The organism is Flavobacterium psychrotrophum, from assembly GCF_003403075.1.
In the GTDB taxonomy this organism is placed as follows: domain Bacteria; phylum Bacteroidota; class Bacteroidia; order Flavobacteriales; family Flavobacteriaceae; genus Flavobacterium; species Flavobacterium psychrotrophum.
Genome location: NZ_CP031557.1, coordinates 3,344,014 through 3,401,684 on the forward strand (window position 1 = coordinate 3,344,014; position 57,671 = coordinate 3,401,684).

Genomic DNA, 57,671 nt, shown 5'->3' on the forward strand with positions numbered 1-57,671 from the left:
AGCACCGGCGCGCGATGCCTCTAACAAAAATGCGTTACCGTAGTCAAAAAAGTAAGTCCCTTTTTCGGTATGCTTGTTAATGGCATTGGTTTGCCTGCGTAACGATTCGTGCACTTCGGCCTTAAAGGCTTCCGGGTTGTTTGCCATCAGCTCGTTCGATTCTTCTAATGATAAACCAACAGGATAATAGCCACCTGCCCACGGGTTGTGCAGCGAGGTTTGGTCGCTACCCAGGTCGATATATATATTTTCGCGGTCAAATTTTTCCCATACGTCTACTATGTTGCCCTGGTAGGCTATAGAAACGATTTCTTTATTGGCTTTCGCCAATGCTACGCGTGCTACCAGCGCATCAAGATCTGTTATTACTTCATCTACCCAGCCCTGGCTGTGGCGTGTCGTTACGGCTTTAGGGTTAACCTCTGCACATACAGTAATGCAGCCTGCAATATTTCCGGCTTTAGGCTGAGCACCGCTCATACCCCCAAGCCCGGAAGTTACAAACAGTTTACCTGCTAATCCTTCGCCGTCTTTTGCAATTTTACGTCCGCCGTTAAGTACTGTAATGGTAGTACCATGCACAATACCCTGCGGGCCAATGTACATATAGCTGCCTGCCGTCATTTGCCCATATTGCGATACGCCCAGTGCGTTGAATTTCTCCCAGTCATTCGGCTTGCTGTAATTAGGTATTACCATACCGTTTGTAACCACCACCCTTGGCGCTTCTTTATGCGACGGAAACAATCCCATAGGATGCCCGCTATACATAGCCAATGTTTGCTCATCGGTCATTTCGGCAAGGTATTTCATGGTAAGGCGGTACTGTGCCCAGTTCTGGAACACCGCGCCGTTACCACCATAGGTAATAAGCTCATGCGGGTGCTGTGCCACTGCATAGTCGAGGTTGTTTTGTATCATCAGCATAATGGCTTTTGCCTGTACTGACTTGCCCGGGTATTCATCAATCGGTCGGGCATACATTTTGTAATCAGGACGCAGGCGGTACATATAAATGCGCCCGTAAGTATCCAGCTCTTCTGCAAATTCCTTAACCAGAACAGCATGGTGCTCTGCCTCAAAATAACGCAGTGCATTGCGCAATGCCAGCTTGCGTTCTTCCGGCGAAAGAATGTCTTTACGCTTTGGCGCGTGGTTAATAGCTGTATCGTATGGTTTTAGCTCCGGTAATATGGCCGGTATGCCTTCTAATATTTGCTGTTCGAATGTCATGTTTTATTAGTGTTCGGTGTTAAGTGATCAGTATTCAGTGCAACTATCTGCCAACTGAGTACTGATTACTAAACACTATTTTTTAAATTCTCCTGTTCGTTTGTCAAACCCATACGGGCAATGACGGCAGCCACTCTTGCAGCAATAGCCGCGTTTTAAATGCCAGGCTTCGGTAAATACCTTATAGCCTTCGGGCGAGAGGTAATAATCTTCGCCTTCTATTAATATATTTCCAAAATTTCCGCTGCTCATATACGCAAATTTATGAACTTTAAACAGAACTCATTTAAACTTTTTTCAATTGGCTGCAAAATGCTCTTTTTGTGCTATATTTCACCTGTTTTATTACTCCGTAGCGCTGCTATGCAGTGCAAAAAAGTCAAAATATAGCACAAAAATTTCTATTTTTCGCTTCAATCAAAAAAGCTTAAATGAGTTCAAATGATAGTTGTTACCTCTAAATATTTAGTCCCAAAGGGTTATACCGCCATAGCATTATTTCCATTTGTCTTTGTAAGGGATGCGGCATTGGCATCGCATCCGGTACTGCTTAACCATGAGCGCATCCACCTGCGGCAACAGGCAGAATTGCTGGTGCTGCCTTTCTATATGTGGTATATTATTGAATATGGCATTCGCTATCTTAAATATAAAGACCAGAAAACTGCCTATCGCAATATTAGCTTTGAACGTGAAGCATATGCCAATGAAAAGAATATGGGATATCTAAGAAGCAGGTATTTCTGGAAATTCTTTAACTATTTGAAGATTTAATTTTCCATAACTTTACAACGTCTTAAAAAAAGACTTTATACCCATCCATTGGCAACACCTCTGCATTACAAGCTCTACAAACACGTGGCAGACCTGCCCCTTGCCTGGGATATACTTGCCCGTGAAAATGTATTTCTTTCGCGCGTCTATCTTTCGCTACTGGAACAATCAGCACCTGCTAATTTACAAGCGCATTTTATAGGCCTGTTTAAAGACGATGAACTTTGTGGCATTGCACTGGCGCAGTATATCGACCTGAGCAAAGTAGATACCTTTGTCCAGAAAAGGGCTTTTAGCATAAAAGATTATATATTCCAGAAATTTTCATCTAAAGTTTTGGTTATTGGTAACAATATGCTGACCGGCCAAAATGCTTATATTTTTAGCAAAAACATAAACGGAGCCGATGCCTTAAGGCAGTTAGAAAAAGCGCTGCTAAAGCTGAAAAAGAAATACCGCAAAAAGTGTATTTACATCAATATACTTTCGATAAAAGATTTTAACGAAAGTGAATTGCCCGACTTTAAAGCTGCAGGGTTTGAAGGGTATTACCAGTTTTGCACACAACCCAATATGGTTTTTGACATCAGGCCTCACTGGCTAAGCATGGATGACTATCTTACCGATCTAAGTACCAAGTACCGCACCCAGTATAACCGTGCCCGTAAAAAGGCCGAAGGCATAGAAAAGCGCAAACTTACCGAAGCTGAGATAAGAGAACACAACGCATGCATACAGCGCCTGTACCTTACTGTAGCCGGCAACGCATCTTTCAATACCTTTCATTTACCCGAAGACCATTTCCTTAAATTTAAGCAGCTACTGGGTAACGACTTTTTATTTTACGGATATTTTTTAGACAGCACTCTTATTGGCTTTAATACCCTTATAAAGAACGGCGCCGACATGGATACCTATTTTCTGGGCTATGATGCCGCACTGCAAAAAGAAAAAATGCTGTACCTTAATATGTTGTATGATATGGCGGGCTATGGCATAAAAAAGCAATTTAGCCATATTATTTTTGGCCGCAGCGCCATGGAAATAAAAAGCTCTATAGGTGCACGTGCCGAAAATGTTTACGGGCTGATAAAGCATACCAACCCGTTTATCAACTTTTTTATGGCAAAGCTGTTTACCTATTTTGACCCGGTTGTAAACTGGAAGGAGCGCAGCCCTTTTAAAGTTTAGGGTATTGCTACACGCAGTTGTTTGTGCAGTATCTTTATATCCAGTTTGCTTTCCTCTCCGCAAAATTCCCCATCGATCTGGAAACTTACCGGTACATTAGTAGTTACTGTAGCTTGTTTAGCCGAAATTATCTCTACGTGTTCCTTGTCATCCAGCGGCATATTACCGGCCAGTATTTTACCTATAAGTATAATATCAAGATTTTTAAGTATCACGATTTCAAACTTGCCATCATTCATTTTGCCCACAGGGTTAATGGTTACACCCGTGCCATAGCGCTGCGTGTTGGCAATTACTACCATACGGGCTTCTGTCTCTGTACTTTTCCCGTTGGCTTCTACAGTCACAATAAAAGGTTCGCCCAGCCCCTTTAATGTATTAATTGCCTGTAGGGCATAACCCAGCTTACCCCTTATATTAGAGCCCTCATAGTTTTTAACCAGCTCTGCGTTGGCTCCCAGGTCGCTCAGGTGCAGGCTTTTTTTGCCATTAATGCAAACCATATCCATTTCCATGGCATGTCCTTTAAAGGCTACTTTAAGATTTTCCTGTAAATCGTCGGGTAATTCAAGGTCAACAGATAATCCGTTAGCACTTCCTGCGGGTAGTATGCCTATTATAACATCATGATGCTCTACAGCTTCGGCCACAATTTTAATTGTACCATCGCCCCCTGCTACAAGTATCCGTGCAGGTTCATGCTCTTCATACAGACCTTTTATCGCTACTTGGTCGTCGTCGCCTGTAGTTTCATATTCTATAAGTTCAATACGTTCTGCCGAAGCAAAATCCCTTACGGCTGTTACCAGTTCAGTTTTATCAATACCACCTGCAATAGGGTTAATTATAAGCAAAAATTTATTTGGGCTACCCATTTCTCCTTTTTTTTGAATAAATTTAAAGATAATCAGTCACAACGATTCTTATTAAATATATAAATTTTAATGAAGCCAATTTTAAAACTGTACCGCGGATATGCCAACGACCAGGAATTTGTGGTCTTTGGCCACGTGTTTAAACCTAACACGGCAAATAGCTATGAGTTTGAAAAAAAACGCTTTAAAAATGCACGTTCCGTATTGCGGATGTTTACGGTTAAAACCATTCCTAACTATGAAGTATGGCTGGAACACGATGGTAAAAAAATACGCTCTAAAACATTAGCCGATGGCTACTTTAAATTCTGCATCCCGCTTACTGAAGAGATTGCCCACGGCTGGGCAGATTATTATGTAAGCATTTACCACGAAGGGGAAGAGATACGCGAAAAGGGCACCTATATAAGACCGTATGAGGGTAACCTGGGTTTTATATCTGATATTGACGACACCTTCCTGGTTTCGCATACGCGGAAGTTCTTTAAGAAAATCTATATACTGTTATTTAGGAACATTAACAGCCGTAAGATATTTAACGATGTGGTACCCCACTACCAGGCACTAAGTACGGCAGGCCGAAATAAGAAAAATGAGATGAATGCTTTTTTTTATGTATCGAGTAGCGAATGGAATCTTTATAACTTTATTGTAAAGTTTACCGAAAAGCACGAACTGCCCCGCGCCGTACTATTGCTAAAAGATATTAAGACCAGCCTGATGGACTTTTTTGTAACCGGGCGTGGTAACCACAACCACAAATTCGATAAGATAAAACACATACTGGAATTTTACCCGCACCTTCAATATACCTTACTGGGAGATGACTCTCAGCATGACCCCTATTTGTATGAAGATGTTTGCAAAATTTTCCCTTTAACGGTAAAAGCAGTCTACATTCGGCAAACCGGGCACAGTAAAAAAGAAAAACCTTTGGCAGCTATAAAAAACATGGAAGATATGGGCATAGCCGTATGTTATTTTAAAGACAGCAGCGAAGCTATTGAACACAGTAAACGCATAGGACTGATACTGTAAACTTTAAGTTTAATTTAAGTACGGTATATTTTATAATGATGTAACTTTATGTAAGAAATAACCATACAAAAATTAAGATCATGAAAAAAGTATTAATATTTTCAGGGCTTGCCTTAGTACTTATGGCATCCTGCAAAGACAAAGAAGTAGTGCCACCGCCTCCGCCACCTGTTGAGAATCCGGCACCACCACCGGCACCACGCCCACAAACAGAAAGCAGTTCTACAACTACTACTACCACAACAACAACCGCTACACCTGAAGACCCGGATGGTACATCAGTAAGCATAGGCAATGGCGGGGTAAGCATTAAAAGCAAAAACGGCACCGACAAAAATAATGTTACTGTAACCAAGAAAGAGGTTACTATTGAAAAAAAACAATAACCAAAAAGCCCTGCAATTACTTGCGGGGCTTTGTTTTATTTAGCATTCTCTATTTCTTCCTGAACGCTTTCCCATTCGACCATTAGTCCGTCTAGGTCCTTTTTCTTCTTTTCATACGCCGCAAAAAAAGAAGCATCGCCCATCAGTTTTTCCGGATGGTCTGCCAGTGCGCGGTCATCCTTCTGGATATCGCCCTCAAGCTGCTGTATCTGGCTTTCAATTTTACTTAGCTTATTTTGTAATGCCTTGCCTTTCTTTTGATCGTCAAAGCTTACAGGGGCTTTTACCTCTTTAACAGCCTGTGGCTTTACATCACGCTTTTCAACCTCGCGCATGTTCTGCATATTACGTTGCTCCAGGTAGTAATTTATATCGCCCAGGTACTCGCGTATTTTATGGTCTTTAAACTCATATACAATATTACTCATACCCTGCAGGAAATCCCTGTCGTGGCTAACAAGCAACAGCGTCCCCTCATATTTTTGAAGTGCTGCCTTAAGTACGTTCTTCGATTTAATGTCAAGGTGGTTGGTAGGCTCATCCATTACCAGCACATTGATGGGCTGGAGTAACAGTTTACATAATGCAAGACGGTTACGCTCCCCACCACTCAATACCTTTACCTTCTTCTCTACATCATCGCCACGGAAAAGGAATGAACCCAGCATATCGCGCACCTTACTACGGTTAGTATCGGTAGCTGCATCTTCCATGGTGCGTAACAACGTTATTTCACCATCTAAGTGTTCTGCCTGGTTTTGGGCAAAATAGCCCAGCTGTACATTATGGCCTAACTTTATAGTACCGGTGTAAGGAATTTCCTCCACTATAGCTTTAATAAACGTAGACTTTCCCTGGCCGTTTTGCCCCACAAAAGCAATTTTGCTGCCACGTTCTACAAGCAGGTTAAGGTCTTCAAGTATCAGTTTATCGCCATACTTTTTTGTTACGTGTTCGGCTTCCACCACTACACGACCTGGTGTTTGCGACACAGGAAAAGAGATATTCATTACAGAGTTGTCATCTTCATCAACTTCTATACGCTCTACCTTTTCCAGCTTCTTAATCATTGACTGCGCCATAGATGCCTTACTGGCTTTGGCACGAAACTTCTCAATAAGCTTCTCAGTATGCTCAATACTTTTTTGCTGGTTCTTTTGGGTAGCCAGTTGTTTTTCGCGAATTTCTTCACGCAAAATAAGGTATTCAGAATAAGGCTTGGCAAAATCGTATGCTTTACCCAGCGATATCTCTATGGTACGGTTAGTTACGTTATCAAGGAACATTTTATCGTGCGATACAATTACCACAACGCCCGGATACGTTCTAAGGAATGATTCCAGCCAGATAATACTTTCGATATCCAAGTGGTTGGTTGGCTCATCGAGCAGCAACACATCATTAGATTGTAGCAGCAGCTTGGCAAGTTCGATACGCATACGCCATCCTCCCGAAAAAGTATCGGTCAGCTTATCAAAATCATCACGTTTAAAACCAAGTCCCAGCAATATCCTTTCGGTATCACCCTGATAGTTATAACCGCCCAGAATTTCGTAGCGGTGTGTATAATCACTCAGGTCTTCTATAAGCTTAGAATAACCATCGCTCTCATAATCAGTTCGGGTAACCAGCTGGTGGTTGATCTCATCTATCTTTTCTTCTGCCTTTTTTATTTCGACAAAAGCCTGATAAGCTTCATCAAGCACAGTACGCCCGGGTATAAAGTCGATGTCCTGACGAAGGAAGCCCATACGAACTTCTTTCTCGGTAGCGATAACACCCGAATCCGGTGCAATATCTCCTGAAAGTATTTTTAACATGGTAGATTTTCCGGCACCATTCTTACCCACAAGGCCTACCCTGTCTCCGGCTCCAAGTCGAAAGGTTACTTCTTCAAAAAGATATGTACCTCCAAACGAAACCGATAAATTATGTATGTTAAGCATTATAAATGTCTTATATTAAAATCGTAAATTTGCTGTATTACAAATTTTGTGCAAATGTTAAAAAAAGGATCCAGATTATATAGCATTTTAACAGGAACCTGTCCGCGATGCCATCAGGAAAGTATGTATAAAGACCAAAACCCTCTGAATTTGGCGAATATATACAAAATGCACGACAACTGTAGTCATTGTGGCCTGCATTATAAAATAGAACCATCATTTTTTTATGGTGCTATGTATGTAAGCTATGGCTTAGGTGTCGGTTTCGGTATTGCCGCATTTATTGTATCTTTTGTATTATTAGAAACAACTATTAAAACCGCTTTTATTGCTATAGTTGTTGCGTTGGTTGTATTGATGCCTTTCCAGATGCGATGGGCCCGTAATATATGGATTAACTTTTTTGTAAGCTACAGGAAAGACTGGAGAGAGCTTAAGAAATAAAACGGTTAAGATTGATTTCCCTTTTCATTGGCTCCCCATTTTGTATTGATTCATACAACTCTTTTGCCATATAAGGTGCTAACATAACACCACGTGTTCCTAATCCATTTAAAAGATGGATGTTTTTGTGCTCAGGGTGGGTGCCTATTAAGGGTTTCCTGTCTTTAGTAGTTGGCCTTACACCCGCATATTGCTCTATAATCTCATAAGGACAACCAATAATTTCATTAAGCTTTTCAACCAATTCTAATTTGGCAGCTTCCGTGGGGGTTGATGTTTTGTCTTCCCATTCATATGTTGCACCCACTTTATAAAGATCATTGCCAACCGGCAGAACAAACAGGCTCGATTTTATACAAACACTCAAATTTAATTCAGGGGCTTTGATCAAAAGTAATTCTCCTTTAGTTCCATTTAGTGGCAAGTTTTCGAAGTAAGGGTTTTTAAGCATCCCAAATCCCTCTGCATAGATGATATGTTTAGCTTTGTAGCCTTTATATATTACGCAATCATCTTCCACAATAAGGGAGCTATGATCGAATGTTTCTTGCAGAAAATCTCCCTGGGATATAAGAAAATTTCTATAGCCCGCTATCAAAGCATATGTATCAAGATAACCTGTATGCAAAACTTTGCCATAGCCAAATGGAGAATCAATACCATAAAACTTTTTGTGTTGTATTTCAGGATGAAGAAATGGAGTAAGCTTAGGATTATCTATAGCCTCAAACCACATATTTTGTTCTTCGACAGAAGCAAATTTGCGATATAATGGAATAGGATAATCAAACTTTATATTTAATTTTTTCTCTAATGCCGTATAAAAAGGTTTCATATACATAAGCTGCTCATAGGCATCTTGTGTAGGCTTCATACGCTTTAACACTACCGGATTGTAAATACCTGCAGCAGCGAGGCTGGAATTTTGCGATTGATCTGAAATTACAAATACCGATTTACCATTTTGGATAGCCGTTTCAGCAAAGGCAATACCTGCCAGGTTTCCGCCTACAATTATAAAGTCTTTCATGCTGCAAAAGTAGTGATAAGGATAAGATATTTCCAAAACAAAAAAACCCTTTACACTTGTAAAGGGCTTTCTAAAAAAAGGCGATGACATACTCTCCCACAAAATGCAGTACCATCTGCGCAGGCGGGCTTAACTTCTCTGTTCGGGATGGGAAGAGGTGAGCCCCGCCGCAATAATCACCTTAAAAGGTTCATTGCTTTGGGCAATGCGTTTATTGATGATGCTGTAGTATAACAACACACAACCATAAACCAATATCTTAACATACTGAGATAAAAATTCAAGTACTATTTTTTAGAAAGTTCTCCCTGCCCCTTGCGGGGCAGGAAAGACGTACATAAGCTAACGGGTTATTAGTACTACTCGACTATGACATTACTGCCTTTACATCTATAGCCTATCAACGTGGTCATCTTCCACGACCCTTAAAAGAAATCTCATCTTGTGGTGGGTTTCGCGCTTATATGCTTTCAGCGCTTATCCCTTCCCGACGTAGCTACTCTGCGGTGCTCCTGGCGGAACAACAGATACACTAGAGGTCAGTCCAACTCGGTCCTCTCGTACTAGAATCAGATCCACTCAAATTTCTAACGCCCGCAGTAGATAGAGACCGAACTGTCTCACGACGTTCTGAACCCAGCTCGCGTGCCACTTTAATGGGCGAACAGCCCAACCCTTGGGACCTTCTCCAGCCCCAGGATGTGACGAGCCGACATCGAGGTGCCAAACCCCCCCGTCGATATGAGCTCTTGGGGGAGATCAGCCTGTTATCCCCGGCGTACCTTTTATCCTTTGAGCGATGGCCCTTCCATGCGGAACCACCGGATCACTATGCTCTACTTTCGTACCTGATCGACCTGTATGTCTCTCAGTCAAGCTCCCTTATGCCATTGCACTCTACGCACGGTTACCAAGCGTGCTGAGGGAACCTTTAGAAGCCTCCGTTACTCTTTTGGAGGCGACCACCCCAGTCAAACTACCCACCAAGCAATGTCCCCCACAATATGGGGTTAGGCCTCAGATAACCAAAGGGTGGTATTTCAACAATGACTCCACAACGCCTAGCGACGCCACTTCATAGTCTCCCACCTATCCTACACATCAATTATCCAAGGTCAATACTAAGCTATAGTAAAGGTGCACAGGGTCTTTTCGTCCCACTGCGGGTAATCGGCATCTTCACCGATACTACAATTTCACCGAGCTCATGGCTGAGACAGTGTCCAGATCGTTACACCATTCGTGCAGGTCGGAACTTACCCGACAAGGAATTTCGCTACCTTAGGACCGTTATAGTTACGGCCGCCGTTTACTGGGGCTTCAATTCAATGCTTCTCCGAAAATAACATCTCCTCTTAACCTTCCAGCACCGGGCAGGTGTCAGGCCCTATACTTCATCTTACGATTTTGCAGAGCCCTGTGTTTTTGATAAACAGTCGCCTGGACCTTTTCACTGCGGCCAGCATTGCTGCTGGCGACCTTTCTCCCGAAGTTACAGGTCTATTTTGCCTAATTCCTTAGCCATGAATCTCTCGAGCGCCTTAGGATACTCTCCTCGACTACCTGTGTCGGTTTACGGTACGGGTTCTTATAATCTAAGTTTAGAGGTTTTTCTTGGAAGCCCTTAGGCACACTATCACTTTGCCCGAAGGCTCCGTGTACTATCGTATTTCACCAGGATCTGCGCATTTGACTACAAATCCTATAGTTAGGTACTTCAACGAACTATTCCGTCAGTTCGCGGTGCTTTCATCACTCCGTCGCCCCATCACAATTATAAGAAGTACGGGAATATTAACCCGTTGGCCATCGACTGTTCCTTTCGGATTCGCCTTAGGTCCCGACTAACCCTCAGCTGATTAGCATAGCTGAGGAAACCTTAGTCTTACGGCGGGGGTGTTTCTCGCACCCCTTATCGTTACTTATGCCTACATTTTCTTTTCTAACCGCTCCAGCATAACTCACATTACACCTTCGACGCTGTTAGAATGCTCCCCTACCACTTGTATATAATACAAATCCATAGCTTCGGTACTATACTTATGCCCGATTATTATCCATGCTCGTCCGCTCGACTAGTGAGCTGTTACGCACTCTTTAAATGAATGGCTGCTTCCAAGCCAACATCCTAGCTGTCTGGGCAGACAAACCTCGTTTTTTCAACTTAGTATAGATTTGGGGACCTTAGCTGATGGTCTGGGTTCTTTCCCTCTCGGACATGGACCTTAGCACCCATGCCCTCACTACTGGTAATCATTTATTAGCATTCGGAGTTTGTCAGGAATTGGTAGGCGGTGAAGCCCCCGCATCCAATCAGTAGCTCTACCTCTAATAAACTAAGCCAGCGCTGCACCTAAATGCATTTCGGGGAGTACGAGCTATTTCCGAGTTTGATTGGCCTTTCACCCCTACCCACAGGTCATCCGAAGACTTTTCAACGTCAACCGGTTCGGACCTCCACTGTGTGTTACCACAGCTTCATCCTGCCCATGGGTAGATCACACGGTTTCGCGTCTACCATTACTGACTAAAGCGCCCTATTAAGACTCGCTTTCGCTACGGATCCATACCTGAAGTACTTATCCTTGCCAGCAACGGTAACTCGTAGGCTCATTATGCAAAAGGCACGCCGTCACACCACAAAGGTGCTCCGACCGCTTGTAGGCGTATGGTTTCAGGATCTATTTCACTCCGTTATTCACGGTTCTTTTCACCTTTCCCTCACGGTACTGGTTCACTATCGGTCTCTCAGGAGTATTTAGCCTTAGCGGATGGTCCCGCCAGATTCAGACAGGGTTTCACGTGCCCCGCCCTACTCAGGATACCACTATCATTTACATCTCTTACTTATACCGGGCTATCACCGTCTATGGCCCAACTTTCCAGATGGTTCTAATTCAATTTGCAACAAATGTCGTGGTCCTACAACCCCAAAATTGCCGTAACAACTTTGGTTTGGGCTATTCCGCGTTCGCTCGCCACTACTTACGGAATCACTTTTGTTTTCTTCTCCTCCGCCTACTTAGATGTTTCAGTTCAGCGGGTTTGCCCTCCTATCGGAGTAGTATGTCTTCAACATACTGGGTTGCCCCATTCGGATATCTGCGGATCAATTCGTATGTGCCAATCCCCGCAGCTTTTCGCAGCTTATCACGTCCTTCTTCGCCTCTGAGAGCCACAGGCATCCCCCATACGCCCTTATTTTGCTTATTGTACTTACGGTTGAAGTTATAATGTTGAACGTTATAAAGTTTTGCAACTTTTAAACTTTCAACTCTTAAAACATTTCAACACTTTACATGCTTTCTATATTTTTCTTGTTTTTCTTATCTCAATATGTCAATGAACTTTTTTCAATTTGAAAATTTGAAAATTCAACCATTTGAAAATAAATCTTCAAATTATCTAATCTTCAAATCGACTAATCGATTTGTGGAGAATATCGGAGTCGAACCGATGACCTCCTGCGTGCAAGGCAGGCGCTCTAGCCAGCTGAGCTAATCCCCCATTATTTGTATTGAAATTCTAAGTATCAAATCCCAAATTTCAATTAATAAGGCACTCAACCTCCAGAATTTCCTTTAATAAGTGTAAAATTAGTAGTCCCGGGCAGACTCGAACTGCCGACCCCTACATTATCAGTGTAGTACTCTAACCAGCTGAGCTACGAGACTATATAGTATCCTCTTTTACTCCTTATTATATTATTTGAACTAACAGCGAGAGTAAGATGTATCCATCTTTACTTCTTTAATTTTACCTAACGGTCGTGTCTCTAGAAAGGAGGTGTTCCAGCCGCACCTTCCGGTACGGCTACCTTGTTACGACTTAGCCCCAGTTACCAGTTTTACCCTAGGCAGCTCCTTGCGGTCACCGACTTCAGGTACCCCCAGCTTCCATGGCTTGACGGGCGGTGTGTACAAGGCCCGGGAACGTATTCACCGGATCATGGCTGATATCCGATTACTAGCGATTCCAGCTTCATGGAGTCGGGTTGCAGACTCCAATCCGAACTGAGACAGGCTTTATAGATTCGCTCCTCCTTGCGAAGTGGCTGCTCTCTGTACCTGCCATTGTAGCACGTGTGTAGCCCAGGACGTAAGGGCCGTGATGATTTGACGTCATCCCCACCTTCCTCACGGTTTGCACCGGCAGTCTCGTTAGAGTTCCCGACATGACTCGCTGGCAACTAACGACAGGGGTTGCGCTCGTTATAGGACTTAACCTGACACCTCACGGCACGAGCTGACGACAACCATGCAGCACCTTGTAAAGTGTCCGAAGAAAAAACTGTTTCCAGTCCTGTCACTCTACATTTAAGCCCTGGTAAGGTTCCTCGCGTATCATCGAATTAAACCACATGCTCCACCGCTTGTGCGGGCCCCCGTCAATTCCTTTGAGTTTCAGGCTTGCGCCCGTACTCCCCAGGTGGGATACTTATCACTTTCGCTTAGCCACTCAGTCTTACGACCAAACAGCTAGTATCCATCGTTTACGGCGTGGACTACCAGGGTATCTAATCCTGTTCGCTCCCCACGCTTTCGTCCATCAGCGTCAATCCATTGTTAGTAACCTGCCTTCGCAATTGGTATTCCATGTAATATCTAAGCATTTCACCGCTACACTACATATTCTAGTTACTTCACAATAATTCAAGTTCTACAGTATCAATGGCAGTTCGACAGTTGAGCTGCCGGATTTCACCACTGACTTATAAAACCGCCTACGGACCCTTTAAACCCAATGATTCCGGATAACGCTTGGATCCTCCGTATTACCGCGGCTGCTGGCACGGAGTTAGCCGATCCTTATTCTTACGGTACCGTCAAGCTGCTACACGTAGCAGTGTTTCTTCCCGTACAAAAGCAGTTTACACACCATAGATGCGTCATCCTGCACGCGGCATGGCTGGTTCAGGCTCTCGCCCATTGACCAATATTCCTCACTGCTGCCTCCCGTAGGAGTCTGGTCCGTGTCTCAGTACCAGTGTGGGGGATCTCCCTCTCAGGACCCCTACCCATCATTGTCTTGGTGTGCCGTTACCACACCAACTAACTAATGGGACGCATGCTCATCTTGTACCGTTGGAACTTTAATAATCAAGTGATGCCACTCAAATATACTATGGGGTATTAATCCAAATTTCTCTGGGCTATCCCCCTGTACAAGGTAGATTGCATACGCGTTACGCACCCGTGCGCCGGTCTCAAAGTCCGAAGACTTCTACCCCTCGACTTGCATGTGTTAGGCCTGCCGCTAGCGTTCATCCTGAGCCAGGATCAAACTCTTCATCGTATATTTTTATATTTTTACGACCTTTGTTGCTAGGTATTCTTTAATTCAATAAAAGCTAGTAGTCTTACTCTCTCTTATGCTGTCAATCCAATATGTCTATGAACGTGTCTTTCTGTTTGTCATTTAAAGATTTAAAATTTAAAGATTCAAATATTGTTTCTTTATCTTCTCATTCTCTAAGCGGCTGCAAAACTACAACTTCTTTTTAAACTCACAAGCTTTTTTTTGAAAATTTATTTTCTTTATTTTAACTTCGTTTTAAAGTCTGTTTCGCTTTTCAAGCTATCCCGCTTCTCGCGGTTTGGGAGGGCAAAGATACTATCTTTTCCTTTTCAATTCCAAGCTTTTTTTAAACTTTTTTTTCGATGCTTTTTTTAAAGGCTTTTCATAACTCATATATATGAGTAAATGATTTCTTTTCAAATCCGTCTCGTGTTTCAGTCTCTCAAAGTACGTCGCCGTAGTTGCGGGTGCAAAAGTAGTAAACTTTTTCTCTTCTCCTAATGTTTTTCTAACTTTTTTCAAATTTATTTCGAAGCGGATAACCAGTATTTACTGGGTTTTCCTGAAGTTTAGAAGCTAAGATCGTTTGCCGTAGTTGCGGGTGCAAAAGTAGTAAACTTTTCGTTATCTTCTAATCTTTTTTTTACTTTTTTTTGAAAGTGGTTTCCGGTTAAAAACCTTCTGCCTTATTAGTGTCATCGTGGTAAAGAACGTCTGCTGTGATGCGGGTGCAAATCTACAACTCTTTTTATCTTTTACAAGCCTTTTAAACCCCTTTTTTGAAACTTTATCTTAACGTTCTATTAACGTGGGCGTTGGGAGGGGAAGTTTTTTTATCTTTTGAATGATTTATAACTAAAAAGGCTCTTTTGATCGTGTTTGTTCAAAAATAACAGGGTTTTGAGAAACGATTTTGTGGAGTTTGTAAAGGAATATATGCAATATGGTGCTTTATGCTTTATATCATTACCATATGTATTGAGCTACCATAAAACTATTAAGAAGCGATCGCTCCTTAATATATAGATGAAAGTTTATCGAATAATTTATTCGAATCGGATGGCTTTTACCGGAGATATCCTGGTAATTATATAAGATGGTATAAGCAATAGCAGCAGGCACACCAAAATTGTACCCGCATTTATTATTAATATTGCCGGTACATCTATAGTTACAGGTGCAACGCTTACATAATAATTTTCCGGACGCAGCTTTACTACACCAAAATATTTTTGCCCAAGTAGTAATATAAAACTAATAGCATTACCCCACAATAATCCTTTCAAGATAAGATAAGCGGCATTGTATAGAAATATTTTGCGTACACTCCAGTTGTTAGCCCCTAACGCTTTTAGCATTCCCACCATTTGAGTACGCTCCAGTATGAGCACAAGCAACGCAACAACCATATTAATAGTGGCGACAATAATCATAATAACAATGATTACTATAATATTTACATCAAACAGGTCGAGCCAGTCGAATATGTTTACATACTTTTCTTTTATGGTAACACTGTTTAGCGTGCTGGGTATCGACTTGTACACCTCTTCCCCCTTTTGCTGTAACTGGGTAAAATCATCAATAAATACTTCAAAAGACCCCACTTGTTCTGCATTCCATTTATTAATGCGCTGCACATGGCGGATATCTCCCAACACATAAGTAGCATCAAATTCCTGGAAACCGGAGTTATAAACCCCCACAAGTTCAAATATCCTGAGGTTTGGCATACCGTTACCCCCTTCTTTCATAAAAAAGGTATTGAACTTATCTCCTACTTTAAGCTCAAGCTTGTTTGCAAGGTATTCTGAAATTACAACCTCTTCATTAAGTTTACCCAATAAAGCGGGCACACGCCCTTTAGTAATATATTCTTTTATAGCATCCCACTTATAATCTTTACCCACACCTTTAAAAATCACCCCTTCAAAAGTAGTTTCGGTTCTAATAATACCCGCCTTACTGGCTACTGCCTGCACATGGCTTATACCCTGAACATCTTTAAACTTAGGATAAAAAGGCTGTTTTATAGAAATAGGCGCCACACTAACCTCACTCTGGTTATCGTCATAATTAGAAATTAGTATGTTACCATTAAAGGCCGATACCTTTTCGCGTATCTTATCCTGAAGTCCAAATCCTGTAGCGATAGCCACCATCATCATTACTATACCGGTAGCAATGGCAATAATGGCAATTTTTATTATTGGGGCAGATATACTACTTTTATGGTGTTTTGCAGTAAACAGCCTGCGGGCTATAAAATATTCTAAATTCAAGAGGTATATGGTATCATATTCGTTGCTCAAAAATACATTTTTATTCTCATTTATTACGATAGCCGCCTGCGGAAATTCTGTGGTGACTAAAGTTGAAAGCCATAGAGGAGAGAAAACAGATGATAGACATCAGACAATAAATAATACAGAAGATAAAGACATAAAAACCGGGGCTGATAATTATGCCAAATACCTTCCTTTATTAAAGGATAAAAAAGTGGGAGTGGTTACAAACCAGACAGGTATTGTTACTATAAACGGAAAAGATGTGAGCCTGGTTGATTTTTTACTGGAAAAGAACGTGGGCTTACAAAAAATCTTCGCACCTGAACATGGCTTTCGTGGTACTGCCGACGCGGGCGAGCATGTAAAAGATGGTAAAGACGTGAAAACAGGGCTTCCTATTATTTCGCTTTATGGCAATAATAAAAAGCCTAAGCCGGAACAACTGACAGGAATTGAAGTATTGGTGTTTGACCTGCAGGATGTGGGTGCACGTTTTTATACCTATATATCATCGCTGCATTATATAATGGAGGCCTGCGCAGAACAAAACATTTCGCTGATTGTACTGGATCGCCCAAACCCAAATGGCGGCATTATCGACGGGCCTACGCTTGAGAAAGAAAACACCAGCTTTATAGGGATGCACGAAATACCGGTAATGCACGGCATGACGATAGGCGAATATGCGAAAATGATAAATGGGGAAAAGTGGCTGAAGGCCGGTGCCCAATGCGAACTAACCGTTATTCCATGCACTAATTACAATCGTGATGCTTTTTACCACTTACCTATAAAGCCATCGCCTAACCTGCCAAATGACCAGGCCATAAACCTGTATGCCAGCCTTTGCTTTTTTGAGGGAACAAACGTAAGCCTGGGACGCGGTACCGACAAGCAGTTTCAGGTGTATGGCTCGCCCGACCTGACCCACACCGGCTTTAGCTTTACGCCAATGCCAAACGAAGGCGCTAAAGAACCACCTCTTAAAGGCATTGTATGCTATGGTGAAGACCTGAGTAAAGCGCCAAAAGTAAAGCAACTGGAATTAAAATGGCTGATAAAAGCATACACAGACACCAAAGACAAATCGAAATTCTTTATTCCATTTTTTACAAAACTGGCCGGCACCAAAAAACTACAGGAACAGATTGTAGCCGGGCTAAGTGAAACTGAAATCAGGAAAAGTTGGCAACCAGGGCTTGAGACTTTTAAAAAGATGCGGAAAAAATATCTCATCTATGCTGAATAGTGCATAAATCTTAATCTTAACACAAAGTGCTTTGGTATGGTAAATGGGTTTGCTAATTTTAAGGATATAAATCTAAAATAAGACAGCCATGAACAATATACAGGAAAAATTAGAAAGCGTACTGGAGTACGTACTAAAGTTTATTGAAAAGATAAAAGGATACGTAGAAGATATTATCGAATTTTTTAGTGCACTACGCGACCGTATTGAAGGCTTTCTTGAATACATTGAAGAAAAGCTTGCCGGATTTAGCAGTGCAATAGAAGACCTGAAGCACCACGAAATAGAAGCTGCATAAGCTACTGAGGGCCTTCCTGACCGGGAAGGCTTTTTTTATTGCCCTTTTTTACCGATTTAATAATTTCTGCGTCATGAAGAGCATTCCAAATTAAACAGAAGCTATTATACACATTTAGTGCCAAGACAATAACGCACAGGTTTTAAAATGCTTAGAGTTACATTATGTTAAACTTAACATAAAAAAACACGTTTTAAACGTTTCTCCTTAATTTAGTTTTAAACTTTAAAACCAATCTTTTATGAAAAATTTAATTCCAAAATTAATTTTTGTTTTCTTATTTTTAATCTGTTCATGCTCGTCTGAAGATACAGGATTTAGTAAGCAACAATCTTCTTCACAAGAAAATTTTTCTAACACAAAATTTGCGTCAAAAGGAACAATACCCGAAGAAGAATTGGCAAAAGCTTTGTCAGTAGATTCAAATTTTGTTGAATATGGAGATTTACTGGTTGATTTTTTTGAAAACATGCCTAAGAGAGATTATTTTCAAAAAAATTTCAAACAAGCTGATTTTGAAAAAGAAGGCGAACAATATTTTCTTCAGATGTCCGGTTACACTAATAGTTAAGTATTAGAGACAATGTCAAATCTAAATGTTCATCTTTATAAAGTTTATGAAAAACATCCAGAACTTAAATTTGATGGAGCAAACGGAGACTATGTAGCGGATGTGATTAAAATTGCATGTGAAAAAATTAATTCAAGCAAAAAAAGAGACCTTGTTGCTTGCAACGCCTACGTAAAAAAGTGGAAGCCTAGGATTATTGAAAACACTATCTTTTACGGCTTGATTGGAGGAATCACTGGCGGTTTCATTGGAGCTTGGGGTGGTGCTGTGGGAGGTTTTGCAAATGCGGGCTGGTCATTAGTTGACTGTCTTGAAGCTGCGGGCTGCTAAATTCAAAACTATGAAAAAAAAAGATTTAAAATCAGTAATTGTATTAATAATGTGTATAGCCGGTTCAATATATGCAGGCTATATGTTATTCAATAAAGGCTTTAATGATAATCTAAACTATAACTTTGAGAAAAACAGTATAGGTCAAATGTTATTTGTAAGTTGTGTCATACTATCTATATTAAATTTTCTAAAGATTATACAACAGGAAAGATTATTTCCAAAGACTATTATAGTCCTGTCCTCTACAATATTAATATATTACTTTAAAGAGAGTATTTTTTTACTACAGTCATTTGTAACCGTAATTATTTCATTGATTGTATTTTCAACACGAAAATTCCTGCATTGGCCAAAGCAGTCTTTGAAATCCAATTTATAACATTAAATAAAAGCAGCCCCCAAATAGGGGCTGCTTTTATTTAATGGAATCTTTATTGATATTTTTTCTTAGGTTTTTACCCACTGCCTTTGCAACAAGGTATATAAAAAGAAAGAAAACAAAAATAGGCACAGCCACCACAGCTACTTCGCCAATAATATCTGCCCAGGTTGCTGTAATAGTACCCGATGTAAGGTTGTACACAATTCCTGAAAATACTACTGCAAGAAGGAAAAGTAAAAATATGGTCTTTAAAAATTTCATGGTTATTCGGTTATTGGCTGGCCAAATTGTAATATATAGTTGTTGTTATCATAAATGGCAAACTCGCGCATGCCATATTCAAAATTATCTATCTCATAGCAAATATTGCACTTGTCTTTAACCTGATCCCAAAGCTTGTCTACCTCTGTTGTATTAATATAAAACGAACCGGTAAATGTAGGCTCTTCAAACGGCAGGTTTGGGTTAGGCAATGATAGCATTACCTCTATTTCATCCCGTACCAGTACAGCCCAGTAGTCTTCCTGCACTGCGCATTCAAAACCCAGCACTTCGGTATAAAAAGCCACGGTTTCTTTAACTTCTCTGGTCCAGAACATTGGGGTAAGCGCGTTGAAGTTTGGCATGGTTAAGTTTTTATAGCAATAAAACTATAAAAAAATTTGAATTGTTAAGCAGGACGGCAAAAAAATAACCCTACAACGGCAGTTTCTTTTTCATTTCCTCTACAATATTATAGGCAGCGGGGCAAATGGCAACATTATTAAGTGTAAGGTTGGTTATTTGCTGAAACTTCTTTCTGTCGGTATGCGGAAATTCACGGCAGGCCTTGGGGCGCACCTCATATATCATACAGTAATTCTCATTATCCAGAAAAGTACAGGGTACACTTTGCAGTACATAGTCTTTATCCTCATCTATGCGCAGGTACTTGTCTATAAACTGCTGTGGCTTTTGGCGCAGGTGTTTTGCAATACGCTCTATATCGGCCAGGGTAAATAAAGGGCCGGTAGTCTTGCAGCAGTTGGCGCAGGTAAGGCAGTCTGTTTTTTTAAATTCGCGGTCGTGCAAATCCTGCATAACGTAATCAAGATTTTTTGGCGGCTTTTTTTTCAGCTTATCAAAATACTTCTTGTTTTCGTTATGCTTGTCCTTAGCAAGCTTGGGCAAATTTTTTAAAAACTGTTCCACTTATATTATTCCGCCTTTTCGGCAAGCAGCGCTATAATATGCTCCTCTACCTCGGGGCTGTTCCATTTATCATTAATACCATCCAGTTTCATTACCTCGTCCATAATAGCTTTTTGCCTGTCGCCCAGTGCCAGCGCCTCACTGTAGGGGCGGTGACTAAAGGTTACGCGGCTGTAAAGCGGCAACCATTTATCCGGATACTTCTGGCTAAAATGCTTTTCGATCTTTTTTTGCAGATGGAAGTTAGCATCGGCTGTTTTAGAGCTCATCTCTAAAAAGTTGCGGTACGACAACTCTGCAATGGCATCGGCATTTGGCTTGCGGCTTTTTTCATATTCCTTAAAAATAGTCAGCCAGTCATCGCCATACTTTTCGATCATTTCGTTCAGTATGGTAATATCTTCAAAACCGGCGTTCATACCATGTCCGTAAAACGGAACAATAGCATGGCACGCATCGCCTATGAGGGCTACTTTATCTTCAAACGTCCACGGGTAGCACTTCATGGTAACCAGTGTACTCGTTGGGTTTTTAAAGAAATCTTCTACCAGGTTAGGAATTACATCTTTTGTAGAAGGGAAATGTGTTGCAAAAAATGCTTCGAGCATCTCTTTATCCTTAAGGCTGTCAAAAGATTTTTCGCCTTCAAAAGGCATAAACAGCGTACAGGTAAAGCTGCCGCCTATGTTTGGCATGGCAATAAGCATAAACTCCTGCCTTGGCCATATATGAAATGAATTTTTATCGAGCTTGTGCGTGCCGTATTCATTTGCCGGAATGTTAAGCTCTTTGTAGCCTACATTCAAAAACTGCTGGCTGTAGTCAAAACGGTTTTGGCGCTGCATACGGTGGCGAATGCGCGAAAAAGCCCCATCGGCACCAAACACCTTGTCGTATTTAATGTCGGTCCAGTTGCCACGCTCGGTTTCTCCGGTGTGCAGTGTAGCAGTAGCAAGATCTACATCCCAAATGCGGGTTTCAAAAAAGAACTCCACACCTTCTGCTTCTGCCAGCGATACCATCCTGCGGTTAAGTTCGCCACGGCTTATAGAGTAAATGCTTTCGCCCTCCTTACCATAGTACTGGTAGTTTAGGTCCTGCCCCACCAGGTGTATTGCCCTTTTATCCATGGGGGTGGCTATCTTTCTGATATCATCGCCCAGCCCAAGGTGGTCTAACGCACGCCAGCCGCGGTGCGACATGGCAAGGTTAATAGAGCGGCCTGAAAACTGTACGGTCCTGATATCCTGGCTGCGGTCATACACGTGTACGGTATGTCCTGCCCTTTTAAGGTATATTGCCAGTAGCGACCCTACAAGTCCTGAGCCTACAATGGCAATTTTTATTGGAGTTTGCATGAAAACAAATATTCTATAAGATTACAAAAATACTAATTAATTACGTCAACGCTTTTTTTTGTTGCATTATTTGTAACTATTTAATTAAGAAAACTTTGGGTATTAAAGGATTCTTAATGAATTAACACATCACGCCTGTTAGCCGTAATTTTATACTACTAACTTTTAAAATATAACATCATGAGAGATTTAATCTGGCTTATCATTGTAATCCTTTTAATAGGATGGGCTGTAGGATATTTTGCATTTTCAGCAGCAGTGGGCTCACTTATACACATACTGCTTGTACTTGCCATTATTGGTATATTATACAGGCTCGCCACAGGCAGAAGACCATAAAGCATAAAATAACCTATGCTAACAACAAAAAATCAAAAATCCCCATTCGGGGATTTTTTGTATTATATATTATCTGTTTTAAACTTATATTTTCTTTAGTGCGGCAATATCCAGTATGGTAATTTTCTTGCCCGATAATGATATAAGGCCACCTTTATTAAATTCGCTCAGCAATCTTATACAGCTTTCTGTAGCTGTGCCTATCATACCGGCAAGTTCTTCGCGGGATAATTTTAGCTTAAGGCTTTTATCTTCGTTAATGCCAAAAGTATCCTGAAGGTACAGTAACGTTTCGGCCAGGCGCTGCTTAACCGATTTTTGTGCCATTGCCACAAGGTGGTCATCTGCCTCTTTAAGGTCGCCACAAATGGTTTTCATTACGTTAAACGAAAACTTGTTGTTGTTATTAAAAAAGTTCAACACCTCAGCCTTTGGTATAAAGCATACCTCCATATCCTCAAGCGCCACGGCGCTAAGGTTTACGGGCTCTTCGCTAATCATGCTGCGCTGCCCCAGGAGTTCGCCTTTGTGTATAAGCTTTACGATCTGGTCGTTACCGTTAGAACTTAACTTGGTGAGTTTACACACACCGTCTTTTACACAAAAAATACCATTTACATTTTCGCCCTCTGTAAATACCGCCTCACCCTTACGGATAATGTACGATGACTTACAGTCGGCAAGGTGCAAAAGCTCCTCTTTATTAAGGGCTTTTAGCGAACTGAATTCGCGTACTATACATTGCTCACATTTACTCATACCGCTGCAAATTTAGTTAAGCAAATTTACTGATTGTATGACAAATATCATGTTTTATTTTTTAATGCCGTAAGAATTTTGTAGCAGGTAAAATTGAGCATTATGGAAACCCCGAATTGTTATCACTGTGGGTTAGGGATCGTAAAGAACGAAGAACTGCTTTTTGACAGTAAAACCTTTTGCTGCACAGGCTGCAAAACCGTTTATGAGATCTTTAACCAAAACGGGCTTACAGAATATTACACGTTTGAAAAAGCCCCCGGTACTACCCCTAAAGACATTGCCGGAAAATATGATTTCTTGTACAATCAGGACATTGCCGACAGGCTGCTTGAGTTTAAAGAGCAGGAAACACACATAGTATCCTTGTACATTCCTGATATTCACTGCAGTTCGTGCATCTGGATACTCGAAAACCTCAACAGGTTAAACAGCGGTATTAGCAGCTCGCAGGTAAATTTCCATGAAAAAAAGGTGCGTATCATCTTTAACCCCAAAGTCGTTTCGCTTAAAGATATTGTGGTACTGCTATGTTCTATCGCTTATGAGCCATACATCAGCCTTGAAAATTATGATGCCCCTAAAAAACGTGCCGACCGTGAACTGTATTACAAACTGGGCGTAGCTTTTTTTTGTTTTGGTAATGTAATGCTGCTTTCATTCCCCGAGTATTTTGAGGTAGAAGAATACTGGCTTAATAACTACCGCAGCTTTTTCCGTTGGCTGATATTCGCGCTGGCCATGCCATCTTTCCTGTATTCGGCAAGCGGATATTATGTTTCTGCCTGGAAAAACTTCAGGGCAGGCATACTCAGCATTGATGTACCCATAGCGCTGGGACTAATTGTAATGTTTATCCGCAGTACTGCGGATATTCTGCTGGATCGTGGCTCAGGCTTTTTTGACAGCCTTTGCGGGTTAGTATTCTTTATGTTGCTGGGCAGGCTCTTTCAGCAAAAAACGTATAACTTCCTTTCATTCGAGCGCGACTTTAAATCGTACTTCCCTATAGCGGTTACAAAAATTAGTAAAGAGCGTCAAGAAACATCGGTACCTGTTTATGACATAGCACCCGGCGATAGGCTACTGATACGCAACAGCGAATTAATACCTGTAGACGGCATACTAATAAGCGCGGCTACCCAAATTGATTACAGCTTTGTAACCGGAGAGGCAGAACCGATAACCAAAAAATCGGGCGATAAGATATTTGCCGGGGGCAGGCAAATGGGTGCTGTTACCGAAATGGAGGTGCTTAGTTCGGTATCGCAAAGCTACCTTACACAGCTGTGGAGCAATGATGTATTTGCTAAACGCGATGGTAAAGACTATAAAACCCTGACCGATAAAATAAGCCGGTACTTTACTCCGCTGCTACTCGCTTTGGCGGTAGTTTGTCTTATCATCTGGCTTTTTATAGATGTACCCACCGCCTTTAATGTATTTACTGCCATACTTATTGTGGCCTGCCCCTGCGCGCTGGCACTAAGCGCACCCTTTACGCTTGGTAACGTGCTCCGCATTATGGGCAACCGAAAATTATACCTTAAAAATGCTACAGTTATAGAAAAAATGGCACAGGCCGATACTATAGTATTCGACAAAACGGGTACCATAACTACCAACAAAAAATCGGAAATAAAATACACCGGCGATTATATTGATGCTAAAGAATTGGCCTTCATTAAGAGCCTGCTGCGTGGCAGTAACCATCCACTGAGCAGGAGATTATATGATCACCTGCCACAAGCACAACTATTGCCTGTAGATAATTTTGAGGAAATAACATCTAAAGGAATCCAGGGTATTGTAGATGGTTTCCATATCCGGATAGGCTCAGCGGCTTTTTGTGGTGCAGATACCGATGCCAACCTGCAAACTGCGGTGCATATTTCTTTTAACCGTAACTGGATGGGCAAATTTATATTTGAAAACCAATACCGCGAAGGCCTGTCAGCATTGTTTGAAGAGCTGTCTAAAAATTACAATCTTAAAATACTTTCCGGAGACAACGAAGGCGAACGTACACATCTTGAAGCCCTGCTTCCTAAAGGAACCGAACTGGTATTTAACCAAAAACCAGAACAGAAACTTGCCTTTATAGAAGCATTGCAAAAACAAGGCAGGAATGTAATTATGGTAGGCGACGGCCTTAACGATGCCGGGGCACTTGCGCAAAGCAACGTTGGTATATCGGTATCAGAAAATGTAAACGTCTTCTCCCCTGCCTGCGACGGCATACTCGATGCGTCACAGTTTAAGAACATTGGTTATTTTTTAAGGTTGGCAAAAAACACGGGTAAAACCATCCGCATGAGTTTTACACTATCGCTGTTGTACAATGTAGTAGGATTATCTTTTGCGGTAACGGGCCATTTAAGTCCGTTGTTTGCTGCCATAATAATGCCACTTAGCACAGTTACCATTGTGAGTTTTGTAACACTGATGAGTAATTATTATGCACGCCGGCGGTAGCTTTTATACCTGACAGGTTTTAAAAACCTGTCAGGTATAAAAAGCCCGAAAAATAAACTCCTGCATGACAAATATCATGTTTTATCCCATACCCTGAAACTAACTTTGTTAACATAAAATTAAGAAGTATGAGCGTCATTTATTTATTAATCTCCATCAGCATTGTTGTTGCCCTGGTTTTCTTATACGTGTTTGTAAGAGCCGTAAAGAGCGGGCAGTTTGACGATGCCTACACACCATCGGTCAGGATGCTTTTTGACGATGAACTAAAGAAAAAACCTGAAAACGAACCCAATAAAGACTGATTATGGAACTTGAACAATTTTATTACGACAATAAGATCGTTAAAAAATTCCTGTATGCCTGTATCCTGTTTGGCGTAGTAGGTATGCTTGTAGGCCTTATTATTGCCTCTATGTACCTCTTCCCAGGCATGACCGACGGAATTTCGTGGCTTAGCTACGGCAGGCTTAGGCCGCTGCACACTAATGCTGTAATTTTTGCCTTTGTGGGTAATGCTACCTTTGCCGGTATTTATTACTCGCTACAGCGCCTGCTAAAAACCCGTATGTACAGTGATGTGCTTAGTAACATCAACTTTTGGGGCTGGCAGCTTATTATTGTAGCCGCCGCCATATCGCTGCCACTGGGCTATACATCCTCTAAAGAATATGCCGAGCTGGAATGGCCTATAGACATTGCCATAGCAGTAATATGGGTAACCTTTGGTATCAACCTTATAGGTACCATTATTAAAAGAAGGGAACGCCACCTGTATGTAGCCATCTGGTTTTATATCGCTACATTTATTACGGTAGCCATACTGCACATTTTTAACAGCCTTGCATTACCGGTAAACTTTCTTAAAAGTTACTCTGCTTATGCAGGTGTGCAGGATGCACTGGTACAATGGTGGTACGGCCACAATGCGGTAGCTTTCTTTTTAACCACACCGTTCCTGGGGCTTATGTACTACTTTATGCCAAAGGCTGCTAACAGGCCGGTATATTCTTACAGGCTGTCTATAATTCACTTCTGGTCGCTTATATTTATTTATATCTGGGCAGGACCACACCACTTACTATATACTGCATTGCCCGACTGGGCACAAAACCTCGGGGTGGTATTCTCTATAATGCTTATAGCACCATCGTGGGGTGGTATGATAAACGGGCTTCTTACATTGCGTGGCGCATGGGATAAAGTGCGCACAGAGCCTGTACTGAAATTCTTTGTGGTAGCTATTACCGGTTATGGTATGGCAACGTTTGAAGGGCCAATGCTTTCGCTTAAAAATGTAAACGCCATTGCACACTTTACCGACTGGATCGTGGCACACGTACACGTAGGCGCACTGGCCTGGAACGGCTTCCTTACCTTCGGTATGATCTATTGGCTGGTACCGCGCATGGCTAAAACCACGCTGTACAGCAACAAACTGGCTAACTTCCATTTCTGGATTGGTACACTGGGTATCATTATGTACACACTTCCGCTTTACGTTGCCGGATTTACACAGGCAAGTATGTGGAAAGAGTTTAACCCCGATGGCACACTTAAGTACGGTAACTTTCTTGAAACCGTAAAACAAATTATGCCTATGTACTGGATGAGGGCCATCGGCGGTACACTATTCGTAATAGGATTACTGGTATTAGTATATAACATTATAAAAACCATCCGCCAGGGACAAACTATAGAAGATGAGTATGCTGAGGCTCCGGCACTGCAACGCATCAGCACAAAAAGGATCAAAGGTGAAAAATTTCACCCATGGCTGGAGCGCAGGCCTATACAGCTTACATTATTAGCAACTGTAGCGGTGGCAATAGGCGGGCTTATACAAATTGTGCCTACCATTATGGTTAAGAGTAACATCCCTACCATATCAACGGTTAAGCCTTACACACCACTGGAGCTTGAAGGCCGCGACCTTTACATACGCGAAGGTTGTGTAGGCTGCCATACCCAAATGATACGCCCTTTCCGCAGTGAGGTAGAGCGCTATGGCGAATACTCTAAATCGGGAGAATATGTATATGACCATCCGTTCCTTTGGGGTTCTAAACGTACCGGGCCAGACCTGTTCAGGGTAGGTGGCAAGTACAGCGATAACTGGCACTTTAACCACATGTGGGATCCGCAGAGTGTATCTGAAGGTTCTATAATGCCGGCTTATAAATGGCTGTTTGACAACCAAAAAGCAGACTATTCTGAAACCGGTAAGAAAATGGAGGTAATGGCACAACTTGGTGTACCGTACACTAAAGAAGACATTGCCGCCGTAGATGCTACCGTAGCTGCCCAGGCAGAAAAAATAGAGAAAAGCCTGCATGCCGACCCTGACTTTGTAAAAAGCTATGAAGCCAGCAAAAAAGCTGCCCTTGCAAAAGGTGAGGTATTTGTACCTATGCGCGACCGCGAAATCATAGCACTTATTGCTTACCTGCAACGCCTGGGTACTGATATTAAGATTAAAAATACTGTTGCAGACAAATAAAATAAAAAGCCATGCTAAAGTTTGTAAAACATAACCTTGAAACCATAGCGGGAGTAGAAATATTCCCCATCATATCACTGCTTATCTTTTTCCTGTTTTTTATAGCACTCTACACCTGGACGTATACGTATAAAAAAGAAAAGATAAACGAACTGAGCAACCTTCCCTTTAGCGACGGGGAGCAAAATGAAACCAACTAATTGTTGAACATTAACTAATAAAGGATCATGAAAAAATTCATTCCCGTATATGTAAGGGTTCCTGTACTATTTGCACTGGTATTTATGGCGCTGGAGTTTTTTATCGACTCCGGCGACCGCCCGGCATTTTTAAAGTACCCTTTGGTATCGCTGTTCCTGCTGGTATTCCTGTTTATTCAGGTAGCTATAGAGCTGGTGGTGCTTGCCATAGACCGTGTTACCTATGCCATGCTTACTGATGAGCAAAAAGAAAAACTGGCTGCCGCCGATGCCCTGGACTACAGGGACAGCGCCTGGTATAAAAAATTCCGCACTTTCTTTGGAAGAACCAAACCGGTAGAAGAAGAAGCCGATATATTACTACACCATGATTATGATGGTATTAAAGAGCTTGATAATGTGTTGCCACCGTGGTGGGTAAACCTGTTCTACGCCTGTATTATATTCGCAGTTATTTACCTGGTGCGTTACCATATAGTGGGCGACAAAGACCAGATAGCCGAATTTGAAACCGAAATGGCTGACGCTAAACTTGCGGTTGAAGAATATAAGAAAACAGCAAAAGACCTTATTGATGCCAACAGCGTTACCCTGCTAACCGATGCGGGTGACCTTGCTAAAGGAAAAGAAATTTTTCAGGCAAACTGTATAGCATGCCACAGGCCCGATGCAGGTGGTGCCATAGGCCCTAACCTTACTGATGAGTACTGGCTACTGGGTGGTGGTATCAAAAATGTGTTTCACACAATTACTGAGGGTGGACGCGACGGAAAAGGCATGGTAGCCTGGAAAGCTTCGCTAAAACCATCTGAAATACAGCTTGTAGCCAGCTATGTGTTATCGCTTAAGGGTAGCAACCCTAAAGACCCTAAGGAGCCGCAGGGCGACATCTGGAAAGATGATGCAGCCGTGGCCGAACCCTCTAAATAAAACATTATGTCAGTCAATAGGTATGAGCAAAAGCATAATGATGAGGAATTTAGAGACCATATAGCAACAATAACAACCGAAGGTAAAAGACAATGGATATATCCTAAGAAACCTTCGGGTAAATGGTATAAGCACCGCAAAACGGTAAGCTGGATACTACTGGCCTTTTTATTTGCCGCGCCATTTATAAAAATACGCGGCAACCAGTTCCTGATGTTTAATGTGGTAGAACGGAAATTCAACATTTTTGGTTTTCCGTTCTGGCCACAGGATTTTCACCTCTTTGTTATCAGCATGATAATAGGGGTTGTATTTGTAGCCCTTTTTACTGTAGCCTTTGGCCGCATTTTTTGCGGATGGATATGCCCGCAAACCATATTTATGGAAATGGTGTTTCGCCGCATAGAATATTGGATAGAGGGCGACCGTAATGCACAGATAAAACTTGATAAGCAACCCTGGGATAAAGAAAAGATCCGTAAGAAAGGATTGAAGTGGTTTGTATTCTTTGTCATTTCATTTTTTATTGCCAATGTGTTCCTGGCGTATGTTAGCGGCAGCGACAAGCTGATAGAAATGATAACCGAAGGCCCTGCCAATAACCTGGGTACGCTGATAGCATTGCTGATATTTACCGCAGTATTCTATTATATATATGCGTGGTTTAGAGAGCAGGTATGCATTATTGCCTGCCCTTACGGAAGATTGCAGGGTGCGCTGCTGGATAATAAAAGTGTGGTTGTAGCATACGACCATAAGCGTGGCGAACGCGAAGCCGGGCGTGGCCGTATGGTTAAAAACGAAGACCGTGCTACCTTAGGCAAAGGCGACTGTATTGATTGTAAGCTGTGTGTGGCAGTTTGCCCTACGGGTATTGACATCAGGAACGGAACCCAGCTGGAATGCATTAACTGTACTGCCTGTATAGACGAATGCAATACCGTAATGGATAAGGTAGGCCTCCCGAAAGGGCTGATACGCTATGCCAGCGAAGACGAAATTACCAAAAAGGAGAAGTTTGTTTTCTCTGCCCGTATGAAAGGTTATGCCGCCGTGCTTATCATTCTTACCGGTGTGTTTACCGGGATGCTGTTTCTCCGTAACGATGTAGAGGCAACAGTACTGCGACTACCCGGACAACTGTTTGAGCACAAAGGCGAAAACATTAGCAACATATTCACCTTTAAAGTGCTTAACAAGACCGAGAGGGATTTTAGCGATGTACATTTTAAACTTGAGAACATTAAGGGTACCGTTAAAATTGTGGGCAAACAAAGCTTTGCCATAAAAAAAGCTGGCCTTGCACAGGGTACGTTATTTATAGAGATAAACCCCGCATTTCTTGAAAAGGATAAAACAAAAATTGTGCTGGGTGTATATGAGGGAGATAAGCGCATAGATACAGAATCGACCAATTTCTTAGCGCCAAGGAGTTTTAACTAAAAAGGAAAGAAATCATGAAAATAAATTGGGGAACAGCCGTAGTAGTGGCGTTTGGCACGTTTATGAGCTTCATACTGTTCTTTGTATTTAAGGTACAAAGCGATAATAAATATGATAACCAGCTGGTAGTTGAAGAGTACTACAAGCAGGAACGCAAACTGGAGGCCACAATAGCCGGAGAAGAAAATGCTGCTGCACTTACAAGTAAGGTAGCCATTACTACAGATGGCGATGCCATAAAGATAATATTCCCGCAAGGGTTTGACATACATAATATAAAAGGAAAAGTGTCCTTGTACAGGCCGTCTGACCAGGGGCTGGATTTTGATGTTCCTATATCATTATCCAATCCATACATGCTCATACCTAAAAACGACCTGGCAGGCGGCCGCTGGGACATTACTGTAAAATGGCAGTATAACGGTACAGCATATATAAACAAAGAGATGCTTAACCTATAGTTGATGGTTACCGGTTGATGGTTGTCAGAACAAAACGTCCATCAACCGGCAACTAACAACCAACAACTAAAAAAATGCTTTACTCAGCACTTATATTAGGACTCATATCAAGCATGCACTGCATAGGTATGTGTGGGCCAATAGCCATGATGCTGCCCGTAGACCATAAAAACCCGGCTAAAAAAGCAACCCAGATACTTACCTACCATGCAGGGCGCTTAATCGCTTATGGAACATTGGGGCTTGTATTTGGTTGTATTGGCAAAGGTTTTTATCTGGCAGGTTTACAGCAACAACTCTTTATTGTTGCCGGTACGGTTATGATACTCATAGCAATGGTTCCTGAAAAAAAACTTTCTAAGTACAATTTTTCAAAACCTGCTTACAAACTCATTTCAAACATTAAAACTTCCCTGGGAAACCAGTTCAGGAAAAAAAGCTACAACGCCCTTTTTACGATTGGGTTCTTAAACGGATTATTACCCTGCGGATTGGTTTATGCAGCACTCTTTGGTGCACTCGCCATGCAAAACACGGTTTACAGCGCAGCTTATATGCTGTTGTATGGCGCAGGAACAATCCCGCTTATGAGCACGGTTGTTTATGCATCGGGTATGTTTAAAAATCCGTTGCGGGCACAGTTTGCTAAAGTAGTACCCTATGCAGCCGTATTAATTGGTATGCTGTTTATTGTACGCGGCCTGGCATTGGGTATTCCCTACTTATCTCCGTCTAACGTGAGTTTGTTTGGCGGTACAATGGCCGATTGTAAATAATATTCTTTCAACCAAAAGCTGACTACAAAACAAAAAGAGCATAAAGCTTTCGGCTTTATGCTCTTTTTGTTTATTTATCATAAACGGTAACCTTATTACACCACCATACTAAAAAGCTGGGTTTGTGGTGCCCTGCGTTTCAGGCGCAGGTCAAAAGCCATACAAATGTTTCTCACATAAGGTTTGCCCGCTTCAGTAACTGTTATTTTATTAAGTCCAAAGCTTATAAGCCCATCCTGCTCCATTTCGGTAAGGCTGTCCAATACCTCAGCCAATTCATCAAAATAACCGTCAGCAGCATTCCAGGAAGTTTCAAAACGACACATCAGGTTGAGAATGTGTTGGCGAATTACCAGATCTTCGTCCGTTAATAAATGTCCCTTAAAAACCGGAAGTTCATTAAAGGAAATCCTTTGGTAGTAATCTTCCAGCGTTTTTTCGTTTTGGGCAAAACTATACCAGCTATCACTGATTGATGACACTCCTAAGCCTACCATTAAGCGGGTCTTGCCAGAGCTGTAGCCCATAAAGTTACGGTGCAATTCGCCCTTCTTAAATGCTTTATACATACTATCGGTCTCCAGGGCAAAATGATCCATACCTATTTCACGAAAACCTTTTTTGGCAAGTAAATGTTTACCTGCTTCATACAGCTTGCGTTTATCTTCATCACGCGGCAGGTTACAATCTTCAAAACCGCGCTGCCCATTACCCTTGATCCAGGGCACATGCGCATAGCTGTAAAAGGCAATACGATCCGGGTTTAGCGATTTTGTTTTCTCTACGGTATCGATACATGTACGTACCGTTTGGAACGGCAACCCAAAAACCAGGTCGTGGCTTATGGAGGTATAGCCTATTTCGCGCGCCCAAAACGTAACCTTAGCCACGTTATGAAAAGGCTGTATGCGGTGTATGGCCTGCTGCACAGTTTCGTTATAATCCTGTACGCCAAAGCTTACCCGCCTAAAACCAAGATTAAACAACGTTTGCAGGTGAGCACGGGTAGTATTGTTAGGGTGGCCTTCAAAGCTGTATTCATAACCAGGCATCCTGTCGGCTTTTTCAAAAATGCCTTCAATAAGTTGCTGTAAGCTTTCCGGACTAAAAAATGTAGGCGTACCACCACCCAGATGCAGTTCTTTTATCAATGGCCGCTGCTCAAACATGGCGCAGTACATATCCCATTCTTTTAAAACGGCTGCTATGTATGGCTGCTCTACATCATGCCTCTTGGTAATGCGTTTATTGCAGCCGCAAAAGGTGCACATACTTTCGCAAAAGGGCAAATGAATATAAAGACTAATACCTTCTGTGGTGTTGGTTTCATTAAATGCCCTCACACAGGTAGCCTTCCAGTCAGCAACTTCAAACATATTTTCATTCCAGTAAGGTACCGTTGGATAACTGGTGTACCGTGGGCCTGGAACATTATATTTTTGCAACAGCATATTTTTCATGGCGTCATTTTTTCCTAAGCAAAACTACTGTGCCACACGAACTAAAAAAATGATATTTATCATGCAGCCCATAACAAAAGAAACCGCGCGGCAATGGCAACCGCGCGGTTTCAGGAGAAATAAATGACTAACCTAAAATCATTAATCCATTTTCTGGTGCTTGTTCCTCATAGCCCAATAAAAGAAGTTAGGGAACACCAATAGTGTAAATACGGTAGCTGTTACCAACCCGCCAATGATAGAAATGGCAAGCGGTTTTTGCGACTCTGAACCAATACCGGTAGAAAGCGCAGCCGGCATAAGCCCTATGGCCGCCATAAGCGCAGTCATTACCACCGGCCTGGTACGCGATTTTACACCCTCTATAATACTATCTGCCAGCGACATCTTGAGCTTGAGGTTTGTATGGAACTCTGAGACGAGTATTACCCCGTTTTGTATACAGATACCCAGCAGTGCTATAAAGCCCACCCCAGCCGAGATACCAAAGTTAACCCCGGTAATGTGCAGTGCCAAGATACCTCCTATTATGGCAAATGGTACATTGACCAACACAAGCAGTGAATCTTTTATATTACCAAACATAATAAACAGCAACACAAATATCAATACCAGCGATATAGGCACTACCTGTGTAAGCTTGGCACTGGCACGTATCTGGTTTTCATATTCACCTGTCCAGCCCACGCTATAACCTGTTGGCAGTTTTATTTGTTTTACTTTAGCCTGCGCCTCAGCAATGGTACCACCCAGGTCGCGATCGCGCACTGAGAATTTTACACCTATAAAACGCTTAGCATTATCGCGGTACACAAAAGACGGCCCTGCCTCCGTAGTAAGCGATGCAATTTCTTTTAGCGGCACTTTACCACCGCGAAGTGTAGGCACCATAAGGTTCATAATATCTTCTTCATCCTTACGGTAGTCCTTTTGGTAGCGTATACGAATGTCGAATTTCTTTTCGCCTTCATATTTCTCTGTAGCGGTTTTACCCCCTATGGCCATTTCTATAATGCTTTGCGCATCGCTTTTTTGCACACCATAGAGTGCCATTTTTTGCTCGTCAAACTTAACGCTCATTGCAGGCTGGCCCAGGTTGCGCAGTACGCCCACGTCTTTAACACCGTCTATATGTTTAATTTTAGCCATTACCTCATCGGCAAGCTTATCCAGCACCTGCAGGTCATCGCCATAAATTTTTACGGCATTACTGGCTTTAAACCCGGCAACGGCCTCGGCAACGTTATCAATAACCGGCTGTGAGTAATTCCAGGTAATACCCTGGTACACGCTCAGTTTTTTGTTCATTTGCTCTACCAGTTCGTCCATGGTTATCTTGTGTTTCCACTCATCCTTTGGTTTAAGGTCTACCTGAAATTGCAGGAAGCCAAAACCATTAGGGTCGGTACCATCATTGCTACGCCCTGTTTGAGACAGTACATCATCAACCTCTTCAAAAGATTTCAGCTCTTTGCGGATTATCGTTGCCATTTTTACACTCTCGGTAAGCGAGTTACTAATAGGCAGCTCAGCCGTTACCCAAAGGGCACCTTCATTAAGCGGCGGCAGGAACTCAGTACCCAGAAAACGTGTAGAGAACAGCGTAAGCGCAAGTGCCACAAGTGATATAATGATCGAAACTTTTTTATGGCGGAAGCTAACATTTACCCCTTTAGAAACAATCCTGTTAAAGAACTCTACAAATGGGTTGTGCTTTTCGCGCACATTTTTGTTAAGCAGTATAGAACACAGTACCGGCACTAACGTTAGTGTAAATATCAATGCGCCAAGCAGGGCAAAACCAAGTGTCCAGGCCAGTGGCGAGAACATTTTACCTTCTACCTTCTCAAAAGAGAATATTGGCAGCAATGCAGATATAATGATAAGCTTACTAAAGAAGATGGCTACACCCAGTTTAGAACCGGTTTTACGGATAAGGCCCATTTTAGCCAGCTTGTTAAAACGCTCATCACCTTCCTTTTGCCGCAGGTGGTCGAGTGCCACAAAGAGTCCTTCGACCATTACGACGGCTCCGTCTATAATAATACCAAAGTCTACCGCACCCAGCGAAAGCAGGTTAGCACTCATGCCCTTAAGCCTTAAGCAAAGAAATGCAAACAGCAGCGCAAGCGGAATAATGATTGATACAATAACCGTAGTACGCCAGTCTGCCATGAACAGGAACACAATAACCGTAACCAGTATGATACCCTCTACAAGGTTGTGCGTTACAGTATGGGTACAAAACTCCATAAGGTTATCACGGTCATAGAAGGTAACCATCTTAACATCTTTAGGAAGGACGTTTTCCTGTACATCGGCAATTTTTTCTTTAAGCGCCTTAAGCACTATAGATGGGTTTTCGCCTTTACGCATTATCACAATACCCTCTACCACATCATTCTTATCATTAAGGCCTGCCTGCCCCACTCGCGGCACATTGCTTTCTTCTACTTTGGCAATGTCTTTTATAAGTATAGGGTTGCCATTGTACTGGGCAACAATAGTATTCTCAATATCAGCAATATTATCAAGCAAGCCCACGCCACGCACTACATATGCTTGGCCATTTTTTTCTATAACGTCGCCACCTACGTTCAAGTTGGCTTTGTTTACCGCTTCAAACACCTGTGGTGATGTAAGTTCATATTTTTGAAGCAATGTAGGGTCTACCTCAACTTCGTATGTTTTTTCGCGTCCGCCAAAAACAGCTACATCTGCAACACCCGGTACAGCACGCAGCTGACGGTCTATAACCCAATTTTGAAGTGTTAGCAGTTCTCGGGTGTCTTTGTCCGGGCTCTCCAGCGTATAACGGAAAATTTCTCCCGTTGGCCCATAAGGCGGCTGCACTTCAGGGTCTACCTCATCCGGAAGCTCTACCCCGCGCAGCAGGTTGTTTACCTGTTGCCGTGCGAAGAAATCGTCTACATCATCATCAAAAATAATTTTGATTACAGAGAGGCCAAACATGGTTATACTGCGCACGTTTGACTTTTTTTGCAATGAGTTCATTGAAATTTCTATAGGCGAGGTTACAAAACGCTCTACCTCTTCAGCACTACGGCCGGGCCACTGTGTTACTATAACAATTTGTGTATTGGTAACGTCAGGAAATGCTTCTACCGGAATGTTTTTATAACTAATAACACCGGCTACAACCACTAAGCCTACCCAAAAAAATGTGAATAGCTTATTGCGTAGGGAAAACCCTATTATGTTTTTTATCAACTTTATCATGGCAGCTGTTATTAATCGTTAATGGCATCATATATCAACAGATTGCCTTTTACAATCACTTTTTCTCCGGCCTTAAGGCCAGATGAGATATAGGTTTTATCATCAAGCGCACGGTATATGCCTACTTCTCTTGTTTCTATATTATTTTTGGCATTAAATACCATGACAAAGTTCTTGTTGTTTTCAAAAACCACCGATGCACTGGGCACTGCTACATACTGCTTATCATCTGCATAATGAATTTTTACAGTAGCATTCATCTCCGGCTTTAGCGATACATCTGTATTTGGCACTTTTATAAGCGCCTTAGCAGCGCGGGTATCAGGATCGATAACATTAAAAATCTTGTCAATCTTACCTTTAATATCCCTGTCGGGGTATGCTATAGTATGTATGCTTGCTTCCTGCCCCACTTTAATCCTGCTCAGGTCGCTTTCGTTTACGTTTGCCAGTATCCATACATTATCCAGTTTTGCTACGGTAAACACCGCTTCGTCGCGGTTAGCGCTTAGCATTTCATTAGGGCTAATGTCTTTACTAACTATGTAGCCACTTATTGGTGCATACATATTGTAAACAGATCCGCTTTTTAGCTTGTATATCTGGTTTACTTCTCCCATCCTGTTACGTTCGGCTTTGGCTTTATCCAGCTCTTTTTGCGCCATAACCAGTTCTTTTTCGCTGGCCAGCTTGCCTTCATACATATCTTTTACACTTTGGTAATTACGTTCTGCTATGCTCACGTTAGCTTCGGCATCGCTGGTTTCGCTCTGGTAACCTGCAATCTCTGTACTGCGGATGCTTGCAAGCAATTGCCCCTGCTGCACATAGTCGCCCAGTTCAGCATTAATTTTTATTACACTACCACCTACTGCCGGAAACACCTGGCTTATGTTGTTGTTCTCTGCACTTACCTTACCAAAAAGGCGTATCTCATTCTGGGCATACTCCTGGGTTGCATTAGTAAGACTGCACTGGTCGTACATTTTATCGCTCAATACAAACTGTTGCTTCTCGTCTTCTTTTGGAGCCTCAGCTTCTTTTTTGCCACAGGCAGTAAGCAGCATTAGTGCGCTTACAGATATATATAGGATATTATTTGATGTTTTCATTGCTTAAAAATTGTTAGTGCCGGTTACGTAATTAATTTGAGCTGCGGCTATGGCCAGCTGTTGTTTTACCCTTTCTATTTCAGTTTGTGCCTCGTTGTAGGCTTCAAAAAAGTCGGCAAACTCTATCATCGATACGTTACCTTTCTGAAAGTTTGTGTTTACACCATTAAACACATCATCAAAATCTTTATTAACAAGGCTATTGATGCGTGTGTACTCATCTACACTACGGGTAAAATTCTGGTAAGCGGCAAGAACTTCGTTTTGTACTTCCAGTTGCTTATACTCTACATTCTTCTGGCTTTCCAGCTGCTGTACCTTGGCCGAACGGATGTTGCCACGGTTTCGGTCAAATACCGGCAGCGGTATGCTAAGCCCTACATTGTACTGGTTGTTAAAGGCATCTCCCTGCTGGTTATAACCACCACGAATGGTTACATCGGGTATGGCAAGCCTTCTTTGTAATGAAAGATTAACTTTAGCCGACTCTGTAAATAACTTTGCCTGATTAAGGTCTGGCCTGTTTTCTAAAGATTTGCTTAGTATATCTTCATACAAAAAGCCTTTACCTGCATAGCCGTTAGCATCTGCCGGGCTGTACTCTGTAGTAATGGTAGCCGTAGTACCTAAAAGGATGTTGAGTTTTTGCTGCTCTTCAATAAGCGTCTTACTTTCTTCAGACTTATCGTTATTGATCTTTACGTAAACCGACTTAAGGCGTACAAGGTCTTTAAGGGCAATGTTATTTTTTGCCACCTGCACCTCATAACTGCTTATAAGCGTAGACAGCTTATCCAGCAGTTTATTATATTTCTCTATAATTTTTTGCTGGTTGTGCAGCGTATAGAACGACTGCCATATTTGTAACTGAAGGTTGCGGGTAAGGTCTGTAAGTTCTTCCTGTGCCACCTGCTTATCTAGCTTAACCAGTTCTATCTGGGCCTTGCGCTTGCCGCCAATAATTATGAGTTGCTCTAAGCCTACAGCAAGGTTATTACCACGGCCCTGCGGAAAGTAAACATTGTTTTGCCCTTCGTAAGCAATTACATCTGCTGATACTTCAGGGTTAGGGTACACCTTACTCTGAATAATAGCGGCATCTGCCTTGTCTATATTATATTGCTGCGCCAGCAATAAAAAGTTGTTCTTGAAGAAAAGTTCTTCTGCCTGTTTAATGGTTATGTCCAGCGTTTGGGGTTGCTGTGCATATACACCTGCCCAGCATAGCAATACAGCCATGCAAGTCAAAAATTTATATCTTGCCATTGATGTTTTTTAAATACTAATTTAACACTACTATACAGCTAGTTACATTAAAAATCATAACTAATTGCTAAATAGAAAGAATGTATCGACCAACTGCAATATTGCAGAAAGGTAAATGCGTTAAAAAAATATTTAAACCTCCGGTGGTGGAGAAAACAACGCCAACTTAGGGGAAGTGTATGATGGCGTTTTGTAAAAAGTAGCTTCTAATACCAGTTTAAAGTTAACTTCGGGTAAAGGTTTTTGGGGAATAAGTTTTTGGTATTCTTCAAAAACCCATATCATTTTTTTGCCCGAAAACTTATTGTTTATAGGCGTTTTACTATGATTTTCGGGTATTGCATCTTCAATATGCATAACATCTTCAAGCACAAGCTCTGCAATGGAGTCAATCTCATCAAAATCGCTGTCTACAACGTTATGTTCAAAAAGGGTATGCGGGTTATCGATACTAAAGTTGAGTATGTGGAGTGCCATAAGCATCCACAAAACCCGGTGACCGATATACCATTTACTTAGTCTCATCCCTTTTTATTGGTTTCCCAAAAGTATTACATTAATTTTAACACATCATAAACCTTGCCAATTTTAACATTTGTAAAAATTAAAAGACTTGATATGCTATAATCCTGCATTTAATAGTACTTATGGGCAGCCATTACTGATTACCATGATATGGGCACATAGTCTTTAAGAAATTTACCACACCAGTGCTTACCTGTATTTATACCATCAAACAAAGGGTCCATAACCCTCGCCGCACCATCAACAATATCTAACGGCGGCTGAAAATCTTCCTCCTCCTGCTTTCTTTTTGCTAATTCAGCAGGGTCTTCGTCTGTAACCCAGCCTGTATCTACGGCATTCATATAAATACCCTGTTTTGCTAAAGAACCCGCAGCTGTATGCGTAAGCATATTCAATGCCGCTTTAGCCATATTAGTATGCGGATGCCTGTCGTCTTTATAGCCGTAATAAAACTTACCTTCCATAGCAGAAACATTTATAATGTGCTTTTGCCCGGTGGTATCTTTTTTCATTACTTCGGCAAGGCGGTTGCACAGCACAAAGGGCGCCACCGAATTAACCAGCTGAACCTCGATCATCTCAGTAGTTTCTATTTGCCCAAGTTTTAAACGCCAACTGTTGGTTTTTCGCAGATCTACCTGTTGCAAATCGGCATCCAGTTCACCTTCCGGAAAAACTTCCTGGGTTACAAGTGTATTATCAAAAGAATAAGGTATTTGAGATAGCTTTGCAGAAGCCCTTATACCAATACCGGGTTCAGGCCCGTGCCAGGCTACCGGCATGTTGTTATTAGACGAAGCACCTGCGGTTAATACTTTTAGTTCTTCTAAACAATTAACATGGTCTGAGAGTAAATCCTGTACCTGTTTTGGTAATGTAGTAACCGGCCTTTCTTCATTCTCCATTAAATGCGTATAAAACCCTGCCGGCCTTCGCACAGTTTGCGCGGCATTATTGATAAGGATATCCAGTCGCCCGTACTTTTGCTCTATAAAATTGCAGAAAATCTCAACACTCGGTATGTGCCTCAAATCAAGTCCGTAAATTTTAAGGCGATGCCCCCACTCCTCAAAATCTTCTTCTTTTGCAAAACGTAGTGCAGAATCTACAGGAAAACGGGTAGTTGCAATAACCGTTGCGCCGCCACGCAGCAGCATTAGTGTAATATGATACCCTATTTTTAAACGCGAGCCTGTAATAACGGCTATCTGCCCCTTTACATTGGCTGTCTGAAAACGTTTCGCATAATTAAAATCGCCACAGTCTGTACACATCGTGTCATAAAAATGGTGCATTTTAGTAAACGATGTTTTACACACATAGCAATTTCTGGCTATTTCTAATTCTAAAGATTCTTTATTAGCCAGGTCGTTAAGTGCTAATAGCTTAGGAGCAACAAATATTGTAGCTTCCCTGGCTTCGCGTATTCCGGTAGCCTTACGTGCTGTTTTATCTTTCTTTTCCTGTTTTCTTTTAGCTACCAGCTTCCCATCCTTTTTCCTTCGTGAAAGTTCATCGCGATCTGGCCTGGAAAACTGACCCGCTGCTTTAATCAAAGCGGTTCGCTGCTCTTTCGGGATATCAAATATCTTATTCGTATCTGTATTTAGCTGCGTTAGCAAAGCAATGCACCTGTCTATTTCTTCCGGGCTTATAGCATTGGTAACCGGTGTTTCATCCTCCATCATCATAAAAAACAGTTTCTGTCCCGGCTTAACTACCAGGCCTGCAAATATAATTTTTAAAACCGGCTCAAACAATTCATATTGATACTGTTTGCATTGTATTTTCCTGAAGCTTGGTTACCTGACCGATGAACCCACGATTAAGTCACACTACTTCTGCTCCTCTTTACGTTTAAAGTCAGTAATCGTTTTCCCATCATAACGATACACGCCATCTAAAGTACCAAACCAAATATTTGCTTTATCATCTTCTAAAATCCCAAATATCATTGGGTTATTTGCTATTTTTGTTACCGTAGGCTTTTTATCGGTTAACGACTTCTCTTCATAACGCGAAAGCACCCAGCCCCGGCTATCATTTTCTTCCGAACTCGTCCAGATATTTCCTTTGCTGTCTTCGTAGATATACCCCACAAAGTTTTGGGTAAAATTAATAAATGTACTGCCATCATAGCGCCAAAGCCCATCAGCGCCACCAAGCCAGATATAGCCGTTTTTATCTTTAATTATCGAACGAACGTTTGTAAAAGGTTTGTCTTTATTAGTTATAGTGGTAAATACCTTTCCGTCGTAAACAAAAGCATAGCCTCTTGTGCCAAGCCAGAATTTACCTGTCTTGTCTTCAATAATGGCATTAACATCATTATGAATACAGTCCCCTTTAGGAAGCAGGTTTTTGTACGATGAAACAGGTACAGAGTCAACCTGGGTATGTACAGGTTCCGGCCCAATATAAACCGAATCAGTCTGCATAGCGGACGGAGCTTCGCTCATTTTTAAATTACGAAATGACTTTCCATCATAGCGGCTTACTCCGCTTTCTGTGCCAAACCAAATAATTCCGGTTTTATCTTCATAAATATGCGTAACCCGGTCGTTAGCAAGCCCATCTCTAGTTGTGAAGTTTCGAAACGATTTTCCGTCGTAGTAATAAACTCCCGAACCAACAGAAGCGAACCATAAATTACCTTTTCGATCTTCTAAAACAGAAAAGAAACGCGCCGAACTGGCTTTACTGGTAACATTGGTAAAAGACTTTCCGTCATATTTAAAAACACCCTCCCATGAGGTAATCCAGATGTTGCCCTTTTTATCCTGCTTAATTGTACGGACAATGCTATTGGGTGCCGGGGAGGTATCATCTTTGTTTTCAACAGTACTCTGAGCAACATTTTTCTGTTGGGTCTGTACTACAAAATTAGTTACGCCTGTTATTATGATAATCAGGACGTACAAAACATTTTTTTTACTTTTCATATCTCATCTAATTGATTCAGCGAATCTACCCCGACATCTTTAGTTTTCAAGGCTTTAGATTGTAAATAAAAATGTAAATTTTGTAAATAAAACGCGAACGGCATTTTTGACATTCGCGTTTTATATTTTCCCGTTATTCCATTGCTGGTTATACAGCAATAAATTTACATATCTTCTATAATTGCCTGTCTGTGTTTCATGCCCCAGTCAGCAAGATTATCAATTATAGACTGCAATGTCATTCCATATTCGGTAAGATTGTAATGAACCGTTACGGGCTGCGTATCTAAAACCGTACGCTTAATGAGCTTGTTCATCTCCAGATCTTTCAACTCTTTACTGAGCATTTTGTTAGATATGCCGTTTACATCATTCAGTATATCAGAAAACCTTCTTTGGTTATAATAGCAAATTGAAGATATAATCGATATTTTCCATTTTCCGTTCAGTACGTCCATAGCATCATGAACCGCCATAATTTCTTTTTTGTGCCCCGGCACACATACATATTCTGCCATAAGTTACTTTGTTACCCAAATGTTACTGTTACTTTTTGTTACAAAGTAACGAAAATAAATTAAAGTACTATAAGTTTGCAGTGTAATAATAATAATTTACCAATGGATTTTTCAAACAAAAACGTAATTATATCAGGCGGAACTACCGGAATAGGATTAGCAACCGCAAAAGCATTTATTAACGCCGGAGCAAACGTATGGATAACGGGCAGAAATGCTGATAACCTGCAAAAAGCAGCAGATGAGATTAAAAGCCCGAAATTAAAAACGGTAGTTTCAGACACTTCAAAACTTGCAGACATTGCTATTCTGGAAAAAGCATTTGCAGAAAGAGGAAACAAACTGGATGTACTTTTTCTTAATGCCGGTATAGCAACTTTTAAACCAATAGAACAGGCAACTGAAGAAGAATTTGATGCGCAGTTTAATACGAATGTTAAAGGGCATTTCTTTACATTACAGAGCCTGCTTCCGCATTTAGCAGATGGAGCATCGGTAATATTTACTTCCTCTACAGTAGCAACAGCCTCAAATTCAGGAAGCAGTATTTATGCTGCAACCAAGGGTGCTTTAAACAAAATTGCCCAGATTGCTGCAAATGAACTCGCAGAACGCAAAATTCGTGTAAACATCGTGAGCCCGGGCCCAGTACAAACACCGGGATTAGAAAATGCCGTACCTGCAGAGGCAAAAGGGTACCTGGCTTCTGTTACAGCCTTGCAACGATTAGGTCATGCCGATGAAATTGCAAAAACGGTTTTGTTCCTGGCTTCAGACGCCGCAAGCTTTATTACAGGCACAGAGATTGTAGCCGATGGTGGTTACCTTAACTATGCGCTTAAATAATTTAATGACAATAAGTAAAGCCTCTAAATGACTAATTTTAGAGGCTTTACTGCTTTTATATCTACATATGATTTAGCGTAAAGCTCCGCTTTGAAAATAAAAGAGGATAAAAAACACTTCGGGCAAGCTCGGTATTTTTTCCATTTATGTTTCACGAATCAGGAGTCCGCTGCGCGGCATCCCGCAAAGCTCCGCTTTGAAAATAAAAAGAGAATAAAAAATACTTCGAGCAAGCTCGGTATTTTTTATCCTCTTTTTATTTATACGTGACCTCATCGGGGTCAGAACGTATATTTGAATGGCCAGTGTTTTCGGGAGTTTTAATCCTACAAAAAACAGCAGGGGTAACACTGGGGGTAACAAGTCTTAATAAATACGAAGTCGATAATCCTTATGTTAGATACGATGGAATTCGGAACCATACGCCTTGCGGCACCACCTCCTCAAGATGGCAAGTCTACCAGTTTCCCCACATATAATCATTAAAATTATAACATCGTTTAGTAAACAATACGCGTGCTTATTTTTCCTTTTACGGTGTCTACCTCTACAATAAGCACCTGCTGTGCTATGGCAAGCCCTGTTATTTTTGCATCGGTAGCATTTATACCACTTTGCGTATACAGTTTGCGACCTCGTGTATCATAAATGGTTATACTGTTTATTAATACGCTTTCGCTGTTAACTTGTATCGTGTTATTATCCTTAAACACGATAACACTGTTAGCATCCGGTACAGGATTATCTGTGCCCAGCGCACTTGTGGTATAAATCACATCAAAACGGCCTTCAAATGTTCCTGCTTCGCTTGTAAATGTATAATTGTTAAGGTTCAGGTTGCGCACTATGCCTTCTGTGTTGTCGCGCAGGTAAACGGTTTGCCCATCTGCAAATATTCCATCAAAATGGTCAAGGCTTATGGTATATAGACCTGCTACAGGCGCTGTAAAGCCCATAGGCACCACATCATTTACCGCAAAGGCTGGCCTGGCCTGTATGGCAAGCTTGCTGCCTTGTGCTATAGAGTATAGTGAAATGGTACTGCCTTCGCCAAGTTTTTTACTGTCGTAACCATAGTCAATATCCAGTGTAGCACCTTCGGTATAGCCTACCATCATCTGACTGGAGCGGCCATCCTGGGCAGTAACATTAATCCAGTAGCGCGATGCGGTATCTGCCGCAGACCTGAAGAAAGCCTGTGTGCCGGGTGAGCTGCGACGCATGCTGTTAGTAAAACTTACCGTAGGTTCTGCCAGGCTTGGTTTTGCCTGTACAAAAAAGCCCTGCCCCGGTGCTATAAGCCATGTGTTGCTGCTGCCCTGGTAAAAACTACCCAAACCGGTGCTATTTGTAGTGCTATCGCTTGGGTTTGCCGTATAGCCAAACAGGTTAAGCGTTACATACGACTCTACGTTCTGGTTATTACGTTTTCTCCAAAACCATACACCGGTATCGGTAACCAGCTTGGTGCTATTGGCCGATAAGAAGTCGGCCACGCTTATGGGCGACGGATAAGGGTTACCCACTGCAGTGTAGCGGTTACCAAGTTGGCTTAGCGCCGGGTTAAAGCTACCGTTGTTTGGCACGCCGGTAAAGGCGCCATCAAAAATATAATCGCCCGTACCCGCAATATATTGGGCAGGTGTAGTTGTGCCCCCATTTGTAGTACCGGTTACATTTGCAGTAATCACATTAGGCATACGGATAAGGTAGCCTTTAGCAGCCTCAAAATAGGTGTTTAGCGGGTCTACAGGCCAGTAGGCCTCATCATAGGTAATTCCGTTATCAGCAGTATCATATTTGTAGACATAAAAACGGTTGTTAGATGTGCCCATTGAGAATGCGCGCAACTGCTGTCCTGTAACAGGTGCAGCCCACAAAGTATAATCAAGCCTGAAAAGCGGGTTGCTGGTTTTATGGAATATAATGTTGCCCGCATTTACAGCATTAGTAAGCTGTACCAGTGCTGCATTATTGCTAAACGTTAGGCTACCGCCTTCATTAACAGTTACCGCTCCGTTTACCGTTGCTGTAAAATTTGAGGGAACGAGTACATCGGCACCGTTATTAACTACTATTGTACACGCTGCAAAGCTTGCGCCTGCTGTATAGTCTCCATTAAATATTACAGCGTCTGTAGCTGTAGGTGCGCCATTATCCCAGGCAGTTCCATCCCATGTGGTGGTATTAATTTTAACCTCAACATAGTTAGAGTACACCACATCACAAGACCCATTTTGTACCACAGCCCTTAGGTAACGGGTGGCAGTTAGCGTTGTACCTATTTCGGCGCCGGTAAGGGTGGCATTTGTACTGGCTATAAAGGTAGGGTTAGGGAATGAAGTAGACGTAGAGCGTTCCCAGCGTACAATGGTACCTACATATCCGGTAAGTGTAATTGCAGCAGGTGTGCTATTGGCACAAATAGACTGGTTTGATGAGAGCGTACCCGCATTAGGAGCCGCAGTAACAGTTACAACCGCGTTAGCCGTGCCCACAATGCCGTTTGCATCCCTTACAGTTAAGGTATATGTAACGCTGCCTACGGTATTTGTAGGCGGTACCGCAGTGGAGCCAGAGCCCAGTCCGTTAGACCAGCTGTAGGTATAGTTACCCACCCCGCCCGATACTGCTGAGCTAAGCTGCACAGTAGTATTTTGGCAAAAAGTACCTCCACCGTCTACAGTAACGCTAACGGGCGATAAAGTAATACCTGAGAAATAAGATGTTTGCCCTGAGGTTAAGGTAGCATTAGTGGCACTAAATGTAGTGTTGCCCAGGGTGCCAAATTTTACCCACGGGTTTGTTATCGCGTTAAAGGTACCGTTTAGCTGCGCGGCACTAAGCACGCTTTCGCCGCCTACAGCATCGCCCAGGGTATAGTTTCCGGTTATAGTTACTACCGCGCCGGTAATACCGGTTTCGGTTACGCTCCAGTAGCGGGTAAAGTAGCTGGTTGTACCATAGTTGTTAGGGTGTGTTGCATCGGTAAGGTTTACGGCTATTGAGGCATTATTAAATGTGCCTGCGGTAACATTAATGGTAAGCGGCGAATAGCTGGTGTTACTTGTAGTTTCACCTATAGGGAAGGTATATGAACCCACCCCTGTGTACGGGCGTATTACACGTCCGGTACCATCGGCATCAATCATGCTGGTGGTCGAAAAAGTACCTGCCACGGCATTAGCACCCAGTGTAAGGTTATAGCTTGCAATATCAAGCAGCCCTGAATTTAAAGTAAGGGTACCGGTTACCGCAATATTGTTTTGCAGTATAAGTGTACCTGAACCCGAAGGCTTGTTTACAGTAAGGTTGTTAAAAGACGGGCTTACCGTGCCGCCTATGCGTTGGCCGGCTGCCTCAGTACCTATCATATTTACGGTAGTGCCTGCAAAGTTTACTGCCTGGTTTGTAATTAAGTTACCGGCAATATTTATAGACGCGGGAATAATAGCACCGGTGCCATTTATGGTTAAATTGTCATACGCTCCCAGCGCACCATTTGGTGTAATTACGGTTTGGTTAGTGCCACTATATATAATGGTGTTTGTAACAGAACCTGCATACAGGTTACCGTCTTTTGTAAAAGTACCGCCTATATCCATTACATTATCTGTTACCGGCCTTAGGTTAGTACCCGCAGGTATTGTTAGGTTATAAAATGTTGTACTGCCCGCTATGGTAGCGTCTCCGCTGGCTAATGGCACAGTAAAGGCAACCGTTCCGTTTGATGGATTATAGGTTCCCTGGTTTATCCAGGCGCCACTTGCTTTAGTAATGTTTAGCTGCCCGCCGGTAGGGGTATTTAATATACCGCCGGTTTGTATGTTTAGTGTACCAATGGTTACACTGCTGTTTAGTATAGGGTCGTTTGGCGTGGTAGCCGCATCCGGAATTATTACATTGGTAGCGTCAGATGGCGTTGCATTTGGCGACCAGTTTGCTGCTGTTGTCCATGAGGTACTTACCGATCCATTCCAGGTTACAGTAGCCACCTGCGAATTAGCAAGCGTAAGTAGTTTTGAGCCAAATGTTGACGAAAAGAATGCCACATTTACATTACTTAGCTCTACAAAATTATCAATAGTACCATAATTAGTACGGCCCTGCTCTACCAGTGTACTTGGCACTACTACTACCCAGTCTACGAGGTTGTTTTCGGTATTGCTGTTTAGCTCGCTGTCAAGATAGTGGGCAGAAATGGTAGCTTTTGTTCCTGTACCCCCGGTTTGTATAAAATCGTATGTACGTAGTATTGCGTCGGTTTTACCGGCTGGTGCAGATCCTAATACAATTTTAATACTCATAGATGTAGGTAAGGTACCGGTAGTAGGATAAAAAATAGTGGTTCTTGAATGGCCAAAGGTATAAGCCACATTGTTTACTATTGGGCTATTACGGGTTACAATTCCGCTTACATCGCCCGCACCGGTATTAAATGAGTTAGCTCCCATTATAATACTGTATGCAGCAGTATCAAACGCACCTTTTGTTGCGCTTACGTTTGCGTTAGGCAGGTTAAGGTCGCCGTTAAGGGTAATATCACCTGTAGCGTTACCACCGCCGGTAGTATTTATAGTTACTTTATTATATGTTCCCGCCGGCAGGTATTGTGCCGCTGTAGCCGCGTTAAAGGCAAGCCAGCCAGTACCGCCCCATGTTTTGCCCGATGCAAACGGCGTAGTGGTAGTATTAGTGGTGGTTACGGTACCATTATTAGTAATGGTAGCCAGTGTGCCTGTTAATGTATTAGTGCCCAGGGCAAACGTTTGGCTTTCGTCTACGGTAAGCGCACCGTTAACAACCACATTATTGCCCAGTGTTACCGTATTAGTGCCCGATGGGGTTACGGTAAGATTGTTTAGCAAGTTTGTAGTGCCCACGGTAGTCTGGTCAAAGCTAAGTGTAGGGCTTACCGCGCCCGAAACAACCAGGTTTGACGAAGCGCTTCCGCTAAGCCCTGCTGTAGTGGTATTAGTAACAGTGCCGTTAAGGGTAAGTGTGTTTGCCCCTAAATATTGTTTACCACCATTAAAAGTAATATCACCGTTAACCGTTGTAGCGCCACTCAGGTTAGAGTTACCTGCCAGGACGGCTGTTTGTACCGTTCCTGCAAGTGGTGCATAATTACTGGTAGGGTTTGCTACTATAGTAATATCATCAAGTGCTATTTCATCATACGCAGTGCCCGAGGCCACATCGCCGCTCCAGCGGATATAATAATAGCTGTTAGCCGAAATATTAAGGCCGGTAAGGGTTACTACCTTATAATACATTTTCCATCCGGACACTGCATCTGCAGCAGCGGTAGTAGTCTGGTTAAGTACGGTAGCCGCAAGATAGTTTACGTTATTAGCGTTTGTAGGCGAATAAAAAAAGTTGTAAGAGTTTGCACCAGCCTCATCGTTTCGTACGTAAATTTTATAACCAATGTTTACTGATGTTATAGCTGTACCGGTCTGGTTCTGGAAACGCAATGTAGTACTGCCGGACGGATATGTAGCATCAGGTTGTATGCCAAGCGCATAATTGCCCGTGGCTACCTGAAATGCATAAAATCCACCGTCTGTTACACCACCGTCCGAAAGGCCATTTCCATAAGCAGGGTCATCATCTAAGATATCGCCGCCAAAGGTTACACCCGTGGTGGTTATAGGAGAAAGCACAAAGGAATTGGTATTAAGGTCGCCCACATCCGGAAAATCGGCGAGGCCGGCACCGGCATAGGTACTGTTGTTTACACCCTCTACCGTATTGTCAAAGTCTATGGAATATACGGTGTTTACCGCTTTTAGCTGAAGCCCGAGAGGGGCGTTAAGGGTAGTTGTACTTCCTGATATGCCGGTGGTGCGGTAATTTTCGGTACCGCCGCTTCCGTTATACTCATATACTGTGGCATAATAAGTAGTGGCCGGGTTAAGGCCCATAACAGTTACCGAGTTAGCGCTGCCTGCGTAAACCACGTAGCTTGTAGTACCTACATCAGCACCTGATCCAAATGTTGTTGACGCAAAGTAAGTGGCGCCGTCAGCGAGTGTGGCAGCTACAGCCGACGCCTGGCGTACCACAACAAGGTGGTTACTTCCATTGCCGCCAGTCCAGTTAATAGTGGTTTGTATAGAGTTTGTGTTTGTAAACGTAAGCGATGTAGCCGCGGTGGTAGGCTCAGTACTTAGTACCGTAGCCGTAAGCGCTATATGGCGGGTAGTGGCACCCGATGCTGCCAGTAATACCACGTTAGAGTATAATCCTGAGGGAGCGCTCGCGCTTACCCTTACATAGGTAGTTGTAGTGGCTGCAGTAACCGGTATACTCGCTGAGTATGGGCCTGCTGCTGAGTTAGAAACCTCAAAGTTTGTGGGAGCTGTTATGGTAATATTGTTGCCAGAGCCCAACGATGTACCTGTAGAAGTAAAGCTTTGCGCGGCCGATGGCGTACCTGTAATAGTAGTAAAATTAGTTAGCGCGCTCGTAGAGGTAGATATAGAGGGGGTATTAACCGCGTCTATATAAAACGTTTGTGAGCCGCTTACTGCAGCCCCAGTAGCAACGGTTATGGCTGCTGTGCCCGTAGTGGCTACATTAGCCGCAGGTATACTGGCTGTAAGTTGTGTGGCCGATACATAGGTGGTAGTAAGTGCAACACCATTCCACTGGATTACAGAGGCACTTGTAAAATTAGAGCCTGTTACTGTAAGTGGAAACGCCGCAGAGCCCGCTACCTTAGAGGTGGGGGATATAGATGCCAGTACAGGTGTGGCTACTGATATAGAGTAATTGTCAAAATAAGCAGTTTGTTTAGACTTTGTGCCGGCATTCCAGAACGCGCCCAGTAGCGGCAGCGATGTGGCCGTATACGTATTATTAACCAGGGTGCCTTGCGTAGAATAATAACCTGTGGCCGGGTTAGCGAATGCAGAACTGCCATCTTTTCTTGCAAACAGCTCCCATGTATTTGTAGAGGGCGAATAGGTTACCTTTACACTTATGTAATGGCGCCCAAAGTCGTTTACGCCACTTGTGTTAGAGGATATCATATCGGTAGAAGTGCGCAAACCCGCGCTGTAACGCACGAGCCTTACAGGGTCGGTATTTCCGCTGTTACCCAGTATCACTGCATAGCCTGTACCCGTGGTGGCGGTAGTGTTAGATGTGCCTGCTAACACAACTGCGTTTCCATAATTGTTACTTGCCACACCGCTGGGGTTAGTGCGGTACTGGCGCATGTTGAATGTCCAGGTAACAGTGCCGGGGTTTGATCCTAATGTAGCATTGTATGGGGTAGCGGTAGCCGCAAGCCTGTATGCCAAAACCCAACCTGCGCTGTTAGAAGCACCGGTGGCATCATTTGTTAAATCGAGATAACCCGAGTTTATGCGGGCACCCATATCGGTACCGCTACGCAGCATAGACCATGTGCTGCTGCTTCCTATGGCACCGTTTACGGTACTGTAGGAAGTACCCGCGGATGTTGTGAAATCCTGTGTAAAGACGGTAGTTTGCTGGGCACCCGCTACGAGTGACAGTAAGCCGACTAACAACAGAAACAACTTGTTGTGTTTAAGTAATTTTAGTAGCATGTGAGTAATTAATTGTGAATTATGTATATTATATTGAAATTTGCAATTATCCTGAGCATCAAAGGTAAAACAGGGCTTATACAGCCGATTTATTAATAGGCCGATGGACAGTTTCTGTAGATGAAATGTAGCGTAATGCTGTTAAGCCGTACTATTGTTATCTTCATATAAATTTGATTTACCGATAAATATCTAAATTATAGATATGTTCTTTAGGGAGGCAGGCCTCAGTTACTGCCAGTGGTACTTGTAAACCTGAACCGATGCAATGCTTTTTTATAGCATATAATCAGGGTATCTGACCTGTTACCTAACAATCGTAAAAAAATATGGGGTAAATATCCATTAAAGGATGCCGTAATTGTAACGGCAAAAAAGGAATTCCGCACACACAGGCCATCCTTTAAAAAAAATAGTAGTCTTGTTTGCATAACAATAATTTTTGGGGTAAAACATACATAAAAGCTTTTTTTACTGAACGTAACTATTAGTAATCAGCTAGTAAGGTGTGTGAAGTACGATGTTGCAAAGAGAACTTTTGTGGGCTACAATTTTGTTTTCAATACAAATATATATACTCAAATAGTCGTTAATGTTAAAGTGGTAATTTATCGGTTTAAATACTAAATGTATCGATAAATTGTTATGCTTGCATTGTAAAATACTGTCTGTTAATTCATTGTGAAACATTAGAAAGCGCGCTTATAATAGCCACAAACAGTTATTACGTTGCAACAGATAGTAAAATCCCAAGAGGTACCATACTGCAGGCGCATGAAATTGTCTTATCTCGATTAAAAATGAAAACCTGACGTACACGCCGAAATTAATGGCCGGGTCTGAATTGGATCCGTTAGGTTTTGATTTTTAGGTGTACAACTTTAATTTTAACTTTCAAAATCCTTTTACGCTCAGTGTGAGGCTTCAGTGCAGCCAGTTAATTCTAAGGGTATCATAACTTCCGTTTTGCATCCTTTACCTGGACTGCTTTGTATTGCAATACTGCCAATAAGTGCCTCTGCCCTGTGCATCATATTTGATATTCCAAGCCCTGCTTTCTTTATATTTACATCAAATCCTTTTCCGTTGTCTTCTACCGTAATACAAATACAGTTTTCCTTCACTGCTAAATCTATCTTTATATTTTTCGCATCAGCATGCTTACGGACATTGTGCAACTGCTCCTGAATAATTCGATATATATTTAATTTCAGGTCGTCAGAAAATTCATGGGTAATTTGGTAGTCGAAATCTATATGTAAAGGGGTATCGGTGGACAAACCAGTGTAAACTGACCCCTCTTGACCGATTCAAAAAGACCCCTTTCGCCGGCTGAAAATGACCCCTTTCCGCCAGAGCAAATTGACCCCTGTGGCCAATTGAAAATGCCCCCTCAAAAGAGTTTAAAAAAGTAGCCCGTTGTCGGCTTTGGAACAAGGTTTAGTTTAGCGTTTTGATAAACCTAAACCTGCGTAAGAATGTCCAATAAGCCGATAAAAATGAATAAATTAAGACAGATCATCCGCCTGTATTGCCAGGGGACGGGGATCAAAACAATCCACGGGATGGTGGGCACCTCCCGCAACACAATCAAGAAATATGTCCGCATCTGGAACGGTCTGGATATAGATTTTGAGGCCTTTAGCGCCAAAAGCGACAGCGAACTCTCTATCATTTTTACTACTCCTGTTGCCAAAATCCATAGCAGCCCACGTATGCAGGAGTTAGAGCCATTACTGCCTGAGCTATGTAAAAGGCTTAAAAAGAAAGGTATGACCAGGGAACTGCTCTATAAGGAATACCTTGAGAGATATCCAGATGGTTATAGCCGTTCCAGTTTTAATAATGCCATCCATACTTACCTGCAACTCGCCCGGCCAGTCATGCATGTGGAGCACAAGGCGGGCGATAAGATGTATATTGATTTTGCTGGCAGCAAGCTGAAGGTTGGCCAGGGTGAGGCTGCACGCGATGTAGAGGTTTTTGTTGCCATACTGGGCTGTAGCCAGCTTACCTACGTGGAAGCCGTGGATAGCCAGCGTAAAGAAGACCTGATCCTTGCCTGCCAAAATGCGTTGCGTTACTTTGGTGGTGTGCCAAAGGCCATCGTGCCGGACAACCTTCGTTCGGCAGTAACACGGGGCAGCAAATATGAAGCAGTGCTTAATGATGAATTTGCTGCTTTTGCTGAACACTACGGCGTTACTATAGTGCCTGCACGTGTTTATAAACCCCGTGACAAGTCTTTAGTAGAAGGTGCAGTAAAACTAATCTACCGCAGCATTTACACCCGTCTGGAAGGTCATAGCTTCGATACTCTTGTATCCCTTAACGAATCAATACTCCCAGCACTTGAAATGCATAATAACAAGCCTTTCTCCGGGCGCAGCTACTCCCGTAGGGAACAGTTCGAGGAGATAGAGCGCGAAGCCTTATCTGCTTTAAACCCTATTGATTATCAGGTTCACAAGCAGGTAATGGTTACCGTTATGAAAAACGGCTACATACGTCTGGGGGAAGACATACATTACTACAGCGTACCTTATACCTACATCGGCAAAAAGGTAAAGATACTTTACACAACGGCATTGGTAAAGGTTTATTATCAGTATACCATGATTGCCTGCCATGAGCGAATAAGGAGCAAATACCACTACACAACCAATGAAGACCACCTTGCCTCACAACACCGCTTCCTTACCGAATGGAGCCCCGAGAAGTTTATACAGCAGGCACAGGCCATACACGAGGATGTAGCTCTTTATATAAGCAAAGTACTGGAACTTAAACCCTATCCCGAGCAGGCTTATAAATCCTGTTCGGGTATCTTAAGCTTTTCAAGACGTGTAGGCGCCGAAAGGCTTACCAATGCCTGCCGTTGGGCAATGAACCTTAGCCAGTACAATTACGGAGATACTGCGCAAGCGCCTTGACCAGCTTCAGGCTGAAGAAGAGTTAACAGAAATACCCCCGCACAATAACATCCGTGGAAGAGAATATTACCAATAATCATTACTATTAAAATAATAAAGACCATGAATAATGAAACGTTAGACAAGATGCGCCAGTTGCGCTTATATGGCATGTATGATGCCTTTAAAACCAATCTGGAAACTTCCCTAAAAGAATCGCTTACACCAGACCAGTTCATAGCTTTTTTAATAGCCAGCGAATGGGATGACCGACGTAACCGAAATATAGAACGGGCCATTAAGGCAGCGGGCTTCCGTTACAAAGCTTCGTTGGAAGAGGTAGATTATGCTATTGACCGGGGTCTGGATAAAAACCAGTTCCACAGGCTTGCAGGCCTTGACTTTATAAAAGAACATAAGGATATATTTATTATCGGATCTACCGGTACAGGCAAAAGCTACCTCGCAACAGCACTGGGCTACCAGGCTTGCCAAAACAGCTTTAAAGTAATGTACGTCAACACCGCTAAATTTATGGGGCAGCTTAAACTAGCCAAGGCAAAAGGCACCTTACTGGCTGAACTTAAGCGTATAGAACGTGTAGACCTGCTGATACTCGACGACTTTGGACTGCAACCCTTCGACCCCCAGTCAAGGCTTATACTGCTTGATATTATAGAAGACCGCCACCAGAAACGCTCTACGATGCTTACTTCCCAAATACCGGTAAAGCAATGGTATGATATAATCGGTGAGAAAACCATAGCTGACGCAGTACTTGACCGTATTGTTCATCACTCTTTAAGGCTGGAACTCTATGGTGAATCTTTAAGGAGAAGAAAATCTAAATCAGATAATGTATTTTTGTAAAAATATTAGTGAATAACCAGGACTAAAAACTACCGTTTTTAAAGCCTGAAACGAACTACAACTTTTACTCTTTTTTGTCAACAACTCTAAGGGGTCAATTTGCTCTGGCGAGAGGGGGTCAATTTAATTGGTATATCCAATAAGTTGATCAGTCCTTACATTATACGATTATTAGATTTTACTCAAGATTTTCTAAAGACAGCTGGTACTTTCTACCTACAGGTAATTTAACTATGTTATTAATTTCTACAAAACGATTTTGAAATAATGTAATGTATGATTTATTAACTATGTATGCTCTATGTATGCGTAAAAAGTAGTGGCTGTCAAGCTCTTTCAACACACCAGACAATGTTCCGTGTAACACCAGTGCAGGAACGCTGTTTTTACAGTGGACCTTTATGTAATTACCAAGACTTTCTATATAAATAATCTCATCAAAAGAGATGTTTATATTTTCGCCATTGTGTTTACATTTAAGCTGCTGGCGGCCGTTTTTACTATGCTGCTTTTCTATACTATACTTATAAAAAGCTTTAGCTTTATCTACAGCCTTTTCAAATTTTTCAAGAGCAATAGGTTTCAACAGATAGTCTACCACATCCAGTTCAAATGCCCTCATCGCATAATCAGAATATGCCGTCGTAACTATAGTTAAGGGGCGGACAGGCTGAAGCTCCATCAATTCTACTCCTGATATTACAGGCATGTTAATATCTAGAAAAATAATATCAAACTGCCTTTCGCTAAGTAGCCTCAATGCCTCTTTCCCACTGTAGGCACTTGCTGTGTGTTCAAGGTCTGCATACTTTGAAATATGTGATGAGAGGGCTTTGTGAGCCGGAGTTTCATCATCAATTATCAGGCAACGGTAGGTAGTTCCCATAATGTTAGTTTTGTTATAAAGATATCTTTGTCAGAATTATGGATAAGTTCATGTTTAAGACCGCAAACCTCCAGTCGCCTTTTTAAATTTTCAATGCCTATGCCTGTGCTATTCAGTCGTGAACCTGTAGATAAATACGTATTTTCAATAGCGAAAGTGAGATTGCCATTTTCTATTATGAAGCGCATATAAATTCTTGGAATACCTGTTTCCGCAGAAAACTTAATGGCATTTTCCACTAGAGGCAAGAATATTAATGGCGGAAGTAAGAAATGGGCAAAATCCCCTTCATACTCCTGCTTAACCAGAAGACGTTCATTACTAAAGGTATAATAGTCAATATATCTCTTCATAAAACTAATTTCTTCATTTAGAGAAACTGTATGTCTTTTTGTAGCTTCAATTTGGTAGCGAAGCATATCTGATAAATTTAATATTCTGGACGGTACTTTATCTGGCTCCGCCAGAGATTCACCGTACAGATTGTTCATAACATTAAGCAAAAAATGCGGATTCAACTGTTGTTTTAAAAACGTCAATTCTGATTCCGCGCTGATTAAGTCCTGTTGCTCCTGCAAAATGTTCTTCATGATCCATAGATGCAAAAAATAAATACCGGTACCCCCTACAGCAATGGTTACCGTTGTTACAACTGCAAGTTTACTTTTGTTAATTGTAATGAAATAAAGATCAAGTACGTAATGGCAAAATATCCAATACATTAAAAAGCATATACAGAAGAACAAATATTTTTTTTCAAAAAACAGTTTTTGTAGAAGAATAAGATTGCTGCCTATAATTAGTAAAAATATAAATGCCATTGACTTTATAACATTTAAATAAATAACAACTGGGTTTTTATCAACCTGGGTACCGTAACTGTTGAAATTATTATTATAAAGGTCGTTATATAAACTTATAAATATGATCAGACTAAAAATGACAAGTACTCCAAAATTCCTGATGTATATATTGCGGTATAAGGTAATGAGTTTCATGTGTCAAAAATAAGCTAATATATTGTTTGTCAATTTAAATTACACAAACGCCATTCGTGTAATTTTTTCGGCGTTTAAATAAAAACCACCATCACATCGCTTTGACATCATTACTTTTGAACAGTTTCATCACTCGTACACACGTATCTCATTAAAAATTATCCATGACCAAGTTTTGTCTTTGTCTAACATTGATTTTAATAGCCTCTTCAAATGCAAATGCCCAAGATTCCATAGCAAATACTGCTGCTAAAGCTATTACCGAAAAATTTCCGGCAACCCGCACCTTTTATTTACAATATGATTTTTTGGGCCCGTCAGATTATAAGACCGAATTATTTCGAAACGATTATGAAAGGTCTAGAGTAAAGTCCCATACCCGATTCAAAATGACAGCTAATCTTCCCGTTTATAAATCAAAAAATCATCTGTTCTTTATTACGGGTACCATGAATTATAAGCAAGAATCTTATTCATTGGGTAATGTCTATGCCCATTCATCGCAGACGGTTTCGGACAGGGATAATCAGGAGTTCCATTATATTGCCGGCGCAATAAGTGCAACGTATTTTAAAACCATTTTTAAAAAACAAATTATATATAACGCCACCTTAACGGTCGATGGTAATGATAAGGATGTGCAGCGTGTTAAAGGCCTTGTATCAGCGGCGGTAGTGCTTAAAAAAACGGCCTCGACCACTATAACGGCTGGTATGGTTGTAATACTTGACCTATCAACACTTGT

General features: G+C 42.0%; 45 protein-coding genes, 2 tRNA genes and 3 rRNA genes (2 of these 50 only partly in view). 22 read left to right on the top strand and 28 right to left on the bottom strand.

The genetic code is table 11. The features are described 5' to 3' along the window. Together hutU and DYH63_RS21345 are read right to left on the bottom strand one after the other, a co-directional pair. Positions 1–1,233: the 5' portion of a urocanate hydratase gene (gene hutU / locus DYH63_RS14365; RefSeq protein ID WP_116789456.1), read on the bottom strand. 759 nt of this gene lie to the left of the window's left edge; 1,233 of the gene's 1,992 nt are visible here — the first part of the coding sequence; the start codon lies at positions 1,231–1,233; its stop codon lies off the left edge, out of view. A gap of 75 nt (positions 1,234–1,308) precedes the next feature. Next, on the bottom strand, positions 1,309–1,485 hold the full coding sequence (locus DYH63_RS21345; RefSeq protein WP_162927038.1) for a C1orf53 family protein: 177 nt from the start codon (positions 1,483–1,485) through the stop codon (positions 1,309–1,311). A 189-nt stretch (positions 1,486–1,674) separates the two neighbouring features. Here DYH63_RS21345 and DYH63_RS14370 point away from each other — a divergent pair, with 189 nt between their 5' ends. Further along, positions 1,675–2,007, top strand: coding sequence for a hypothetical protein (locus DYH63_RS14370; RefSeq protein ID WP_116789457.1), 333 nt, complete (start codon positions 1,675–1,677; stop codon positions 2,005–2,007). A gap of 84 nt (positions 2,008–2,091) precedes the next feature. Beyond that, on the top strand, positions 2,092–3,198 hold the full coding sequence (locus tag DYH63_RS14375) for an 8-amino-7-oxononanoate synthase (RefSeq protein WP_240409012.1): 1,107 nt from the start codon (positions 2,092–2,094) through the stop codon (positions 3,196–3,198). Here DYH63_RS14375 and DYH63_RS14380 read toward each other — a convergent pair. Next, positions 3,195–4,073, bottom strand: coding sequence for a diacylglycerol/lipid kinase family protein (locus DYH63_RS14380; RefSeq protein ID WP_116789459.1), 879 nt, complete (start codon positions 4,071–4,073; stop codon positions 3,195–3,197). The two genes, DYH63_RS14375 and DYH63_RS14380, sit on opposite strands and share 4 nt — an antisense overlap. 69 nt (positions 4,074–4,142) lie before the next feature. Between DYH63_RS14380 and DYH63_RS14385 the strand changes: the two genes are divergently transcribed. Both DYH63_RS14385 and DYH63_RS14390 read left to right on the top strand, forming a co-directional pair. Continuing rightward, the gene (locus DYH63_RS14385; protein ID WP_116789460.1) at positions 4,143–5,111 is read left to right on the top strand and encodes an App1 family protein phosphatidate phosphatase; all 969 of its coding nucleotides are present in this window, start codon (positions 4,143–4,145) and stop codon (positions 5,109–5,111) included. Positions 5,112–5,191: 80 nt separating this feature from the next. Then, positions 5,192–5,497: a hypothetical protein gene (locus DYH63_RS14390; RefSeq protein ID WP_116789461.1), complete on the top strand. Its 306-nt coding sequence runs from the start codon at positions 5,192–5,194 to the stop codon at positions 5,495–5,497. A gap of 35 nt (positions 5,498–5,532) precedes the next feature. Here the strand turns inward: DYH63_RS14390 and DYH63_RS14395 are convergent, their stop codons facing one another. Continuing rightward, positions 5,533–7,443 carry an ABC-F family ATP-binding cassette domain-containing protein gene (locus DYH63_RS14395; protein ID WP_116789462.1) on the bottom strand — a complete coding sequence of 637 codons (1,911 nt, stop codon included), beginning with the start codon at positions 7,441–7,443 and terminating at the stop codon, positions 5,533–5,535. A 54-nt stretch (positions 7,444–7,497) separates the two neighbouring features. Here DYH63_RS14395 and DYH63_RS14400 point away from each other — a divergent pair, with 54 nt between their 5' ends. Next, positions 7,498–7,887 (top strand): DUF983 domain-containing protein, encoded by a 390-nt coding sequence (locus DYH63_RS14400; RefSeq protein WP_116789463.1) that lies wholly within the window; start codon positions 7,498–7,500, stop codon positions 7,885–7,887. On the opposite strand, the gene DYH63_RS14405 is transcribed toward DYH63_RS14400, so the two are convergent. From DYH63_RS14405 to DYH63_RS14440, 7 genes are all read right to left on the bottom strand, one after another. Next, positions 7,877–8,917 (bottom strand): NAD(P)/FAD-dependent oxidoreductase, encoded by a 1,041-nt coding sequence (locus DYH63_RS14405; protein ID WP_116789464.1) that lies wholly within the window; start codon positions 8,915–8,917, stop codon positions 7,877–7,879. The genes DYH63_RS14400 and DYH63_RS14405 overlap by 11 nt on opposite strands. Positions 8,918–8,992: 75 nt before the next feature. Further along, a 5S ribosomal RNA gene (gene rrf / locus DYH63_RS14410) occupies positions 8,993–9,101 on the bottom strand. A 149-nt stretch (positions 9,102–9,250) separates the two neighbouring features. Continuing rightward, positions 9,251–12,130 (bottom strand): 23S ribosomal RNA (locus tag DYH63_RS14415). A 220-nt stretch (positions 12,131–12,350) separates the two neighbouring features. Further along, a tRNA-Ala gene (locus DYH63_RS14420) sits at positions 12,351–12,424 on the bottom strand. Between the two features lie 93 nt (positions 12,425–12,517). Further along, positions 12,518–12,591: transfer RNA gene (locus tag DYH63_RS14425), tRNA-Ile, on the bottom strand. A 105-nt stretch (positions 12,592–12,696) separates the two neighbouring features. After that, a 16S ribosomal RNA gene (locus DYH63_RS14430) occupies positions 12,697–14,212 on the bottom strand. The 16S, 23S and 5S rRNA genes sit together here with 2 tRNA genes alongside, the layout of an rRNA operon. A 1,049-nt stretch (positions 14,213–15,261) precedes the next feature. Further along, complete coding sequence (locus tag DYH63_RS14440) at positions 15,262–16,497, bottom strand: ABC transporter permease (RefSeq protein WP_116789466.1); 1,236 nt, start codon at positions 16,495–16,497, stop codon at positions 15,262–15,264. Positions 16,498–16,504: 7 nt separating this feature from the next. Here DYH63_RS14440 and DYH63_RS14445 point away from each other — a divergent pair, with 7 nt between their 5' ends. From DYH63_RS14445 to DYH63_RS14460, 4 genes are all read left to right on the top strand, one after another. Next, a complete protein-coding gene (locus tag DYH63_RS14445; protein WP_116790851.1) occupies positions 16,505–17,752 on the top strand; it encodes an exo-beta-N-acetylmuramidase NamZ family protein in 1,248 nt (415 codons plus the stop codon). Between the two features lie 88 nt (positions 17,753–17,840). After that, positions 17,841–18,050 (top strand): hypothetical protein, encoded by a 210-nt coding sequence (locus tag DYH63_RS14450; protein ID WP_116789467.1) that lies wholly within the window; start codon positions 17,841–17,843, stop codon positions 18,048–18,050. 241 nt (positions 18,051–18,291) lie between these two features. Continuing rightward, positions 18,292–18,621, top strand: coding sequence for a hypothetical protein (locus DYH63_RS21350; RefSeq protein ID WP_162927039.1), 330 nt, complete (start codon positions 18,292–18,294; stop codon positions 18,619–18,621). A 12-nt stretch (positions 18,622–18,633) separates the two neighbouring features. Then, positions 18,634–18,951, top strand: a complete 318-nt coding sequence (locus DYH63_RS14460; protein WP_116789469.1) for a hypothetical protein — start codon at positions 18,634–18,636, stop codon at positions 18,949–18,951. A gap of 418 nt (positions 18,952–19,369) precedes the next feature. Here the strand turns inward: DYH63_RS14460 and DYH63_RS14470 are convergent, their stop codons facing one another. The 4 genes from DYH63_RS14470 to DYH63_RS14485 form a co-directional block, all read right to left on the bottom strand. Then, positions 19,370–19,597, bottom strand: a complete 228-nt coding sequence (locus DYH63_RS14470; RefSeq protein WP_116789471.1) for a hypothetical protein — start codon at positions 19,595–19,597, stop codon at positions 19,370–19,372. Positions 19,598–19,599: 2 nt separating this feature from the next. Beyond that, entirely contained in the window at positions 19,600–19,962 is a 363-nt protein-coding gene (locus DYH63_RS14475) for a VOC family protein (RefSeq protein WP_240409014.1), read from the bottom strand. A 70-nt stretch (positions 19,963–20,032) separates the two neighbouring features. Then, positions 20,033–20,527 (bottom strand): YkgJ family cysteine cluster protein, encoded by a 495-nt coding sequence (locus tag DYH63_RS14480; protein WP_116789472.1) that lies wholly within the window; start codon positions 20,525–20,527, stop codon positions 20,033–20,035. A gap of 5 nt (positions 20,528–20,532) precedes the next feature. Next, a complete protein-coding gene (locus DYH63_RS14485) occupies positions 20,533–21,885 on the bottom strand; it encodes an FAD-dependent oxidoreductase (RefSeq protein ID WP_116789473.1) in 1,353 nt (450 codons plus the stop codon). Positions 21,886–22,065: 180 nt separating this feature from the next. On the opposite strand from DYH63_RS14485, the gene DYH63_RS14490 reads away from it, so the two are divergent. Beyond that, the gene (locus tag DYH63_RS14490; RefSeq protein WP_116789474.1) at positions 22,066–22,224 is read left to right on the top strand and encodes a lmo0937 family membrane protein; all 159 of its coding nucleotides are present in this window, start codon (positions 22,066–22,068) and stop codon (positions 22,222–22,224) included. Positions 22,225–22,308: 84 nt separating this feature from the next. On the opposite strand, the gene DYH63_RS14495 is transcribed toward DYH63_RS14490, so the two are convergent. Continuing rightward, complete coding sequence (locus DYH63_RS14495) at positions 22,309–22,983, bottom strand: Crp/Fnr family transcriptional regulator (RefSeq protein ID WP_116789475.1); 675 nt, start codon at positions 22,981–22,983, stop codon at positions 22,309–22,311. A gap of 102 nt (positions 22,984–23,085) precedes the next feature. On the opposite strand from DYH63_RS14495, the gene DYH63_RS14500 reads away from it, so the two are divergent. The 8 genes from DYH63_RS14500 (at position 23,086) to DYH63_RS14535 (ending at position 31,768) form a co-directional block, all read left to right on the top strand. Further along, the gene (locus DYH63_RS14500) at positions 23,086–25,458 is read left to right on the top strand and encodes a heavy metal translocating P-type ATPase metal-binding domain-containing protein (RefSeq protein WP_116789476.1); all 2,373 of its coding nucleotides are present in this window, start codon (positions 23,086–23,088) and stop codon (positions 25,456–25,458) included. A 128-nt stretch (positions 25,459–25,586) separates the two neighbouring features. After that, positions 25,587–25,763, top strand: a complete 177-nt coding sequence (gene ccoS, locus DYH63_RS14505; RefSeq protein ID WP_116789477.1) for a cbb3-type cytochrome oxidase assembly protein CcoS — start codon at positions 25,587–25,589, stop codon at positions 25,761–25,763. 2 nt (positions 25,764–25,765) lie between these two features. After that, positions 25,766–27,958, top strand: a complete 2,193-nt coding sequence (gene ccoN, locus DYH63_RS14510; RefSeq protein WP_116789478.1) for a cytochrome-c oxidase, cbb3-type subunit I — start codon at positions 25,766–25,768, stop codon at positions 27,956–27,958. Between the two features lie 11 nt (positions 27,959–27,969). Beyond that, positions 27,970–28,158 (top strand): CcoQ/FixQ family Cbb3-type cytochrome c oxidase assembly chaperone, encoded by a 189-nt coding sequence (locus DYH63_RS14515; RefSeq protein WP_116789479.1) that lies wholly within the window; start codon positions 27,970–27,972, stop codon positions 28,156–28,158. Between the two features lie 27 nt (positions 28,159–28,185). Further along, positions 28,186–29,088 carry a cbb3-type cytochrome c oxidase N-terminal domain-containing protein gene (locus tag DYH63_RS14520; protein WP_116789480.1) on the top strand — a complete coding sequence of 301 codons (903 nt, stop codon included), beginning with the start codon at positions 28,186–28,188 and terminating at the stop codon, positions 29,086–29,088. Positions 29,089–29,094: 6 nt separating this feature from the next. Beyond that, complete coding sequence (ccoG, locus tag DYH63_RS14525) at positions 29,095–30,531, top strand: cytochrome c oxidase accessory protein CcoG (RefSeq protein ID WP_116789481.1); 1,437 nt, start codon at positions 29,095–29,097, stop codon at positions 30,529–30,531. 14 nt (positions 30,532–30,545) lie between these two features. Beyond that, positions 30,546–30,992 (top strand): FixH family protein, encoded by a 447-nt coding sequence (locus DYH63_RS14530; RefSeq protein WP_116789482.1) that lies wholly within the window; start codon positions 30,546–30,548, stop codon positions 30,990–30,992. 74 nt (positions 30,993–31,066) lie between these two features. Next, positions 31,067–31,768, top strand: coding sequence for a sulfite exporter TauE/SafE family protein (locus DYH63_RS14535; protein ID WP_116789483.1), 702 nt, complete (start codon positions 31,067–31,069; stop codon positions 31,766–31,768). A 95-nt stretch (positions 31,769–31,863) separates the two neighbouring features. Here the strand turns inward: DYH63_RS14535 and hemN are convergent, their stop codons facing one another. From hemN to DYH63_RS14575, 8 genes are all read right to left on the bottom strand, one after another. After that, entirely contained in the window at positions 31,864–33,228 is a 1,365-nt protein-coding gene (gene hemN / locus DYH63_RS14540) for an oxygen-independent coproporphyrinogen III oxidase (RefSeq protein ID WP_116789484.1), read from the bottom strand. A gap of 141 nt (positions 33,229–33,369) precedes the next feature. Then, the gene (locus DYH63_RS14545; RefSeq protein ID WP_116789485.1) at positions 33,370–36,468 is read right to left on the bottom strand and encodes an efflux RND transporter permease subunit; all 3,099 of its coding nucleotides are present in this window, start codon (positions 36,466–36,468) and stop codon (positions 33,370–33,372) included. 11 nt (positions 36,469–36,479) lie between these two features. Further along, positions 36,480–37,580, bottom strand: coding sequence for an efflux RND transporter periplasmic adaptor subunit (locus DYH63_RS14550; protein WP_116789486.1), 1,101 nt, complete (start codon positions 37,578–37,580; stop codon positions 36,480–36,482). A gap of 3 nt (positions 37,581–37,583) precedes the next feature. After that, positions 37,584–38,819, bottom strand: coding sequence for a TolC family protein (locus DYH63_RS14555; RefSeq protein ID WP_162927040.1), 1,236 nt, complete (start codon positions 38,817–38,819; stop codon positions 37,584–37,586). A 159-nt stretch (positions 38,820–38,978) separates the two neighbouring features. After that, positions 38,979–39,371 (bottom strand): hypothetical protein, encoded by a 393-nt coding sequence (locus DYH63_RS14560; RefSeq protein ID WP_162927041.1) that lies wholly within the window; start codon positions 39,369–39,371, stop codon positions 38,979–38,981. 140 nt (positions 39,372–39,511) lie between these two features. Further along, positions 39,512–41,059, bottom strand: coding sequence for an SDR family oxidoreductase (locus DYH63_RS14565; RefSeq protein WP_439952042.1), 1,548 nt, complete (start codon positions 41,057–41,059; stop codon positions 39,512–39,514). 150 nt (positions 41,060–41,209) lie between these two features. Beyond that, positions 41,210–42,316 (bottom strand): ligand-binding sensor domain-containing protein, encoded by a 1,107-nt coding sequence (locus DYH63_RS14570; protein WP_116789489.1) that lies wholly within the window; start codon positions 42,314–42,316, stop codon positions 41,210–41,212. Positions 42,317–42,480: 164 nt separating this feature from the next. Then, positions 42,481–42,834 carry a winged helix-turn-helix transcriptional regulator gene (locus DYH63_RS14575; protein ID WP_116789490.1) on the bottom strand — a complete coding sequence of 118 codons (354 nt, stop codon included), beginning with the start codon at positions 42,832–42,834 and terminating at the stop codon, positions 42,481–42,483. A 102-nt stretch (positions 42,835–42,936) separates the two neighbouring features. On the opposite strand from DYH63_RS14575, the gene DYH63_RS14580 reads away from it, so the two are divergent. Beyond that, positions 42,937–43,680: an SDR family oxidoreductase gene (locus DYH63_RS14580; RefSeq protein WP_116789491.1), complete on the top strand. Its 744-nt coding sequence runs from the start codon at positions 42,937–42,939 to the stop codon at positions 43,678–43,680. Between the two features lie 500 nt (positions 43,681–44,180). Here DYH63_RS14580 and DYH63_RS14585 read toward each other — a convergent pair whose 3' ends face one another. Beyond that, positions 44,181–51,260: a RemA C-terminal-like gliding motility protein gene (locus DYH63_RS14585; protein WP_116789492.1), complete on the bottom strand. Its 7,080-nt coding sequence runs from the start codon at positions 51,258–51,260 to the stop codon at positions 44,181–44,183. A 911-nt stretch (positions 51,261–52,171) separates the two neighbouring features. Further along, the gene (locus tag DYH63_RS14590) at positions 52,172–52,540 is read right to left on the bottom strand and encodes a sensor histidine kinase (RefSeq protein ID WP_162927042.1); all 369 of its coding nucleotides are present in this window, start codon (positions 52,538–52,540) and stop codon (positions 52,172–52,174) included. A 219-nt stretch (positions 52,541–52,759) separates the two neighbouring features. On the opposite strand from DYH63_RS14590, the gene istA reads away from it, so the two are divergent. Next, positions 52,760–54,193: an IS21 family transposase gene (gene istA / locus DYH63_RS14595; RefSeq protein ID WP_205528256.1), complete on the top strand. Its 1,434-nt coding sequence runs from the start codon at positions 52,760–52,762 to the stop codon at positions 54,191–54,193. Positions 54,194–54,295: 102 nt separating this feature from the next. After that, complete coding sequence (gene istB / locus DYH63_RS14600; protein WP_116789494.1) at positions 54,296–55,042, top strand: IS21-like element helper ATPase IstB; 747 nt, start codon at positions 54,296–54,298, stop codon at positions 55,040–55,042. Positions 55,043–55,220: 178 nt separating this feature from the next. Here istB and DYH63_RS14605 read toward each other — a convergent pair whose 3' ends face one another. Next, entirely contained in the window at positions 55,221–55,928 is a 708-nt protein-coding gene (locus tag DYH63_RS14605; RefSeq protein ID WP_116789495.1) for a LytR/AlgR family response regulator transcription factor, read from the bottom strand. After that, the gene (locus DYH63_RS14610) at positions 55,904–56,926 is read right to left on the bottom strand and encodes a sensor histidine kinase (RefSeq protein ID WP_116789496.1); all 1,023 of its coding nucleotides are present in this window, start codon (positions 56,924–56,926) and stop codon (positions 55,904–55,906) included. Before DYH63_RS14610 ends, DYH63_RS14605 begins: the two co-directional genes overlap by 25 nt. A 164-nt stretch (positions 56,927–57,090) precedes the next feature. On the opposite strand from DYH63_RS14610, the gene DYH63_RS14615 reads away from it, so the two are divergent. Further along, positions 57,091–57,671: the 5' portion of a hypothetical protein gene (locus tag DYH63_RS14615; RefSeq protein WP_162927043.1), read on the top strand. The gene runs 397 nt beyond the window's last position; the window shows 581 of its 978 coding nt (coding positions 1–581); it begins with the start codon at positions 57,091–57,093; its stop codon lies off the right edge, out of view.

What these genes read in the sequence shown, in the direction of transcription:
- DYH63_RS14400 (WP_116789463.1), top strand. Translation starts at nt 7,498, where the DNA reads ATGTTAAAAAAAGGATCCAGATTATATAGCATTTTAACAGGAACCTGT.
- DYH63_RS14610 (WP_116789496.1), bottom strand. Translation starts at nt 56,926, where the DNA reads ATGAAACTCATTACCTTATACCGCAATATATACATCAGGAATTTTGGA.
- istB (WP_116789494.1), top strand. Translation starts at nt 54,296, where the DNA reads ATGAATAATGAAACGTTAGACAAGATGCGCCAGTTGCGCTTATATGGC.
- DYH63_RS14515 (WP_116789479.1), top strand. Translation starts at nt 27,970, where the DNA reads ATGCTAAAGTTTGTAAAACATAACCTTGAAACCATAGCGGGAGTAGAA.
- hemN (WP_116789484.1), bottom strand. Translation starts at nt 33,228, where the DNA reads ATGAAAAATATGCTGTTGCAAAAATATAATGTTCCAGGCCCACGGTAC.
- DYH63_RS14450 (WP_116789467.1), top strand. Translation starts at nt 17,841, where the DNA reads ATGAACAATATACAGGAAAAATTAGAAAGCGTACTGGAGTACGTACTA.
- DYH63_RS14555 (WP_162927040.1), bottom strand. Translation starts at nt 38,819, where the DNA reads ATGGCTGTATTGCTATGCTGGGCAGGTGTATATGCACAGCAACCCCAA.
- DYH63_RS14390 (WP_116789461.1), top strand. Translation starts at nt 5,192, where the DNA reads ATGAAAAAAGTATTAATATTTTCAGGGCTTGCCTTAGTACTTATGGCA.
- DYH63_RS14575 (WP_116789490.1), bottom strand. Translation starts at nt 42,834, where the DNA reads ATGGCAGAATATGTATGTGTGCCGGGGCACAAAAAAGAAATTATGGCG.
- DYH63_RS21350 (WP_162927039.1), top strand. Translation starts at nt 18,292, where the DNA reads ATGAAAAATTTAATTCCAAAATTAATTTTTGTTTTCTTATTTTTAATC.
- DYH63_RS14565 (WP_439952042.1), bottom strand. Translation starts at nt 41,059, where the DNA reads ATGGAGGATGAAACACCGGTTACCAATGCTATAAGCCCGGAAGAAATA.
- DYH63_RS14570 (WP_116789489.1), bottom strand. Translation starts at nt 42,316, where the DNA reads ATGAAAAGTAAAAAAAATGTTTTGTACGTCCTGATTATCATAATAACA.
- DYH63_RS14535 (WP_116789483.1), top strand. Translation starts at nt 31,067, where the DNA reads ATGCTTTACTCAGCACTTATATTAGGACTCATATCAAGCATGCACTGC.
- ccoN (WP_116789478.1), top strand. Translation starts at nt 25,766, where the DNA reads ATGGAACTTGAACAATTTTATTACGACAATAAGATCGTTAAAAAATTC.
- DYH63_RS14445 (WP_116790851.1), top strand. Translation starts at nt 16,505, where the DNA reads ATGGTATCATATTCGTTGCTCAAAAATACATTTTTATTCTCATTTATT.
- DYH63_RS14405 (WP_116789464.1), bottom strand. Translation starts at nt 8,917, where the DNA reads ATGAAAGACTTTATAATTGTAGGCGGAAACCTGGCAGGTATTGCCTTT.
- DYH63_RS14550 (WP_116789486.1), bottom strand. Translation starts at nt 37,580, where the DNA reads ATGAAAACATCAAATAATATCCTATATATATCTGTAAGCGCACTAATG.
- istA (WP_205528256.1), top strand. Translation starts at nt 52,760, where the DNA reads ATGAATAAATTAAGACAGATCATCCGCCTGTATTGCCAGGGGACGGGG.
- DYH63_RS14560 (WP_162927041.1), bottom strand. Translation starts at nt 39,371, where the DNA reads ATGAGACTAAGTAAATGGTATATCGGTCACCGGGTTTTGTGGATGCTT.
- DYH63_RS14490 (WP_116789474.1), top strand. Translation starts at nt 22,066, where the DNA reads ATGAGAGATTTAATCTGGCTTATCATTGTAATCCTTTTAATAGGATGG.
- DYH63_RS21345 (WP_162927038.1), bottom strand. Translation starts at nt 1,485, where the DNA reads ATGAGCAGCGGAAATTTTGGAAATATATTAATAGAAGGCGAAGATTAT.
- DYH63_RS14370 (WP_116789457.1), top strand. Translation starts at nt 1,675, where the DNA reads ATGATAGTTGTTACCTCTAAATATTTAGTCCCAAAGGGTTATACCGCC.
- DYH63_RS14470 (WP_116789471.1), bottom strand. Translation starts at nt 19,597, where the DNA reads ATGAAATTTTTAAAGACCATATTTTTACTTTTCCTTCTTGCAGTAGTA.
- DYH63_RS14460 (WP_116789469.1), top strand. Translation starts at nt 18,634, where the DNA reads ATGTCAAATCTAAATGTTCATCTTTATAAAGTTTATGAAAAACATCCA.
- DYH63_RS14475 (WP_240409014.1), bottom strand. Translation starts at nt 19,962, where the DNA reads ATGCCAAACTTCAACGCGCTTACCCCAATGTTCTGGACCAGAGAAGTT.
- DYH63_RS14530 (WP_116789482.1), top strand. Translation starts at nt 30,546, where the DNA reads ATGAAAATAAATTGGGGAACAGCCGTAGTAGTGGCGTTTGGCACGTTT.
- DYH63_RS14585 (WP_116789492.1), bottom strand. Translation starts at nt 51,260, where the DNA reads ATGCTACTAAAATTACTTAAACACAACAAGTTGTTTCTGTTGTTAGTC.
- DYH63_RS14485 (WP_116789473.1), bottom strand. Translation starts at nt 21,885, where the DNA reads ATGCAAACTCCAATAAAAATTGCCATTGTAGGCTCAGGACTTGTAGGG.
- ccoG (WP_116789481.1), top strand. Translation starts at nt 29,095, where the DNA reads ATGTCAGTCAATAGGTATGAGCAAAAGCATAATGATGAGGAATTTAGA.
- DYH63_RS14545 (WP_116789485.1), bottom strand. Translation starts at nt 36,468, where the DNA reads ATGATAAAGTTGATAAAAAACATAATAGGGTTTTCCCTACGCAATAAG.
- DYH63_RS14605 (WP_116789495.1), bottom strand. Translation starts at nt 55,928, where the DNA reads ATGGGAACTACCTACCGTTGCCTGATAATTGATGATGAAACTCCGGCT.
- DYH63_RS14380 (WP_116789459.1), bottom strand. Translation starts at nt 4,073, where the DNA reads ATGGGTAGCCCAAATAAATTTTTGCTTATAATTAACCCTATTGCAGGT.
- DYH63_RS14395 (WP_116789462.1), bottom strand. Translation starts at nt 7,443, where the DNA reads ATGCTTAACATACATAATTTATCGGTTTCGTTTGGAGGTACATATCTT.
- DYH63_RS14385 (WP_116789460.1), top strand. Translation starts at nt 4,143, where the DNA reads ATGAAGCCAATTTTAAAACTGTACCGCGGATATGCCAACGACCAGGAA.
- DYH63_RS14520 (WP_116789480.1), top strand. Translation starts at nt 28,186, where the DNA reads ATGAAAAAATTCATTCCCGTATATGTAAGGGTTCCTGTACTATTTGCA.
- DYH63_RS14580 (WP_116789491.1), top strand. Translation starts at nt 42,937, where the DNA reads ATGGATTTTTCAAACAAAAACGTAATTATATCAGGCGGAACTACCGGA.
- DYH63_RS14495 (WP_116789475.1), bottom strand. Translation starts at nt 22,983, where the DNA reads ATGAGTAAATGTGAGCAATGTATAGTACGCGAATTCAGTTCGCTAAAA.
- ccoS (WP_116789477.1), top strand. Translation starts at nt 25,587, where the DNA reads ATGAGCGTCATTTATTTATTAATCTCCATCAGCATTGTTGTTGCCCTG.
- DYH63_RS14500 (WP_116789476.1), top strand. Translation starts at nt 23,086, where the DNA reads ATGGAAACCCCGAATTGTTATCACTGTGGGTTAGGGATCGTAAAGAAC.